The organism is Pseudomonas profundi (genome assembly GCF_008638305.1).
GTDB classification, from domain to species: domain Bacteria; phylum Pseudomonadota; class Gammaproteobacteria; order Pseudomonadales; family Pseudomonadaceae; genus Halopseudomonas; species Halopseudomonas profundi.
Window position 1 is genome coordinate 401,411 of sequence record NZ_VTPZ01000001.1, and the last position, 57,671, is coordinate 459,081.

The 57,671-nt window shown below is 55.1% G+C and carries 45 protein-coding genes and 1 pseudogene (2 of these 46 running past the window's edge); 7 read left to right on the plus strand and 39 right to left on the minus strand.

Features of this window, described 5'->3' with window-relative positions; all coding sequences use genetic code 11:
- The 4 genes from FZE95_RS01840 to FZE95_RS01855 all read right to left on the minus strand — a co-directional run.
- Window positions 1-904 carry the 5' portion of a hypothetical protein gene (locus tag FZE95_RS01840; protein ID WP_223824926.1) on the minus strand. Its footprint begins 446 nt before the window's first position, so 904 of the gene's 1,350 nt are visible here — the first part of the coding sequence; its start codon is at window positions 902-904; its stop codon lies off the left edge, out of view.
- A gap of 180 nt (window positions 905-1,084) precedes the next feature.
- On the minus strand, window positions 1,085-4,198 hold the full coding sequence (locus FZE95_RS01845) for an efflux RND transporter permease subunit (protein ID WP_150299101.1): 3,114 nt from the start codon (window positions 4,196-4,198) through the stop codon (window positions 1,085-1,087).
- A 21-nt stretch (window positions 4,199-4,219) separates the two neighbouring features.
- Complete coding sequence (locus FZE95_RS01850; protein WP_150299102.1) at window positions 4,220-5,299, minus strand: efflux RND transporter periplasmic adaptor subunit; 1,080 nt, start codon at window positions 5,297-5,299, stop codon at window positions 4,220-4,222.
- Window positions 5,300-5,740: 441 nt separating this feature from the next.
- On the minus strand, window positions 5,741-6,520 hold the full coding sequence (locus FZE95_RS01855) for a dienelactone hydrolase family protein (RefSeq protein ID WP_150299103.1): 780 nt from the start codon (window positions 6,518-6,520) through the stop codon (window positions 5,741-5,743).
- Window positions 6,521-6,701: 181 nt separating this feature from the next.
- Between FZE95_RS01855 and FZE95_RS01860 the strand changes: the two genes are divergently transcribed.
- A complete protein-coding gene (locus tag FZE95_RS01860) occupies window positions 6,702-7,406 on the plus strand; it encodes a succinate dehydrogenase iron-sulfur subunit (RefSeq protein WP_150299104.1) in 705 nt (234 codons plus the stop codon).
- Window positions 7,407-7,447: 41 nt separating this feature from the next.
- Window positions 7,448-8,353: a phosphogluconate dehydrogenase (NAD(+)-dependent, decarboxylating) gene (gene gnd, locus FZE95_RS01865; RefSeq protein WP_150299105.1), complete on the plus strand. Its 906-nt coding sequence runs from the start codon at window positions 7,448-7,450 to the stop codon at window positions 8,351-8,353.
- 518 nt (window positions 8,354-8,871) lie between these two features.
- On the opposite strand, the gene htpG is transcribed toward gnd, so the two are convergent.
- The 27 genes and pseudogenes from htpG to FZE95_RS02000 all read right to left on the minus strand — a co-directional run bounded on the left by htpG (window position 8,872) and on the right by FZE95_RS02000 (window position 38,826).
- Window positions 8,872-10,776 carry a molecular chaperone HtpG gene (gene htpG, locus FZE95_RS01870; RefSeq protein WP_150299106.1) on the minus strand — a complete coding sequence of 635 codons (1,905 nt, stop codon included), beginning with the start codon at window positions 10,774-10,776 and terminating at the stop codon, window positions 8,872-8,874.
- Window positions 10,777-10,910: 134 nt separating this feature from the next.
- Window positions 10,911-12,914, minus strand: a complete 2,004-nt coding sequence (locus FZE95_RS01875; protein ID WP_150299107.1) for a polysaccharide biosynthesis protein — start codon at window positions 12,912-12,914, stop codon at window positions 10,911-10,913.
- A gap of 43 nt (window positions 12,915-12,957) precedes the next feature.
- On the minus strand, window positions 12,958-13,974 hold the full coding sequence (gene galE / locus FZE95_RS01880) for a UDP-glucose 4-epimerase GalE (RefSeq protein WP_150299108.1): 1,017 nt from the start codon (window positions 13,972-13,974) through the stop codon (window positions 12,958-12,960).
- Between the two features lie 102 nt (window positions 13,975-14,076).
- Entirely contained in the window at window positions 14,077-15,471 is a 1,395-nt protein-coding gene (locus tag FZE95_RS01885; protein WP_150299109.1) for a phosphohexomutase domain-containing protein, read from the minus strand.
- Between the two features lie 9 nt (window positions 15,472-15,480).
- Entirely contained in the window at window positions 15,481-17,133 is a 1,653-nt protein-coding gene (gene pgi / locus FZE95_RS01890; protein WP_150299110.1) for a glucose-6-phosphate isomerase, read from the minus strand.
- A 9-nt stretch (window positions 17,134-17,142) separates the two neighbouring features.
- Complete coding sequence (locus FZE95_RS01895; protein WP_150299111.1) at window positions 17,143-18,438, minus strand: UDP-glucose dehydrogenase family protein; 1,296 nt, start codon at window positions 18,436-18,438, stop codon at window positions 17,143-17,145.
- Window positions 18,439-18,451: 13 nt separating this feature from the next.
- Window positions 18,452-19,330, minus strand: coding sequence for a UTP--glucose-1-phosphate uridylyltransferase GalU (galU, locus tag FZE95_RS01900; RefSeq protein ID WP_218573626.1), 879 nt, complete (start codon window positions 19,328-19,330; stop codon window positions 18,452-18,454).
- 370 nt (window positions 19,331-19,700) lie between these two features.
- Window positions 19,701-20,033 (minus strand): nucleotidyltransferase domain-containing protein, encoded by a 333-nt coding sequence (locus FZE95_RS01905; RefSeq protein WP_150299113.1) that lies wholly within the window; start codon window positions 20,031-20,033, stop codon window positions 19,701-19,703.
- Window positions 20,030-20,449, minus strand: a complete 420-nt coding sequence (locus FZE95_RS01910; protein ID WP_150299114.1) for a nucleotidyltransferase substrate binding protein — start codon at window positions 20,447-20,449, stop codon at window positions 20,030-20,032. The genes FZE95_RS01905 and FZE95_RS01910 overlap by 4 nt, the downstream gene beginning before the upstream one ends.
- 52 nt (window positions 20,450-20,501) lie before the next feature.
- Entirely contained in the window at window positions 20,502-21,686 is a 1,185-nt protein-coding gene (locus tag FZE95_RS01915; RefSeq protein ID WP_150299115.1) for a DegT/DnrJ/EryC1/StrS family aminotransferase, read from the minus strand.
- A gap of 78 nt (window positions 21,687-21,764) precedes the next feature.
- Complete coding sequence (locus tag FZE95_RS01920) at window positions 21,765-22,421, minus strand: NeuD/PglB/VioB family sugar acetyltransferase (protein WP_150299116.1); 657 nt, start codon at window positions 22,419-22,421, stop codon at window positions 21,765-21,767.
- On the minus strand, window positions 22,414-23,025 hold the full coding sequence (locus FZE95_RS01925; protein ID WP_150299117.1) for a sugar transferase: 612 nt from the start codon (window positions 23,023-23,025) through the stop codon (window positions 22,414-22,416). Before FZE95_RS01925 ends, FZE95_RS01920 begins: the two co-directional genes overlap by 8 nt.
- Window positions 23,022-24,149, minus strand: coding sequence for a glycosyltransferase family 4 protein (locus FZE95_RS01930; protein WP_263398676.1), 1,128 nt, complete (start codon window positions 24,147-24,149; stop codon window positions 23,022-23,024). The genes FZE95_RS01925 and FZE95_RS01930 overlap by 4 nt, the downstream gene beginning before the upstream one ends.
- 6 nt (window positions 24,150-24,155) lie before the next feature.
- Window positions 24,156-24,842, minus strand: a pseudogene (locus FZE95_RS01935) (NAD-dependent epimerase/dehydratase family protein); the annotation flags it as partial.
- The gene (locus tag FZE95_RS01940; protein WP_223824942.1) at window positions 24,812-25,912 is read right to left on the minus strand and encodes a glycosyltransferase family 4 protein; all 1,101 of its coding nucleotides are present in this window, start codon (window positions 25,910-25,912) and stop codon (window positions 24,812-24,814) included. The pseudogene FZE95_RS01935 and the gene FZE95_RS01940, both read right to left, overlap by 31 nt.
- Window positions 25,913-26,166: 254 nt before the next feature.
- Complete coding sequence (locus FZE95_RS01945; protein WP_150299119.1) at window positions 26,167-27,240, minus strand: EpsG family protein; 1,074 nt, start codon at window positions 27,238-27,240, stop codon at window positions 26,167-26,169.
- A gap of 173 nt (window positions 27,241-27,413) precedes the next feature.
- Entirely contained in the window at window positions 27,414-28,346 is a 933-nt protein-coding gene (locus FZE95_RS01950) for a glycosyltransferase family 2 protein (protein WP_150299120.1), read from the minus strand.
- A 21-nt stretch (window positions 28,347-28,367) separates the two neighbouring features.
- The gene (locus FZE95_RS01955; RefSeq protein ID WP_150299121.1) at window positions 28,368-29,483 is read right to left on the minus strand and encodes a polysaccharide pyruvyl transferase family protein; all 1,116 of its coding nucleotides are present in this window, start codon (window positions 29,481-29,483) and stop codon (window positions 28,368-28,370) included.
- Window positions 29,480-29,818, minus strand: a complete 339-nt coding sequence (locus FZE95_RS01960; protein ID WP_150299122.1) for a hypothetical protein — start codon at window positions 29,816-29,818, stop codon at window positions 29,480-29,482. Before FZE95_RS01960 ends, FZE95_RS01955 begins: the two co-directional genes overlap by 4 nt.
- Before the next feature lie 62 nt (window positions 29,819-29,880).
- Window positions 29,881-30,033 (minus strand): Coenzyme F420 hydrogenase/dehydrogenase, beta subunit C-terminal domain, encoded by a 153-nt coding sequence (locus FZE95_RS20020; protein WP_150299123.1) that lies wholly within the window; start codon window positions 30,031-30,033, stop codon window positions 29,881-29,883.
- A 54-nt stretch (window positions 30,034-30,087) separates the two neighbouring features.
- A complete protein-coding gene (locus FZE95_RS01970) occupies window positions 30,088-31,071 on the minus strand; it encodes a nitroreductase family protein (protein ID WP_150299124.1) in 984 nt (327 codons plus the stop codon).
- A 7-nt stretch (window positions 31,072-31,078) separates the two neighbouring features.
- Entirely contained in the window at window positions 31,079-32,593 is a 1,515-nt protein-coding gene (locus FZE95_RS01975) for a lipopolysaccharide biosynthesis protein (protein WP_223824927.1), read from the minus strand.
- A 28-nt stretch (window positions 32,594-32,621) separates the two neighbouring features.
- The gene (locus tag FZE95_RS01980; protein WP_150299125.1) at window positions 32,622-33,653 is read right to left on the minus strand and encodes an NAD-dependent epimerase/dehydratase family protein; all 1,032 of its coding nucleotides are present in this window, start codon (window positions 33,651-33,653) and stop codon (window positions 32,622-32,624) included.
- Window positions 33,654-33,774: 121 nt separating this feature from the next.
- Window positions 33,775-35,052 carry a Vi polysaccharide biosynthesis UDP-N-acetylglucosamine C-6 dehydrogenase TviB gene (gene tviB / locus FZE95_RS01985; RefSeq protein WP_150299126.1) on the minus strand — a complete coding sequence of 426 codons (1,278 nt, stop codon included), beginning with the start codon at window positions 35,050-35,052 and terminating at the stop codon, window positions 33,775-33,777.
- A gap of 250 nt (window positions 35,053-35,302) precedes the next feature.
- Window positions 35,303-36,433 carry an LPS O-antigen chain length determinant protein WzzB gene (locus tag FZE95_RS01990; protein ID WP_223824928.1) on the minus strand — a complete coding sequence of 377 codons (1,131 nt, stop codon included), beginning with the start codon at window positions 36,431-36,433 and terminating at the stop codon, window positions 35,303-35,305.
- Window positions 36,434-36,601: 168 nt separating this feature from the next.
- Window positions 36,602-37,180: a transcription/translation regulatory transformer protein RfaH gene (gene rfaH / locus FZE95_RS01995; RefSeq protein WP_317845767.1), complete on the minus strand. Its 579-nt coding sequence runs from the start codon at window positions 37,178-37,180 to the stop codon at window positions 36,602-36,604.
- A gap of 239 nt (window positions 37,181-37,419) precedes the next feature.
- Window positions 37,420-38,826, minus strand: a complete 1,407-nt coding sequence (locus tag FZE95_RS02000; protein ID WP_150299128.1) for an MBL fold metallo-hydrolase RNA specificity domain-containing protein — start codon at window positions 38,824-38,826, stop codon at window positions 37,420-37,422.
- 205 nt (window positions 38,827-39,031) lie between these two features.
- Between FZE95_RS02000 and FZE95_RS02005 the strand changes: the two genes are divergently transcribed.
- From FZE95_RS02005 to FZE95_RS02020, 4 genes are all read left to right on the plus strand, one after another.
- Entirely contained in the window at window positions 39,032-39,472 is a 441-nt protein-coding gene (locus FZE95_RS02005) for a low molecular weight protein-tyrosine-phosphatase (RefSeq protein ID WP_150299129.1), read from the plus strand.
- A gap of 73 nt (window positions 39,473-39,545) precedes the next feature.
- A complete protein-coding gene (locus FZE95_RS02010; protein ID WP_190324457.1) occupies window positions 39,546-41,297 on the plus strand; it encodes a polysaccharide biosynthesis tyrosine autokinase in 1,752 nt (583 codons plus the stop codon).
- 147 nt (window positions 41,298-41,444) lie between these two features.
- Window positions 41,445-42,536: a polysaccharide biosynthesis/export family protein gene (locus FZE95_RS02015; protein WP_190324458.1), complete on the plus strand. Its 1,092-nt coding sequence runs from the start codon at window positions 41,445-41,447 to the stop codon at window positions 42,534-42,536.
- An 87-nt stretch (window positions 42,537-42,623) separates the two neighbouring features.
- Window positions 42,624-43,010, plus strand: coding sequence for a VanZ family protein (locus tag FZE95_RS02020; RefSeq protein WP_190324459.1), 387 nt, complete (start codon window positions 42,624-42,626; stop codon window positions 43,008-43,010).
- 458 nt (window positions 43,011-43,468) lie between these two features.
- On the opposite strand, the gene FZE95_RS02025 is transcribed toward FZE95_RS02020, so the two are convergent.
- The 4 genes from FZE95_RS02025 to FZE95_RS02040 all read right to left on the minus strand — a co-directional run bounded on the left by FZE95_RS02025 (window position 43,469) and on the right by FZE95_RS02040 (window position 50,371).
- Window positions 43,469-44,107, minus strand: a complete 639-nt coding sequence (locus tag FZE95_RS02025) for an REP-associated tyrosine transposase (RefSeq protein ID WP_150299133.1) — start codon at window positions 44,105-44,107, stop codon at window positions 43,469-43,471.
- A gap of 627 nt (window positions 44,108-44,734) precedes the next feature.
- A complete protein-coding gene (locus FZE95_RS02030) occupies window positions 44,735-46,066 on the minus strand; it encodes a DEAD/DEAH box helicase (RefSeq protein ID WP_150299134.1) in 1,332 nt (443 codons plus the stop codon).
- A 997-nt stretch (window positions 46,067-47,063) separates the two neighbouring features.
- A complete protein-coding gene (locus tag FZE95_RS02035) occupies window positions 47,064-48,428 on the minus strand; it encodes a DUF1329 domain-containing protein (RefSeq protein ID WP_150299345.1) in 1,365 nt (454 codons plus the stop codon).
- Between the two features lie 32 nt (window positions 48,429-48,460).
- Window positions 48,461-50,371, minus strand: a complete 1,911-nt coding sequence (locus FZE95_RS02040) for a DUF1302 domain-containing protein (RefSeq protein WP_150299135.1) — start codon at window positions 50,369-50,371, stop codon at window positions 48,461-48,463.
- Between the two features lie 268 nt (window positions 50,372-50,639).
- Between FZE95_RS02040 and FZE95_RS02045 the strand changes: the two genes are divergently transcribed.
- Entirely contained in the window at window positions 50,640-51,689 is a 1,050-nt protein-coding gene (locus FZE95_RS02045; RefSeq protein ID WP_150299136.1) for a helix-turn-helix transcriptional regulator, read from the plus strand.
- A gap of 497 nt (window positions 51,690-52,186) precedes the next feature.
- Here the strand turns inward: FZE95_RS02045 and FZE95_RS02050 are convergent, their stop codons facing one another.
- The 4 genes from FZE95_RS02050 to FZE95_RS02065 form a co-directional block, all read right to left on the minus strand.
- Window positions 52,187-53,548, minus strand: coding sequence for a DUF1329 domain-containing protein (locus tag FZE95_RS02050; protein WP_150299137.1), 1,362 nt, complete (start codon window positions 53,546-53,548; stop codon window positions 52,187-52,189).
- 54 nt (window positions 53,549-53,602) lie between these two features.
- On the minus strand, window positions 53,603-55,426 hold the full coding sequence (locus FZE95_RS02055; RefSeq protein ID WP_150299138.1) for a DUF1302 domain-containing protein: 1,824 nt from the start codon (window positions 55,424-55,426) through the stop codon (window positions 53,603-53,605).
- Window positions 55,427-55,580: 154 nt separating this feature from the next.
- On the minus strand, window positions 55,581-56,951 hold the full coding sequence (locus tag FZE95_RS02060; protein WP_150299139.1) for a DUF1329 domain-containing protein: 1,371 nt from the start codon (window positions 56,949-56,951) through the stop codon (window positions 55,581-55,583).
- Window positions 56,952-56,976: 25 nt separating this feature from the next.
- Window positions 56,977-57,671: the final stretch of a DUF1302 domain-containing protein gene (locus tag FZE95_RS02065; RefSeq protein WP_150299140.1), read on the minus strand. It continues 1,168 nt past the right edge of the window; 695 of the gene's 1,863 nt are visible here — the last part of the coding sequence; its start codon lies off the right edge, out of view; the stop codon is at window positions 56,977-56,979.

A 57,671-nucleotide genomic window follows, 5' to 3' on the forward strand; every position in this document is an offset into this window, starting at 1 on the left:
AGCGGGTGGGATTGATGTCGATGTGTTCGTCTTTGCGTGTCTGCAGCCCTTCGCGGATGATCTCGTTGCCGGTAACCAGATCGCCGAAGAAAATCACGTAGGTGATCAACGCCAGCGGCATGCTCTGGATGAACATATCCATGCTCGGCCAGCCGATCATGAATGGCGACACCTTGGCCCAGGTCTCGACCACTGGCGGGACCATGAAGCCCCACTGAATATCGTAGGTCACCTCGCCAACCATTGGCCCAATCACCGCCGCGAGGATAAAACCGGGTAGCAATCCGAGCGCACCGAGCAATGCGAAAAAGCGGTAGTTTTCCTTGAGCTTCTGCATCGGCAGAGAGAAAGCAAACACCAGACACACCGCACAAGCCAGTGTTGTTGCGATCGGCTGTTGCAGCAGGAAGCGCTCGGCATCATCGATGAATACGCGCTTCAACGCAGCGATCGCCGCACCGAGGATGATCCCCGCCTTGAGCGTATCCGGTAACCAGAACACGAATTTCTTGCCCAGCCCGGTTATCCCGAGCACAAACAACAGCAGCGCGAAGTTCAGCGACACCGCAGTCATGGCCTGGAAGCGCATGGTCGGATCTTCGTAATTGCCCAGCACGAAGGCCAGCACCAGTGGCAGCGCCGGAGTGATCCAGCCAGGCGCGTAGGGCTCTCCGAACACGATCAGTGCAGAGCCAATCAGTATCGAATGAATCATCGAGACTGCGACCGCCTCTTCGAAGCTGAGGCCGAAGAACATCGTCATCAACGGGATCAGCGATAGGCCCGTCGCCGCAGCAATGAACAGACCCTGCAAGGCCTCCTGCCAATAGAAACGGGTGTGATAGAAGGGCAAGCGGAAGGTAAAGGGACCCCAGCGCCAGCCGGGCAATTCGGGTTGCGACATCATGAACTCCTGGGCTTTATATTATTCTTGTCGGCCGGACAGATTCCACTTCTGTCCCAGACGGATAGCATTATGCCGCTTTGTCCGAAAATGTGTATGGGTAACAGGCGGCCTGGTTCATATTATGCCAAACCGCCCTACAACGAAGCCCTTGGCTCCGGCGCATCACCGATATGAATATCAGCGTACCTCCGAAGCCCTGTCCTCCTGTTCCAGCTTATGGCGCACGTCTCCGGGCGAACCGGTCTTGCGCGCCAGCAGGCTGTAAAGCACCGGAATAACGAACAGCGTCAGTAGCGTCGAGATGCTGACCCCGAATACCACGACGATGCCAATGACCGCGCGCGTCTCGGCGCCCGCGCCCACTGCGAATACCAGCGGCAGCGCACCGGCAACGGTGGTTACCCCGGTCATCAGGATGGGGCGCAAACGCAGTGTGGCAGCCTCCAGCAGCGCATCATCGAAGCCCTTGCCGGCGTCGCGCAGCTGATTGGCGAACTCGACGATCAGGATGCCGTTCTTTGCCGCCAACCCGATCAACATGACCATGCCGATCTGGCTATACAGGTTGAGGCTGTTGCCGGTGAGCCATAGCCCGAGTATTGCGCCGCCAATCGCCAGGGGCACGCCCAACATGATGATCAGCGGATGCACGAAGCTCTCAAACTGGGCGGCCAATACCAGGAAGACCACCACCAGGCCCAGCCCGAAGACGAACATCAAGGATCCGCCCGCCTCACGCAGGTCGCGGGACTGCCCCTTGAAGTCGATAACCAGGGTTTCCGGAAGATTGTCCCGCGCCAGCTGCTCGACATGATCCAGCGCATCACCCAGGGCGACGCCATCATCCAGCGAGGCTTCGATGGTGATAGCGCGGTTGCGGTTGTAGCGATTCAAGGTTGTGGAGCCGGCAAACTCTTCCAGCGTCACCAGGTTAGACAGCGGAATCAGCTCACCCGTGGTTTCCGAACGCACGTAGATATTCTCGAGTGAATCGGCGCTGCGCTTGTCATCGCGCTCGGCTTCGAGGATGACATCGTATTCCTCACCCCGATCGATATAGGTGGTGACCCGGCGCGAGCCAAGCATGGTCTCGAGCGTGCGTCCGATATGGCTGACATTCACCCCCAGCGTGGCGGCGCGATCATAATCGACGCTTACCTCAAGCTGCGGCTGGGTTTCCTTGTAATCGGAGTCGATATTGCTCAGGCCCGGGTTGTCCTCGCGAATTTTCTCCAGCAGGATGTCGCGCCATTGCGCCAGCTCTTCATAGCTACTGGCGCCGCCCAGAACCAGGCGGAACGGCTGGTCCTGCGAACTGCCAAAGCCCTGGCGCATCACCGGGAATGCTCTGACGCCAGGGAGGTCCGCCATGCGTTTCTGCACGTCGGCCATGACCTCGCTACCCGGCCGGCGTTCGCCCCACTCTTCCAGTACCACGATGGCCATGCCGCTGTTGAAACTGGTGGAGGCGCCAAAGGAACGTGGCGCGCGAATCAGCAACCGGCTGACCTCACCCGCTTCGACGAACTCCATCATCCGCGACTCGATCTCGTCCATGTACTCGCGCATGTATTCATAGGTCGCGCCTTCCGGACCATTGACGATAATCATGAAGGCACCGCGGTCTTCACGCGGCGTGTACTCGCTCGGCAATTGGCTGAACAGCCAGGCACTGCCGCCAAACATGCCCGCGAAGACCAGCAGGGCCAACACGCGGTGGCGCAGAACCCGAACCAGTATGCTGGCATAGAAAGCCCGGCTCGATCGCAAACCAAGCTCAACCCAGCGCGTCAGCCAGTTTTCTTTCTCATGGGCTTTAAGCAGTTTGGAAGCCAGCATCGGCGACAGGGTCAATGCCACAAAGCTCGACAGCACCACCGCCGCAGCCATGGTCAACGCGAACTCGGAGAACAATCGCCCGACATCGCCCTGCAGAAAGGCGATGGGCACGAATACCGCAATCAGCACCAGCGTCGTGGACACCACGGCAAAGGCTACCTGTCGCGCACCGTAAAACGCCGCTACCAGCGGTGTTTCGCCCTCTTCGTCGATACGGCGACGCACGTTTTCCAGCACGATGATGGCGTCGTCCACCACCAACCCGATTGCCAGGACCAGGGCCAGCAACGTCAGCAGATTGACCGTGAAGCCGAACAGCATCAGGCCGATGAAGGTCGCGGTAATGGAGACCGGAAGGGTTACTGCAGGGACCAGAATGGCGCGCGGGCTGCCAAGAAACAGGAAGATCGTCAGCACCACCAGGATCAGCGCGACCACCAGCGTAGAGAACACTTCCTCAACCGCACCTTCGATAAACACCGAACTGTCAAAGCTCGACTGGATGTTCATGCCTTCGGGCAAGGTGGGGTTGATCTTGTCGACCAGCTCGCGGGAGGCCCGGGAAATATCCAGGGTATTGGCAGTCGATTGCCGCGCCAGGCCGAGCCCGACCATGGGCACGGTATTACCGCGAAACAGGTTCCGGTCTTCCTCAGTGCCCCGCTCCACGCGCGCGACGTCGCGCAGACGCACCAGATAGCCGTTATGACCCCGCGCCACCACCAAACGGGCGAATTCATCCGCCTCGGTGAAACTGCGGGCGACGCGTACGGTGAATTGCCGGTCTATGGATTCGATGGTGCCGGCGGGTAGCTCGACGTTTTCGGCGCGTAGGGCCTGTTCAACATCGGCGACGGTCAGATCACGCGCAGCCAGTGCTTCACGGTCCAGCCAGACCCGCATGGCATAGGCCTGATCACCGCCGACGCGCACTCTGGCCACGCCTGACAGGGTTGAAAACCGGTCAACCAGATAACGCTCAGCGTAATCGGTGAGCTCGGGCAAGGTGAGCCGGTCGCTGGTCAGGTTCCACCAGATGATCACATCCTGGTTGGCATCCAGCTTCTCGACCTCCGACGGGTCTGCCTCGACGGGAAGCCTGTCGGCAACGCTGGAAACGCGGTCGCGCACGTCGTTCGCCGCCTCATCCACACCCCGGCTGATGCTGAAACGTATGGTGATCTCGGACTGGCCGTCCTCGCTGCTCGATTCGATGAACTCGATGCCTTCAATCCCGGCAACGCTTTCTTCGATCACCTGGGTAATCTGCGAATCCACAACGCTTGCGGCAGCGCCAATATATTGGGTTTCGATGGTAACGATGGGCGGGTCGATATCGGGGTATTCACGCAGCGGCAAAGCGCTGTAGGCCACCAGCCCGAAAATGACCAAGAGCATCGCGACGACTGTAGCGAAAACCGGGCGTACGACAGCGGTATCAGAGAGAATCATGGTCAGTTCGCTCCCGCTGGCTTAAGGCGCATCGTCGGATAACACCGATTCGGTGGATTCACCGGGTTCCTGTTCGGCGATAATGCGAACCGGCTGGCCAGACTGCACGCGGAAGTTGCCATGCGTCACCACCCGCTGCCCTGCTTCAAGCCCTTCTTCTATCTCCACGATGCCCGGCTCACGGGTACCGATGACCACTTCGCGGCGTTCAGTAACGAGCTGGCCGTCCTGTTCGTTGACCAGCATGACGAACTGTCTACTGCCAAGCGGTAACAGCGCTTCTTCGGGGATGACCAGGGCTTCACGCGTTGCACCGCGCAGCCGGACCGACATCAACATGCCGGGGCGCAACACGCCTTCAGGATTCGGCAAGCTGGCACGCACCTGGACCGACCGCGTCGCCGGGTCGACCTCGTTATCGAGGGCGGTGACCTCGCCGCGGAAGGTGGTGTCAGGAAATGCCCGCGTCGTGGCGGTGACTGTGCGGCCTGGGGCAACCTGGGAGAGTTTGACTTCGGGGATGCTGAAATCCAGCTTCATCTGGCTGTCATCGTGCAGCCTGGCGACCAGCGTACCGGGCGTCAGCAAGGTGCCGACGCTGATCTGACGCAGCCCCACCACGCTATCGAACGGCGCGCGAATCTGCCGGTCCGCGAGCCTGGCTTCTACCGACTGCAGTTGCGCGCGGGCAATATCACGATCGCGGGTCCAGTTTTCCAGTTCCTGTTGCGGCAGAACGCGGCGCTCGACCAACCCACGGGTGCGCTCGAGCTGACGCTCGGCATCAGCCAGGGTGGCGCGGGCCTCGTTCAGCTGAGCTTGTTGTTCACTGTTGGTCAGAGAAACCAGCAGCTCGCCTTTATCGACCCGCTGACCATCATCGAAATGGATAGCCGAAACGGTCTCGGTAATGTCAGCGGTGATATCCGCCGTTTCGCTGGCACGCAGGGTACCGAGGGCTTCGATCTGGTTGGCCATCTCCCATTGCCGCACCTCCGCCACTGCAACCGCCAGGGGTTCCTGCTGTGCCAGCAGCGGTAAACTCAGGCTGCAGGCGATCAGTAGAAATAACTGTTTCCAGGCTCCAATTGGTTTCGACATCCCACCATCCCAATACTCGTGAACGAAACGGCTCACGTGCCGGTCATTGTCCACGCCCGTCACTGCCTTGTGCGCGGTCATCATAGCAAGGGAAATAGAGTCCGATCACCTTTCGTCACAATCTCGACGCGTGGCACGCCTTTCCTGGGGGTGTAGTGCGCCTGCGCTACGCCAGGTTTATCGCCACAACGAAGCTTCAGGCTCGCCGCTGACCAACGCCGAGACCAGATTGAACGTACGTTTCTCCTGAGGGTGTAGTGCGCCTGCGCTACGCCAGGTTTATCGGCACAACGAAGCTTGTCGATCAGTCCCGGTCGTTGAACTACCGTGCAGCCGGGTACGAGCTGGTGCTCGAACCTTTGGGGAGGTGCCCCTGGGAGCGTCGAACGCCATGGGCCTGACCGGCCTCGATAACGCTCGCTCGACAAACGGTTCCTGGCTTTAATCCTCCAGCGTTTCGCTGAAAAACTGACGCATTGCTGAAAAGGCGCGCTCAGCGACCACAGGATGGTATTCGTTCTTGCCCGGAACGTTCGCTGCCGGGTTGGTGAAGGAATGCACCGCGCCGCCGTAGATCACCAGTTGCCAATCCACATCGGCTGCACGCATTTCCTGTTTAAACGCTTCAACCTGCTCCTGCGGTACCGAAGGGTCTTCATCACCATGCAATACCAGCACTGGCGTCTTGATCGATTCGGCGTCCTTCGGATCCGGCGTATCCAGGTTGCCGTGAAATGACACCACACCACCTATGTCAGTACCTGAGCGTGCCAACTCCAGCACGACCCCACCGCCAAAACAGAAGCCGATGGCGCCTATCCGACCGGTGTCCAGGCCCACCTTCTCACTATGCGATTTGAAGACGTCCAGACCCGTATTGACCCGTTTGCGCATCAGATCGCGGTCCATGCGCAGTGCGCCGGCCAGTTTACCGGCCTCCTCGGCATTGGCTGGCTGCTTGTCCTTGCCATACATATCGGCCACAAACACCACATAATCGGAACCGCCAGCGCGGAAGGCCTTCTTCGCCGAGTTCTCGGTCACCCCCATCCAGTTTGGCACCATCAACAACCCGGGCCGCGGCTCGCTGGTCGCATCGTCGTAGACCAACAACCCTTCATAGGGCTCGCCGTCGATATCGTAGGAAACCGGCTTGGATACCATCTCGGCCTGAGCCAGGCCGGCGGTCGCCATCAGCAGCGTGGAAAGTGTTTTGCGCATGGTGCAGTCCTTTATCTGGGGTTTGTAACACTCAGAAGCATAGCTTAGGGATCGGCTGATGCAGCCAGTCGTTATTTTCGTGGCTCTGGAGCTACCGCTTTTGATCCATGCATGACCTCTTTCGAGCATCCATACTGACGTGACATTCGCATCGACTGTTCGCGGCCACAAGGATAATGACATGCAGGTTTCCATCTATCGCTACCATCCCGAGCATGACAACGCACCGGCCATGCAGCAGTACGCTGTCGACGATGCGATGCGCGAAGGCATGGTGCTGGATGTGCTCATGCACCTGAAGAATCAGGATGACAGCCTCAGCTTCCGCCGCTCCTGCCGTGAAGGCGTTTGTGGCTCCGACGGCATGAACATCAACGGTCGCAACCGCCTGGCATGTATCACCCGGGTAGCCGACGTGATCGACTCGAACGGCACCTTGACCCTGCGTCCTCTCACCGGCATGCCGGTGATCCGCGATCTGGTCGTCGACCAGACCCAATTCTTCAACCAATACCAGAAGATTCAGCCCTACCTGATCAACGATACGCCTACCACAGGGATAGAACGCCTGCAGAGCCCGGAAGACCGTGCCAAACTGGATGGACTCTATGAGTGCATCCTGTGCGCCTGTTGTTCGTCCGCGTGCCCGTCCTACTGGTGGAATCCGGAGCGGTATATCGGCCCGGCCGGCCTGTTGAACGCCTACCGGTTTCTGATCGACAGCCGCGACACCGCGACAGAAGAACGGCTCAAGGAGTTGGACGACCCGTTCAGCGTGTTTCGCTGCCGCGTCATTGGCAACTGCACAGATGTCTGCCCCAAGGGGCTTAACCCGATGGCTGCGATTGGCCGCATCAAGCTCATGCTGCTCAAAAGCGGAACCTGATCCCAGCCATCCAATTCGCCTGTCACATTCAGGAGATACTGATGAAGCTCGGCATGATTGGTCTGGGACGCATGGGTGCGAATATGGCGCAGCGCCTGATGCAAGGTGGGCATGAAGTGGTCGGCCTGGATGCGCAGCTGGCGCCGCGCCAGGCCTTCGAGCAGCAAGGCGGCCAGAGCGTGGATTCGTTAGCGGCTTTGCTGGAACAGCTGCCGACCCCGCGCACGTTATGGCTGATGCTACCGGCCGGCATCGTTACCCAGGCCATGATTGATGAACTGCTGCCGTTACTCGAGCCGGGCGATACGCTGGTGGATGGCGGCAATTCGTTTTATCAGGACAGCGTCCGCCGCGCCCGGCAATACGCGCAGCATCAGCTCAATTACCTGGACTGCGGCACCAGCGGCGGGATCTGGGGGCTGACCGAAGGATTCTGCCTGATGATTGGCGGCGAGCGGCCAACGATTGAACAGCTGACACCGGTATTTCAGGCACTCGCGCCCTCCTCCGACCGTGGCTGGGCGCATGTCGGACCGGCCGGCGCCGGGCACTTCACCAAGATGATTCATAACGGTATCGAGTACGGCATGATGCAGGCCTATGCCGAAGGCTTCGCCATGCTCGACAAGAAGACCGAGTTCGATCTGGACCTGCACCAGATCGCCGATCTCTGGCGCGATGGCAGCGTCGTACGCTCCTGGCTGCTCGATCTGACCGCCTCAGCACTCGAAGCAAACCCGACGCTGGCCGGCATAGCGCCCTATGTCAGCGACTCCGGCGAAGGCCGCTGGGCAGCAGCCGAAGCGATCGCGCTGGACGTATCGGCGCCAGTCATAACCCTGGCGCTACTCGAACGCCTGCGCTCACGCGAATCCGATTCCTACGGCGACAAACTCCTCGCCGCCATGCGCAAAGGGTTTGGTGGGCATGATTTCACCCGCACATAAACCGCATAGCCCCGGGGCTGTTGAGTGCCTATTCGGCTCATTTGGTGGGAGGGGCGCCCCCGCCGCGATGGTGTCTGGAAGACGCCTTCGGGTTTTGTTTCAGACAATAAATAAAACAACTGGCCTATCGGCCAGATCGCGGCGGGTCGCCCCTCCCACAAAATGGCGCCGTACTCTCATCCACGACTCCACACATGTCATGCTCCGCGACAGCACACCCTACCAGCAAACACGGCACCCCCTGGGGCTGTAGCGCGCCTGCGCTACGGCAAACCATCCGCCACACACCACTCCGTAAGCACCACCCGCACCAGCGAGCGAACATGCTACCCCGGCGTTGAGTCCGAACGCGGCCCGAGACGCGCGACACCCCCAGGGAATTCCGTGCCGAGCGCCCCTGGGGCTGTAGCGCGCCTGCGCTACGGCAAGCCATCCGCCACACCAACCCCACCAACCAACCGCCCACAAAAAAGCCCGAACACTTCCATGTCCGGGCTCGATATCACCGAAGCGATACTTTACTTACTGAGCTCCACCAACAACGCATTCAAACGGCGCACATAGGTGCCGGGATCCTGCAGGCTCTCACCCGCAGCCAACGCCGCCTGATCAAACAGGATATGCGTCAGATCTCCAAACCGTTCTTCGTCCTGCTCGCTGTCGAGTTTCTCCAGCAGCGGATGTGCCGGATTGATCTCCAGGATCGGCTTGCTTTCAGGCGCTTGCTGTCCGGTCGCTTCCAGGATCTTGCGCATCTGCAGGCCCATGCCATCCTCGACCACCACCAGCACCGCCGGCGAATCGGTCAGACGGTGTGACACCTTCACGTCCTCGACATTCTCCTTGAGCACCTCCTTGATGCGCTGCACAAGGTCTGCCTTGGCCTTGGCCGCTTCTTCCTGCGCCTGCTTGTCCTCTTCGCCTTCCAGCTTGCCGAGATCCAGGTCGCCACGGGCGATGTCGACGAACTGCTTGTCCTTGTATTCGGTCAGGTGGCTCATCAGCCACTCGTCAATACGGTCAGTCAGCAGCAGTACTTCGATACCCTTCTTGCGGAAAATTTCCAGGTGCGGGCTGTTCTTGACCTGGCTGTAGCGCTCGCCGGTCAGATAGTAAATCTTGTCCTGGCCTTCCTGCATACGCTCGATGTAAGTATCGAGACCCACCACTTCGCTGTCGTCACTCTGCTGGGTCGAAGCAAAGCGCAACAGGCCGGCGATCTTCTCGCGGTTGGCAAAATCTTCCGCCGGACCCTCCTTGATCACGCTGCCAAAACCTTTCCAGAAGGTCGCGTACTGCTCAGGCTGTTTCTTCGCCAGCTTCTCCAGCATATCCAGCACACGCTTGGTCAGCGCGGACTTCATGCTGTCGATGGCCGGATCTTTCTGCAAGATCTCACGGGAGACGTTCAGCGACAGATCATTGGAGTCCACCACACCCTTGATGAAGCGCAGGTACAGCGGCAGGAACTGCTCGGCGTCGTCCATGATGAATACGCGCTGCACGTACAGCTTGAGGCCGCGGGGCGCTTCACGCTGGTACAGATCAAAGGGTGCACGGCCAGGCACATACAGCAGCGAGGTGTATTCCAGCTTGCCCTCGACCTTGTTGTGGCTCCAGGTCAGCGGGTTCTCGAAGTCGTGGGCAACGTGCTTGTAGAACTCCTGGTATTCCTCATCCTTGATGTCGGTACGAGGACGGGTCCAGAGCGCACTGGCGCGGTTGACGGTTTCCCATTCAACTTCGGTGGGCTTGTCCTTTTCCTCGCCCTGGTGCTGCTTGGGCAGCTCGATGGGCAGGGAGATGTGATCGGAGTATTTCTTGATCACGTTGCGCAGGCGCCAGCCATCAGCAAACTCACCTTCGTCGGATTTGAGATGCAATACGATGCGGCTACCGCGCTCGGGCTTCTCGATGGTCTCGATGGTGAAGTCGCCTTCGCCGGCCGATTCCCAACGCACACCTTCCGAGGCATCCAGACCCGCACGACGGGTAAACACCTCAACCTTGTCCGCGACGATAAAGGCACTGTAGAAGCCCACACCGAACTGGCCGATCAGGCTGGCGTCTTTCTTCTGGTCACCGGTCAGTTGCTGCATGAAGGCGGCGGTGCCGGACTTGGCGATAGTACCCAGGTTCGAGATCACCTCATCGCGGGACATGCCAATACCGTTGTCTTCGATGGTCAGCGTCTTGGCTTCTTCGTCACCGCTGATGCGGATGCGCAGGTCAGGCTGGTTTTCCAGCAGTTCAGGGTTGGCAATCGCTTCAAAACGCAGCTTGTCGGAGGCATCCGATGCGTTGGAAACAAGTTCGCGAAGGAAGATTTCCTTGTTCGAATACATCGAGTGGATCATGAGATGCAGCAGCTGCTTCACCTCGGTCTGAAATCCGAGCGTTTCCTTATGGGCTTCCACGGTCATGTTGCTTGATCTCCATCAGGTTCATCTATGGCTGGGCCTGCCCCGGACTGTAGCCCGGAGCGGCGAGATGAACACTTGATGGGGATGGCGTCTGATTATTTCAAGACGCCTGAAGGGATACAGCGAGGAAAATCCTAGTCAACGGCACGCCGGTGATGCTCGTACAGCAGATCGACGATGCCATTGCTCGGCGTGTAGCCCTGCACCGTGTGGAGCAGCAGCTCGCGAATGGTGTCGTAATCATCGTCGCGCACTGCCTGGCGAATCGTATTAAGAATCGGCAATAGCTCATTCCACGGCAGCAACGCCTCATTGGCCTTGCGGATCTTCGGATGCGCCGTTTCCTGCGGGTTGTCGCCGATCAGCAGCTCTTCGTAGAGTTTCTCGCCTGGACGCAGACCAGTGAAAGCAATTTCGATATCGCCATTCGGATTTTGCTCATCCTTCACAGACAACCCCGACAGCTGAATCATCTTCTTGGCCAAATCGACAATATTCACCGGCTCGCCCATATCCAGCACAAACACGTCGCCGCCCTCACCCATGGCACCCGCCTGGATCACCAATTGCGCCGCCTCAGGAATGGTCATGAAGTAACGCGTGATTTTCTCATGGGTCACGGTGATCGGACCGCCCAGGCGGATCTGGTTACGGAACAGTGGTATCACCGAACCGGACGATCCCAACACGTTACCGAAACGCACCATGCTGAAGCGCGTGCGGTTCAAGTGCTTTACCGACGGGTCTGCGTTCCACAGGTTGGGCGCCTGCTCAGCACTCAAACCCTGCAAAACCAGTTCGGCCATGCGCTTGGTCGAGCCCATGACGTTAGTCGGCCGCACCGCCTTGTCTGTCGAAATCAATACACAATTCTCGACCTGACACCGTATAGCAGCCTGGGCGACGTTCAATGTACCGAACACATTGTTCATGATTCCTTCGGCAACATTGTGCTCAACCAGCGGCACATGTTTGTAGGCCGCAGCGTGGTAGATCGTCTTGATATTCCACGCGCTGATCACGTGGCGAAGCCGTGTGCTGTTGCGGATGGAGCCCAGTATCGGCACCAGGGTAACTTCGAAATCACAGGTCTTCAGGAAGTTATCGAGCTCGCCATGTATTGCATATAACGCGAACTCGCTGTGCTCAAAGAGCACCAAAGTGGTTGGCCTGGAGGTGATGATCTGGCGGCACAGCTCACTGCCAATCGAACCACCTGCCCCGGTCACCATCACCGCCTTGCCCTTGATACACCGCTCAAACAAGGAAGCCTCCGGCGGCACAGCATCCCGACCGAGCAAGTCCGCGATATCCACTTCCTGCAAGTCATCTACCTTGACCTTGCCACTGGCGATGTCGCATAGGCCCGGGATGGTTTTTACGTGTAACGGGTACTGTTGCAGATTAGCCAGCACCTGCTTACGGTGAGCACGGGTTGCGGAGGGGATTGCCAGGAACAGTTCTTCGACTCCCGTCGAGTCGATCATTCTGCCAATGTCCGTGGCGCTGAAGACAGGCAAGCCGGAGACAGTGCGCCGCGCGAGAGCGGGGTTGTCATCGACGAAGGCGACAGGTTTATACAACCGACCCACTTTGATCGACGCCAACAGTTGATTGCCCGCCTCGCCCGCACCGTATATCGCGATGGGTTTACCGGTTGGCTCCTTTTGCATTAGTTCATGCGCAATTTCTTTGCCAGCCGTGAACCAGTTCCCGGTGAAATACTCACGGGCCACCAGTCGCAACCCACCCAGCAAGCCCAGACTTAGGCACCAGTACATGAACAGTACGGAGCGAGAGCGAAACACGTCGACACCACCGACACGCAGCGCGACGACGACCACTACCAGCCCCACAGAAGCCATAGTGACAGCGCGAAAAATACACTTGAGGGCATCATTACCAAAGTACCGCATTACGGCACGGTACATGCCCATCCTGATATAGAACGGGATGGATACCAGCGGAGCCAGCGCGAATAACCAAACCTGGCTGCCTTGTGGCCAGAGCCAGCCTTCGGGCCCTAGCCTGATAAGAAAAGCGACCCACAAAGCGGCCCACATCAGCAGCACATCGGCCACAATCTGAAGACTACGTTTCTGGCCGTAGCTCAGGCCAATCAGTTTTTCCTTGATCATAGCGACCTTGTTTCGTTCTCGGAGTATTCCATTACACGGAAAATTACTTGTATCCCTGCGGATTACGTTCCTGCCACCGCCAGGCATCAGCACACATGGCTTCAAGCCCTAACCTGGCTGACCAGTCCAACTCGGAGGCAGCACGCTGTGGATCAGCGTAACAGCTCGCCACATCGCCTGGTCGGCGATCGGAAATCACATAGTCCAGTGTTTTGCCGCAGGCTTTCTCGAACGCCTTGAGCATATCCAGCACCGAATAACCGATACCGGTACCCAGATTGAATGCCCTGATGCCCGCTTGGCTGTTCAACCATTCCAGTGCACGCACATGCCCGTCAGCCAGATCCATTACATGAATGTAGTCGCGAACGCCGGTTCCGTCATGGGTTGGATAGTCGCCACCGAACACATTCAGCCGTTCACGACGGCCCACGGCTACCTGGGCTATGTAGGGCATGAGGTTATTGGGGATATCGGCAGGGTCCTCACCGATAAGGCCGGACGGATGGGCACCGACCGGATTGAAATATCGCAGCAGTGCAATATTCCAATCCGGATCAGACATATGCAAATCGCCCAGCAGCTCTTCAATCATGAGCTTGGAACGGCCATAGGGGTTGGTGGCGCTGGTAGGAAAGGCTTCGTTGATAGGAAGACTGGCTGGGTCCCCGTACACCGTCGCGGAGGAGCTGAACACCAGGTTCTTGACCCCGGCGCGTTGCATCGCGTCGCAGAGCACCACAGTGCCACTTACGTTGTTATGGTAATAGCGCAGGGGTTGGGCGACGGACTCACCCACGGCTTTGAGGCCCGCAAAATGAATCACCGCGTGGATATCGTTAGAGGAGAAAATGCTATCGAGCAGAGGGGCGTCGTTGATATCACCCCGGATCGCAGCCACCGTTTTGCCGGCGATTTGCTCTACCCGGCGCGTGGCCTCGGGGCTGCTGTTACTGTAGTTATCCAGCACCAGCACCTGAAACCCGGCATTAAGCAACTTGATGCAGGTATGCGAACCGATATAACCGGCGCCACCGGTCACGAGAATGGTTTTGCTCATCCGCAGCGCTGCCCTCACTCAAAAAAGTGAGAGCAGTATATCAGACAGACTGAGAATTCAATGAGGCGTGCGACCAATAGCGCCACACGCCCCGCAGCTACGTCACAGTGCGCGAATACTATCGAGCAGCTTCTGCGTCTCACGCTCCATCAACGCGGCATCGCCACGGCTTTCCACATTCAGGCGAATCACCGGCTCGGTGTTGGAGGCGCGCAGATTGAAGCGCCACTGCTCGAAGCGGATGCTGACACCGTCGGTGTAATCGACATCCAGCGCATCCTTGGCGTACTGCCCTTCGATGGCTTTGAGCACCGCGGGCGCGTCATTGACCGTCAGGTTGATCTCGCCTGAAGACGGATACGCCGCGATACGCTCATCGACCAGCGTCGACATCGGCTTGCCCTTGCGGCATAGCAGCTCGGCTACCAGCAACCAGGGAATCATGCCGCTGTCGCAATAGGCGAAGTTGCGGAAGTAGTGGTGAGCGCTCATTTCGCCGCCGTAGGCTGCATCTTCCTTGCGCATGCGCTCCTTGATGAACGCGTGGCCTGCCTTGGTTTGCACCGCACGGCCGCCATTCTGCTCAACCTGTTCGATGGTATTCCACACCAGACGCGGATCGTGAATGATGGCTGCGCCTGGCTCCTTCTTGAGGAAGGCTTCGGCCAGCAAACCGACGATGTAATATCCCTCGATAAACCGACCCTGCTCGTCGAACAGGAAGCAGCGATCGAAGTCACCATCCCAGGCAATACCCATATCCGCACCGTGCTTAAGTACCGCTTCACTGGTGATCGCGCGGTTCTCAGTCAGGATCGGGTTGGGAATGCCATTCGGGAAGGTGCCGTCGGGTTCGTGGCAGATCTTCACGAAGGTGACCGGAATATTCTTTTCCTTAAAGGCTGCTTCGATGGCATCGATAGCCGGGCCCGCTGCGCCGTTGCCTGCATTGACCACCAGCTTGAGCGGTGTGAATGCTTCTGGCTCGATATAGCCCATCAGGTGCTCAACGAAGTCCGCACGGGTATCGACGAGCTCATAGCTGCCACGCTGGTCATCCGGTACCGACCGATCACGACCATCAACCAGCTCAAAGTGGCTGGCTTCGGCCATTTCGCGGATGTCTTTGAGACCGGTATCAGCCGAAATCGGTCGACTGCCCTCGCGCACCAGCTTCAGGCCGTTGTAATCGATCGGATTATGCGATGCCGTCACTTCAATGCCGCCGTCCACGCCCAGGTGGAAGGTCGCAAAGTAGACTTCTTCGGTGCCGGCCAACCCCAGATCCAGTACATTGACGCCTTCATCACGCAGGCCATTGGCCAAAGCGGCTTTGAGCTGCGGAGAGGTTTCGCGCACGTCACCGCCCAGCACGATGCGCTTGGGTTTCAGCCACTTGGCAAAAGCCCGGGCAATGCGGTAAGCGATGTCTTCGTTCAGTTCGGTTCCGAGCTGGCCGCGAATGTCGTATGCCTTGAAGCACGTAAGCTGTGTCATGTCAGTTTCCTATGATTTCCATTCTGCCTTGATCCGCCGCAACAGTCCGGCGGTGGACACATCGGTGTCATCCAGGCTTGAGTCTTCGCCACGAATCTTCGCCAGGGTGCTCATGGCGATCTTCTTGCCCATTTCCACGCCCCACTGGTCGAAGGGGTTGATCCCCCAGATCACCGACTGCACAAATACCTTGTGCTCATACAAGGCAATCAATGCGCCCAGACTGTAGGGGTTGAGCTCGTCGAGCAGGACCGTGGAACTGGACTGGTTGCCGCGATAGCGCATGTGCAGTGGCAGCTCTTCAGCATTTTTCAATGCAGCGTCGCCCAGTGCCAACAGGCGTGACTGAGCCAGGCAGTTAGCCAGCGACAACTGATGCTGCGCAGCCAGCTCCTCCGCCGCTTCATGATGCTCGGCTTCGTGGTAACGGCGTACCGGTACGATGAAATCGCAGGTGACCGCCTCGGTGCCCTGATGCAACAGCTGGTAGAAAGCGTGCTGAGCATTCGGGCCGACATCGCCCCAGATAATCGGACAGGTGGAGCGAGCCACCGGCTTGCCTTCACGGCTGACACTCTTCCCGTTGGATTCCATCTCCAGCTGCTCGAGATACAGTGGCAGCTGTTTTAGACGTCCGTCATAGGGCAGGATAGACAGCGCGTTGATATCCAGAATATTGGTATTCCACACGCCGATCATGCCCATCAACACTGGAAGATTGTCCTGCCAGGGCGCGGACTTGAAGTGTTCATCCATATCATGGGCGCCAGCGAGCAACTGCCGGAAGCCGTACATGCCGATCTTCAGCGCAATCGGCAGACCAATCGCCGACCACAACGAGTAACGCCCGCCCACCCAGCCCCAGAAATCCAGCTGGTTCTCTTCGGCAATGCCCCACTCGGTCATCTTGTTTGGCGATGCCGACACACCGATGAAGTGGCAATGCAAAATGCTGGAACTGGCGCGCTTGCCAAAGGACCGCTGCAACCACTGCAGAGCCGTTGCCGCATTGGTCAGCGTGTCGATGGTGGTGAAGGATTTTGATGAGATTACAAACAGCGTCGACTGTGGTTTCTTGTCTCGCAAGAGCTGCGACAGCTGGCTGCCGTCGATAGTCGACGCGAAATGCACGTTCAACCGGTGCTTGGTCGGACAAGTGAAGTCATTCAGCGCCTCGGTGACCATCAAGGGGCCAAGATCCGAGCCGCCAACGCCGATGTTGATCACGTCAGTAATCACTTCGCCGGTGGCGCCGCGCCACTGCCCGGCATGGATCTGATCAACTATCCGCTCCATCTGCTGCAACTGGCCATGCACCTGGGCGGTTACATTGTCTTCACCGACCTGGCATTTGGCATCTGCCGGCAAACGCAGCGCCCAATGCATGGCCGCACGCCCTTCACTGCAGTTGACCTGTTCCCCGCTGAACAGCTTGTCGATCCAGCCCTGCAGATCGTGCGCGTCGGCCAGATCAATCAGATGGCGCAGGGTCTGGGTGGTCATGCGTTGTTTGGAAAAGTCGTACATCAGCGGGCCGAACTGCCGATGCATCTTGTTGAATCGCTCGCTATCCTCGGCAAAGAAATCGGCAAGATGCTGTTTCTCCACCGATTTACCGTGAGTGATCAGCTCGTCCCATTGCTTGTCTCTGGCTTCAGTCATCAGCGTCACTCAGCGTCGTCCAATCCCAAAATATTCAAACCCGTTCTGCTTCATGAAGTCCGGGTCCCAGATATTGCGACCGTCGAGCAGCAACGGCTGCTTCATCGTGGCCTTCATATGAGACAGGTCAGGACTCATGTATGCATCCCATTCGGTTACCAGCATCAGCGCGTCGACATCCACAAGCGCCGCGTAAGGATCCTTGTGCAGAACCAGATCGCGGCGGTTGCCAGCCCACTCTGCGAGCGCGGGTAAGGCGCGCGGGTCGTGCACATGCACCTGCACGCCTTGCGCCCAGAGCGCCTCGATCAACTTGAGCGCAGGGGCATTATCGATACGTGCTGATTCAGGCTTGAACGCCACGCCCCAGATCGCCACCTTGCGGCCCTGCAGATCGGTGCTGTAATAGCGCCACAATTTGCGGAACAGCGATTCCTTCTGACGCTCGTTGATGCGCATCACCTGGTCCAGAAGTTGTGCCTGGATGCCGCTGTGCTTCAGCGTCGACGCCAGATTCATCACGTCCTGCGAGAAGCTCAGGCCACCGAAACCGCAACCCGGGTACAGGTAGCTATCCCCGATGCGCTGATCCTTGCCCACACCCTGACGCACGCGCTCGATATCCACATCCAGCATGTCAGCCAGATTGGCCATGTCGTTCATGAAGCTCAGGCGGGTCGCGAGCATGCCGGTGATGGCCAGCTTGGTGAACTCCGCCTCACGCGGACGCATCATCATGATGTTGTCGCGGCGGCGGTTATAGGGACGCAACGCCTCGGCAACCATGCGGCGACCCCAGGCCGAATCACAGCCCAGCAGCCAATGGTTCGCTGCAGTGAAGCTCTTCACCGCAGCGCCCTCGATCAGCAGATCCGGCAAGCTGGCCGCGACGCGCTGCGTGGACTCACTACCTGGTAGCTCGCCAAGGGCGCGTTCCAGTGCTTCGGTGGTCCCTACGGGGAAAGTTGACTGATTCACTACCACCCAGCTGCGGCCGCTTTCAGTCGGAAGCTTGCTGATGATGTCAAAGGCGAGATCGACATCTGTGGGCGATAGCGCCAGCCAGATGATCGCGGCACGCTCGTCTGGCGGCACATCACCGGCCGCCAGCTTGAAACGACCAGCGATGGTTTGTTCGGTCACCAGTTCAGGCAGGCCCGGCTCACGATAGGGGCAGCCGCCATTGGCCAGGGTCGTTGCTGCGGGTCCCTCCGGCACGTGCAAACACACGTTGTGACCTGTGGATGCCAGGCCGGCAGCACTAACGAGCGCGCACAGCGTGTCTCCATACACATCGATATACATTGCGCTTAAATCCTCACTGGTACTGCTTTAACAGATCCCGGAAGTCGCTACCGAGTTTGGGGTGTTTGAGGCCATAAGCCAGAGTGGCTTCGAGGTAGCCGAGTTTGCTGCCGCAGTCGAAGGAGCGACCACGGATGCGGAAAGCATCTACGCCCTGCTCTTCCATCAGCGTAGCGATGGCATCGGTCAACTGAATCTCGCCGCCGGCGCCTGGAGGCGTGTTGTCCAGCAGATCGAAAATACGTGCGGGCAGGATGTAACGGCCGACAATAGACAGGTTGGATGGTGCTTCATCACGCGGCGGCTTCTCCACCACACGATGCATCGGCGCGCCGTCACCGGCTTCGAGCTCGACGCCGCTGATATCCACCACGCCATAAGAGCTGACCTGGTCATAGGGGACCGGCTCAACCATGATCTGCGCATTGCCGGTTTCATGGAAGTGCTCAGCCATCACGCCCAGGTCAGTGCGCGTACCTGCCTGCTGAACCAGCACATCGGGCAGCATGACGGCAAAGGGCGCATCGCCAATGATGGCGCGGGCACAATTGATTGCGTGGCCCAGACCCAGAGCCGAGCCCTGACGCACCACCGACACCTTCAATCCGGCGGGGGCAGTTTCCTTCAACACCTCAAGCAATTCATGCTTGCCGCGGCGCTCGAGCTCGGCTTCGAGCTCATAATTCTTGTCAAAATGGTCTTCAATCGCGCGCTTGCTGGAATGGGTCACCAGCACGATTTCGTTGATACCTGCGGCGAGCGCTTCCTCCACCACGTACTGAATCACCGGCTTGTCTACGACGGTGACCATTTCTTTGGGAATAGCTTTGCTTGCGGGTAGAAAACGAGTACCAAGACCTGCGACGGGGAGAACGGCTTTAGTAACCTTCACGGAAACTCCATGTATTGAAAATCGATGTCAGTAGTCCATGCATGCCATAAGCCTGCGGGGCGCAAGCCAGCCATGAAAGGAACGCCAACCTGCCTGTTGTGTGGAACGTTTTCTGGGCCCGAAGTTCCCTCGAAAACCAAATCATAACGAAGCAGATGCCAGCCAACACGACCACCGCCAGTCCCGCTGCTAAGGAACAACGCAAAAGCTATATCGTAGGAGGGGCGACTCGCCGCGATGGCGTCCACAGGACGCCCCAAAGCTTCATACCTCACACATCACAAGGTAGGAGTGCCGCCTCGGGACGCCGAACCGCCGGCACGACGGCGGCCGCAGGCCGCCCCAGGACTGGGACCCTCTGCCCACTAGCCTAACCAGCCAACCCCCCATCCCCGCGCTCATAAAACACCACCCCAACCCGCTCAATATGCTCAACCAACGAAGGCGTATCGATTTCCCCCATCAAAGAAAGATCCACCGACCAGGGAAGAAGCAAATCATCAATCTCATTCTCAATCGCAAGAAGATCGGAAAACGTCAGACCCTCCCCCTTTATCGCGAGATCAATATCCGAACCAGAGCGATAATTACCTTTAGCACGGGACCCATAAAGCAACACCGCATCAATCTTCGGCCAACGCCTGAACACCTCACAGAGGTGATCAATCGCCAATGCTGGCAGCCCGTACAACGCCACGCTCATACCTCCTCGGCCCTGGTCTGCATGTCGCCTTCAAACTGGGCGAATAAGCCATGGTAACTATCGAGGATCTTGTCGGTTATTTCGTTAGCAACCGATTCGTTGTAAGTATGAGCAGACTGGTTGCGGCTCTTGATCATTTCCATCCACCCTTCGCCGTCCGCAATCAACCCTTGCTTGAAAGCCTGGCGGATGGCGTCGCGGGACCCTGTAATGGCTGGATTGCCTTGATAGAGAAAGTAATCTTTCATCACATTCCAGGCCAATTCAAACACAAACTCAAACGCCTGAATCAGCCCCTGCTTTTCAAGGTCACTAAGATCTCGCGTACCCGCCAACTCCACAGCGCTTGTCAACCTGGCGCGCGCCCGCTTGAAGTTCGCCAAACGCTGCACCCATCGAATGTCCGGATCGCCCATCACTTTCTCCTGGATTTAGAAACTGTGTTAGCACCCACGACCGTCTAAGCGATCAACCCCGCCCTGCCTCCGCCAGTATCTCCGCAACCACAACACAAGTCTTATCCATCTCCGCCTCAGTCAATGTCGGATGGACCAAAAACATCAAACTTGTCTCACCCAACTTCCGCGCAACAGGCAAACGCTCAGCAGGCCGCCAGCCAGTGTTATCAAAGGCCTTCTCCAGATACACCTCAGAGCAGGACCCCTGCAAACACGGCACACCTCGGCTCGCTATTTCATTAACGATACGATCCCGATCCCATCCCGGCCCCAAGTTCTCAGGACGCACCTGTACATAACATTTGTAGTGAGCATGCACATTGCCGTTGGCCTTATCAAACTCAGGCACACGTACCACATCGAACTTCCGACAGGTCTCCCAAATACGCTCGGCATTGCGGGTACGGGCTGCAGTCCATTCAGTCATCCGCTTCAGCTGAATGCGCCCGATAACGGCTTGCATCTCAGTCATGCGCCAATTGGTGCCAAAGCTCTCATGCAGCCAGCGAAATCCAGGCGGGTGTTCGCGCTCATACACGGCATCCCAGGACTTGCCATGATCCTTGTACGCCCACATGCGCTTCCAGAGCTCACGGTCATTGGTTGTGACCATGCCACCCTCACCACCGGTGGTCATGATCTTGTCCTGACAGAAAGACCAGGCACTGATATGACCAATCGAACCAACCGAACGCCCTTTATAGCGTGCGCCATGCGCCTGCGCGCAATCCTCAATCACATAGAGCCCGCGCTCCTGCGCCAACGCCATGATCGGATCCATATCGCATGGCCAACCAGCAAGATGCACACAGATGATCGCCTTGGTGCGCTCAGTCAGTACTGCGCGTACCGTTTCTGCTGTGATGTTCTGCGAGTCGGCATCCACGTCTGCGAACACCGGTACCGCGCCGGCCGTCACGATGCTTGAAGCAGAGGCGAGAAAGGTACGAGAGGTCACAACGACCTCATCGCCAGGGCCTACCTCAAGTGCTTTTAACGCAAGATCCAATGCTACCGTACCGTTGGTCAAAGCGATCGCAAAACCGGAATCAGCCCAGGAAGCAAATTCCTTTTCGAATTCGCGGGCTTCCTGACCAGTCCAGTAATTGACTTTATTGGAAAGCAAAACATCACGCACAGCGTTAGCCTCTTCCTCAGTGAAGGAAGGCCAGGGAGAAACAGGAGTGTTAAGCATGAAGGACCTTTGAATGCAAAAAAGCCGGACATTCCGGCTTTAAAAGTGTTCACAAATGAAAGCTAGTTGCCCAAAAAATCAAGACTTTACCAACAACCTTGCAGGGTTACCTATCACAGTGACACCGGGCGGGATATCCTTAGTCACAACAGCCCCCATGCCGACTACTGCACCTTTACCAATTACGAGCGGTTTGGCGGGAGTTCCTTGCTTTATTATCGCGCCCGTACCGATATAAGCATGGTCTTCTATGTGAACATTTCCATTACACCTGACCCCAGGCGCAAACGTCACGTAATCGCCTATAACACAGTCGTGCGCGACATAACTATAGATGTTGGCATGAAAGTGCTTGCCAATCCGGATGTTCGAGGTCAGCTGCGTAAAGTGACAAAGAATAGCCCCTTCACCGACCTCGACCTCGTCCAAAACCACGGTGTTATCGGCAGTAACCTGAAGCACGCTCAAACCATCGTTTTCACATTTGATGGCGAGCTTTTCCCGCACGCCGCTGTCAGCAATAGCTAACACTACAAATTTATTGATAGCGTCGTACGAAAGGAATCCGGAGTAATCCCATACTGGGAAGCCATTAATCTCAGTACTGTTAACGCCGTCATCGATAAAAACAAAGCGAACGTCCGCGGATATCGAGTGATAATGCGTTTTGACGAGGGGCATGACCTCCCGGCCAAAACCACTCGCACCATATATGCCGATAATCGTTTCAGTCATGTTTTTCTCCAGAATCATTTCCAAAAAATCGGCTCATGGTCGCCTCACCCTCAGCGCTAATACCTTCGCGCACCAGCACTTTCTTAACCGTCAAAACCAGAATCTTGACATCTAGCCAGAGCGATTGATTGTCGACGTACCATACGTCCAGCTTGAACTTCTCATCCCAGCCGAGCGCATTGCGACCATTGATTTGCGCCCACCCCGTCACTCCAGGACGCGCCTCATGGCGACGATACTGCTCAGCCGAATACAACGGCAGGTACTCCATCAGCAGAGGACGCGGCCCAACCAGACTCATCTCGCCCTTGAGTACATTCCACAGTTCGGGCAACTCATCCAGGCTGGATGAGCGTAAAAACTGACCAAAGGGCGTCAGCCGCTCGGAATCCGGCAGAGGGTTGCCTGCTGAGTCGATGGCATCCTTCATGGTTCGGAATTTCACCATTTTAAAGGGCTTACCACCTTTTCCGGGGCGTACTTGCTTAAACAAAACCGGCGAACCGAGATTTTTACGAACTTTCCAGGCAACAATGGCGATAACCGGTGATAAAACTAGCAAGCCAAAGCAAGAAGCGAACAGGTCAAAAAGGCGTTTGATCATTGGATACCCATTTCCCGCAACATGTGATCATTCACTTTACGAACATCGTATTTTGCTTCTGCTAACAACCGAGACTCGTACCCCATTCCAACAACCAGCTCTGGCTTCTCAATAAAATTGATCATTGCAGCAGCAAGCCCTGTCACCGACTTAACCGGCACTAAAAAACCATTTTTTTCATGTACAACGGTTTCCCGACAACCCGGTGCATCCGTTGTAATAACCGCTCTGCCCATCGCCATGGCTTCCAAAACGGTACGCGGCGTTCCTTCACGGTAAGAAGGCAAAACATAAACGCTACTATCAGCAATAGCAGGTTTTACATCGGTCAAACGACCATAAAACTTAACCACACCGGAATCGACCCAGCTCTGCAACTCAGCGCTATCAATCGCATCCGGGTTTTCATCTATCCAGCCAACCAATCCAAAACCCACCCAAGGGTACTGCTTACGCACTGCCGTTGCAGCCTGCACGTATTCCCGCACACCTTTATCGCCCAGCAATCTTGCAATAAGCAGGAACTGAGTCGTTTCAGGAAAAGGGGCAACAGTAAAACTATCAACATCAATGCCAGAACCATTCACAACAACCGTCTTACGATTAGACCAGTCAAGAATACCCAGGTCGTAAAACAAGGCTTCATCATCCGGATTTTGAAAGAAAACCTTGTTTACCCTCGCAAGCGCAAACCGGTACAAATTTCGTACAATACGCTTCAGCCAAGAACGCTGACCAGCCTCCCCCTGAAACGCATACCCCAACCCTGTAATCAACGCAAAACGATACGGTACTCCAGCTAACCAAGCGGCTACATTCCCATAAATAACCGGTTTTATTGTATAAGCCAAAGAGAAATCGGGCTTTAAGCGCCGCATCAACCGCCAAAGGTTAAAAAGTGAACCCAAATCAGAAAATGGATTAATCCCTGTCCGGTTGAGTGGAACTTCATGTACCTGAACGCCCAAAGCTTCCAAGCGTTGTCTTACTTCGCTGTTCGCTGGTAAATCCGGTGCTGCTACATGAACATCCAGCCCAGCAGCCAACAGTGCACGCAGCAGTGGGCCGCGAAAGTTCAGCAAAGAATCGGGATAGCCGGCCACCATTAAAAAACGCTTTTTCACAACTGCTTAACCCACATTCTCAATGTACCAGGGCATCGCCTTGGCTATGCCCTCCATGATGCGATACTCCGGCGCATAGCCCAGCTTACCTGCAGCCTTCCTAATATCCGCCTGCGAATGACGCACATCACCGGCACGGAAGTCACGGTACACAGGGGCTTTTTCATGGGGCTTGCCGTTTTCAGCCAAGGCAGCCTGAAGCGCACGGTATAAATCATTCAGTGTGGTGCGGTCGCCCACGGCAACGTTGTATACTTCATTTTTGGCGCTGTCATCCGCCGAGGCGGCCAGCAGGTTGGTCTGCACGGCGTTTTCAATAAAGCAAAAGTCGCGGCTGGTTTCGCCGTCGCCGTTGATGAACACATCATCGTCCAACAACATGGATGCCGCCCACTCGGGGATCACCGCCGCATAAGCGCCGTTGGGGTCCTGGCGTTTGCCGAATACGTTGAAATAACGCAGGCCGATGGTGTTGAAGCCGTAGGTTTTGGCAAACACATCGGCATATAGCTCGTTGACGTACTTGGTTACTGCGTAGGGTGACAGGGGCTCGCCGATGTTCTCTTCCACCTTGGACAGCGCTGGGTGATCGCCATAGGTAGAACTACTGGCAGCGTAGGTGAAGCTTTTTACCCCAGCAGCGCGCGCGGCGACCAGCATATTCAGGAATCCATCAGTATTGGTGGAGTTGGTCGCAGATATAGCGATCTATATAACTCTGCGTAACGCTCAACCATTTTATCCAAAGTAAATTTTTTCGCTTGAGTACTTGATGCACGAGATAATTTCAAGCGGTCGACTTTGAGCTTGCCTGTAACACTTGCTATTTTTTCAGCCCATCGCTCTGGGACCCTATGATCAGAAACCAACAAGGCAGCGAAATTTGATTCAGGGGAAAGGACCTCTATTAGGCCATCCACATCAGACGCTATAACTGGAAGCCCCGTTGACATACCTTCCACAGCAACCAGCCCGAATCCTTCCCATACTGAAGGAATAAGCTGTATGTCTGCATTGTGGAAATACTCTTCTAGCTCATCACGCCAACCCAAAACCCTTACTATATCGGCCAAACCTAGTCTGTTAATGAGATCAGTCAAGCGTGGCCGTTCAGGGCCCTCGCCAATTATAATATACTCTCTAACTGTTCCACGGGGCAGAAGAGCAACTGCCTTGATCGCCACATCAAAACCTTTACGGAAATTTAATGAACCAACCGAAACTAGCTTTATGGGTCCCGCAACATTTGGCCGATGACACAGAGCAAAGGTTCTTCCACCGTTATTAATAGTTTGAACAGACCGCATTCCGCCAGCCGACAACCATTTGCTAAGCGAAGCTTTTACCCCATTACTAATACATACAACCCTATCGTATCTAGAATACACGAACCTCTCCAGATATTTGAAACAAGGAATATCCCTACGCTTGTTTGTCGTACTATGCTCTGTGTATACAAGCATTACAGGAAGACCAACACACGCAAGCGCCGCGTAGTAAAATGGCCAGGTCAGGTGCGCATGAACGACTACATATGCATCATCTGTACAAAATTGTTTGATCTTAGCCCTTAACAATAATACAGATCTAGCATTTCTGGCAGAAACCCCTAACGAAAACTCTCGCTCTGTGAGAGCGAAACCAGAAGGAGCATCAAAATAAATAGCGTATGAATCAACACCGTATTTAGGCAACCGCTTGGTTAGCTCTGCAACCAATAGCTCAGCACCTCCACCTTGAGGAGAACTTATTACATTAAGCACAACCGGGCAATCATATGATTTTTGCGATCCTTGAGATCTCGCCTGCTTTTCCAATTCGTCGAATCCTTACCAAATATTTTCATTTAAGACAACGAGTAAAATCACTGACACCATAAACAAAAAAACCTGCAGCACAACAACCCTAAAAATTCAAAATAATCGGCAACATACAACAGGAGATTAAGAGCGAACCCAGCCCACGCTGCAGGGCAGCAAGGAACGCCATTCTAAAGCGCCCCCCACTAGCCAAAGTACTATAATTTCCAGATTGTGCTATACGGAAGCATTCCATTGGAACCTAGACTCAAGCCTCGTAGGTAGAAGAGGCTAAACACAACGAAGAGAAACCCGACAAGCAAATAAAAGCTTCTTCTGTTTACCACACACGAGGCCACATAGGGCAAACTAATAAACGCAAACATGCTGAAATACAATGGGATTCGATCCATAAAACCCATTTGAGAAACAACGTTACTGAACAAAAACCCATAAAATGTCAGGTAAAGTAGCGTCAGCCCTGTCTCATCTATCTTTGCGCTTTCACGCACATTAATAAAAAATATACAGAGCAGACAAAATAATTGATTAGCTAAAAACCTAACCCGAAGTCCTTGGTCGGTTACGCCTCCTTCAATATACGGGAGATAATCCGAAGGCACAAAAAATTTAAAGTAGGGCATCAGCAGGCCCGCGCCCCACGGGGATACGAAAAACATAGAGACAAGCCAAGCAAGCACTGCCAACTTAGCTCCGATACGCGCCTTGTCAAGAAATAACAGGGCTAGGAAAACGATGGCCGTGAAGTGAAACGTTGTCGCCAAAATTACGAAAACCAGAAACAGAGCCGTGCGACCTTTCAGATAAAAATGAAGGGAAAGCATCAACACGCCCATAGCAACCGCCTGCCTCACCCCATTGAACATAAAACCATATATATTCATACCTAAAAGTATGGAAATAGACATTAGATAGCTTCGCCCATACTTGTAAAGCAAAAAGAAAGCCGGCACCAAAGATATCGCAGCAGAAACAAAAATAACTATACTTGCTCGACCATCAAAGTAATAAACCAATCGATTTAATACTGTATAACCAAGCTCATACCTCAGAGTTGAATAAGGGTTTGACACAGAAGCTATGAGGTCGAATATCTTGTAGTAGGCGAGCGTATCTATCCCAACCGACTCATGCCTAACGGCAAGCGGAACGAATAAGATCAGGAAAGCAATTAGCAAAATAACAACATTCACGGCCCGGCGGTGCCGGCCTGCCAAGTCCGAAAAAAAACAAATCACACTAACCAAAAGGAAAGAAGCCACCAGATGCATAATCAGTTAACTCTCAATTTTTTAAGAACAGTAAATTTTATATAGAATTCCACAACATACATTTACTGAACATCCCTTTGACGTGACAACATTGTAGACTTTATCGTAAAGAAAAATATTTCACCCCAGCCATATTAACTTTGTCAATATAACAACCTGCAACACCGCTGACATCACATAATTATTTTTTTAAATTGATAATACCATTTAACACACGCTGTTAATCTATACTTAACGAGCCATACTACAAAACGTCTTTTGACTGGAATCTCCTTATTTGACAGCAAGGCTTCATCTGACTTATCAAATACATTCACTCCATTTCTTGCGCACTGTGATATTTGAAAAAGTCTTGATTGGAGCGCCATCTTTCTGAGGGTATCGGAATCAAGAGCATGAAAGTATAGCTCTCTCAATAGATCGTCTATTTTTCTTGCGGACTCTATCGACTCCAAGCCGAGGCATGCGGTGGTAGATTCACCGTGCTGCCTATAGATATACACGACTTCGCTTACACAAGATATCTTATAAGAACTTTTCTGAAGAATTCTTGCCAGCATCAATTTATCTTCCATGTAATTCATATTGCAGTTAAAACTAAGACCTTCATACAGGCTTCGCCTCAACAACTTATTACAAAGGCTACCATGGAACTCGCCCAACAGTAGCCCTTTTAAAAACATCTGGTGAGTTATACTAACAGGAGCCGCCACAACTGAATCCGTTCTTTTGTGCCGCACAAGATAGCTGCCAAGCACTATGTCCGCGGAAGTCTCTATCTGCTTATCTACAAGTGTTGATAGAGCGCCTTGAGGGACAACGTCGTCAGAATCCGCGTGTATAATCAGATCACCTGTGGAGGCTAACAACCCCGCCTGCCTAGCCGAAGCGACGCCTTTATTTTCTTGCGATACCAACACCCATCCTTCATTCTTCTCTGTGAACGTCTCAGCAATTCTAACAAACTCTTCACTAGAGCCATCGTTGACTAACACCACCTCCGTTCTTTCGTAGTCTTGAGACTCTAGACTTTCCAAACACTCTATAAAAAAGTCATTCGGGTTAAAAAACGGTACAATTATAGTCACCAATGGTTTATGCATCATATTGGGTACCGCCTTAAGTTTTTATATATTATCAGCTATATAACGAAGAGAGTGCTCGCGAAGCTCGGCCCACCGCAGTTCAACGTCGCCCCAGTTGATATCTTCGATTATGACATTATTTAAGTTTGTATCGATATCGACCAGCCGGCTAGTAAGGTTAAATAATTTAAGCAGCGAGTTGAATCTTGCGGCTCCTCGATCATGATTTGCCACAACAACGAATGGCTTTCTAAAAATCAGTGAAAATACGCATCCGTGGAATGAATCTGTAACTACGAAATCCGCATCGCGGAATGAACCAATCCATCTCTCGACAGAGGGATATTTATCAGGCTGGTAGCGCGAACGAGTATCCACGAGATGCTGGGGCCCGCATTCAAAAGTCTCTAAACCCAAACTGCTCGATACCGAACTAACAATTTCATTTTTTTCTGCAGTCGGATCAAGAATATATAAAAAGACTCCCTTGCCCCTCCCCGGCGTGTCTTGGACCTCTAGTAGACTTTCATAATTTTCTCTCGAAAGCAGCAATGTCGGGTCCAAGACAACTACAGCTTTGACACCGAGATTGTCCTTGCAGAGCGATACAGCGCTTTCTTCGCGCACCGAGATTGCCGCAAACTTAGCGACCAACGATCTGCACTTTTGGGTTTGCCTTTCCGAGTATTCCCAATGATCCACCCCAAAAGAAGCGGCATACGAAATCACAGGGAGCTCAGTCTCCAAAAAATCAACAAAATAGTTATATATATTTGGCGAATAACAAGGTCGCCATACTTGGTCGCTTCCAACTACAACCTTGTCATAATATATTGACTCAAAGTGCGCCGCTAGCTGAGCCTCTGTATTAATACATTCAGACCGAGCAACGTGCCGTTCAATAAACAATTTTATATTTGACGAAACATATTCTTGTTCTCGGTGCGAGAGTCTACGTCTGGCCACCCTTCCCGTTATCACATGGATAATTGGTTTGAGTAAATCCCGCAGGCGGGCTATACGTTTTTTTCTATCATACTGCCTATCAATCGTTACAACATCGTGGCCAAAATCAGACAAAACCTTCTGCAGCGCATACGCTTGCATTATTCCGCCGTAATTGCTTCTCAACGGCTGTGTTAGTATTGCAATCTTCATTCTAATACCCTTCTAATGCGCTTCGCTGCGCCCCTTCTATATTGCGCAATTTTGGTAGCGACTTTCAGCATTCCGAGTTCCGGCTTCATTTTCGCATCGAAGGCGCTCGCGGTATTTGTTTCATTCCAAGCAGCCAGGCTTATCTTCCGAACACGCCTGCGTAGCTTTTGAACCACTAGCACATCTAACGACACCGACCTATTTCGATAGCGCTTTTGCGATACAGAGATTCCGCTTCTTTTTGCTTCTTTTAATCTGACCGACAGCCCTTCATGCCGATGATTGTAGCTACCTTGCTGGGATGCTCGCATCGTTTCGGAAGAAATCTTCTCCATTGTGATTTCCTCTGACTCCATACCTTCCCGGATCAGCCTCTCAGCTAACGGACTCCTTGTAATCACAACACTGGGGCCTGCCCGTCTTGGCTGTACGGCTGCAGCGAGGCGTCTCCTAGAGAGATATCAGCAAGCTCGATTGTTACGTCTTCGCAAAAATTACAGGCATTTTCCTTAAAGGGACCCTCACCGTAGATATCGCCAATTTCTTTCATTGTTATCTGTAACCTTTTCCTGCGCCCTCAAGCCGCTAATGGATCTGCCAGATCCTAAAAGAATTTCAAAATATCATCGACGGGATTACGAGCTGAGCATGCCACACTGTATTCATCCTTTATATTTCCCACTGCAATCATCATAATCAAACGATCGCTCGCAGCTACGCTCGCAACCATTTTCACTTTTTTCTCCAGAAAACTGGGATAACAAGTATTTAATGGGCATGCCCCTAGGCCTGCTGCATGGATAGCAAGCATTAAATTCATTGAAAACAACCCCCCATCAATAAAGACTTGGTTGCTTTCATATTTGGTGAATGCTTTACCATCAGCCGCAACTATAATCAACTTATCAATAACGTCGGTAAAACCAGAGTTACCATTCTGATATGATAATATTTCGTTAATTTTTAATTTATCAGTGTGACAGTAAACCTTCCAGCCTTGGCGATTGCAAACGGAAGGGGCAGACTGCGCGACCTCAACTGAGGCGTAAATGAGCGCTTCACTTACTGGTTCTGGAGCAAAGTCACGAACGCTTACCCTGCTCTTGGCAAAATTAGAGAACTCCGCTAAGTTAATAGGGCTAGCAGTTTCTTTGCATACTTGTTTTAACCCCCCTATTCCGGTAGGGGCCGCGCATCCTATGAAGGAGTTCAACAGTAATTTCAGATCGCTCGGGAGATCGAAATTATTCTTCTTATTGAATTCTTGATACGCCAACAGTGTCTTTCGTATAGACGACGTTAGCTCGTCATCCCCATATTCGACCTCATACGCTTTCGCCTTTTCAATCACATCTCGAACTTTTGGTTGCCCAAAACCCAGCCTAGGTTCAGGCAAGGCCAAACCTTTTTCAATTATATGGTAGTGCTTGGTTAAATAGTAACGCAGATGATCTTTATCGCTTATCCTTGACTCTTTAAATGAGTACTTAAAGTGATGGAAAAAGTCATAAACTTTTGTAAGCGCCTCGCCAGTCGGTGTTCGGTAATATACGAAACTTCGTGCTTTTCTTTTCAGTATTTCGAGCATATATGACTCACTTTGAGGCAGAATTATTCAGGCGGAACTTCACAGATTTAAGCTTAACCAGCACAGAAACTCGCTCGGAAGCACCCAATCCAAATAAACCTACCGCCAACATAATGTATGCCGTAACCAATAACGCACTGATCAAAAATCCAACGTCCGGGAATGCGTAATATGTTGAAAATTCAAATAACAAAAAAACAGATATCGCGACAACCGCACCGCGGCCAAGCACTTCTTTTATATAAAACGGAAGGGGTAAATTTACTAGATTTTTCAATATTGTTAATCTGGCGATCAAAGCAAGCACCGACGAAAATATACTCCCGTACATAACCACTTGCGGCTCGCCACCTCCTTTCAACAGAAAGTAGGCTATAGGCAAACTCAACAACAATATTCCGCCAACAACAGTTTGATAGAGCTTTATTTTCCCAGTAGCTTGGGCCGAGGTTATTAGCGGAGCGGAAACGCTGTCAACCAGAATATTAATTATCATTAACTTCAAAAAAAATGATGCGAATTCAGGTACAGTGCCCAGCCACAGTTTTAGTATAAATTCAGTATTCGCAAGGACCGGCGCTGTTAATAATATAAGTAGGAATAGATTGTACTTCGCCCCGTAACAGACAAGCCGATGCATATACACCATATCTTTCGCAGCATAGGACTTTATTATCTGCGGATTAACAGCCATTTGTAGACTTTGCACAAAGCTGTTAAGTGCACCCGACGCCTGCATAGCGATTGTTCTGGCCGCATTAACGGTGGGCCCAAAAAATATATTCAGTAAGACGTTTACGCCTTGACCGCTCATGACGGCTGCCAGATTGCCCCACAGATTCCATCCGGTATAGGACAGCATGACCTTGAAAAGTTGCCCGTTCCAGTGCAGTCGAAATCGTGATTCAGAGAACTGTGTTTTGCTGTAACCTCTATAGATCATGAACACGAGCGCAACCACAACAAAGCTCAGAAGCCCATAAAGGATCAGCGTATCCGTCCCGAACCAGCCCAGCATGAACACAACCAGCAGCTTCAGCGTCACATCTATAATGCTTACCCAGGCAAACACGCCCATACGTTCATGGGCAATAATCAGGGCGTTATAGGGGACGCTGATTATAGTGACCATGAAAGAAAGTAGCGCAAGATGAAACACCCATCGCGCCGCTTCCATTCGCTCTGGTGGTATCGTTAAGTGATTATTCAGAAACCATATGCCGAGCGACTCACCAAGCAGCAACACGATCAACGCAATCAAAATATGTATATTCATGCTCATGCTGAATATGCCACGCATATCCTTGTCACCCGCCTTTCCAAGCTCGAAGGCGAGGAATCGCTGGCTAGCCGACGACATGGCTCCGTGCAGAAACCCGAGCATGGTGACGAAGCCCGCTACTACATGGTATATACCAAAATCTTCTACGCCGAGAGTCTGTAAAACGACTCTCGAGGTGTATAGCGTGACCGCCATTGTAAGCAACATGCGGAAGTACAGCATGCCGGCGTTCGTAGCCATACGTTTGTATTTGCTTCTTTGGTCCATGCTAGCCGGCATTGGTATTTGCTATGTACCAAGGCATGGCGATCTCGATACCTTCAGTTATTTGGAATCCAGGCTGGTAGCCCAGCAGGTTGCCGGCCTTGCTTATGTCTGCCTGTGAATGGCGCACATCACCCGCCCTAAAATCCCGGTATAGAAGCTGCGCAGCATATACGGCACCGTTTTGCGCCAAGGCTTGCTTTATAGCGTGGAACAATTCATTCAACGTGGTCCGATCACCTAGGGCAACGTTGTACACCTGGTTCACCGCATCGGGCTGCTCTGTGGTAGCGGCAAGCAGGTTTGCCTGCACGGTGTTTTCGATAAAGCAGAAATCGCGGCTGGTCTCTCCATCGCCATTTATGTAAACGTCCTCGCCTTTGATCATGGCAGCGGTCCATTTAGGAATTACCGCTGCGTATGCACCATCAGGGTCTTGCCTCTGACCGAATACATTGAAATAGCGCAGGCCGATGGTGTTGAAGCCGTAGGTTCTGGCGAAGACGTCGGCGTATAGCTCGTTGACGTATTTGGTTACTGCGTAGGGAGATAGCGGCTTACCAATGGTGTCTTCTACCTTGGGCAGGCCTGGGTGATCGCCGTAGGTGGAGCTGCTGGCTGCGTAGGTGAAGCTTTGAACTTTTGCATCCCGCGCAGCGACCAGCATGTTTAAAAAGCCGTCGATGTTCACGCTGTTGGTGGTGATGGGGTCGTTTATCGAACGCGGTACTGAGCCTAGGGCAGCCTGGTGGAGAACGTAATCGGCATTAGCGCAGGCGGCGTGGCAGTCTTCGAGATTGCGGATGTCGCCTTCGATGAAGGTGAAGCGTTGCCATTGGGTTTCGGATACCAGGCCTTGGACTTCGTCGAGGTTGCGTTGGTAGCCGGTGGCGAAGTTGTCCAGGCCTATGACTCGTTGGTCGAGCTTTAGGAGTGTTTCCAGTAGGTTGGAGCCGATGAAGCCGGCTACGCCGGTGATGAGCCAGGTTTTTGGGTTGGCCGGGAGTTCTTGTTGGAGCTGTTCGTAGCGGGTCATGGGTGCTTCTTTTTGATCTGGTGTGGTTTGTCGATGTAAAGGGCGACATTACTGATAAGTGCAGCGCTGGGGCGCTTTTTGTCGAGGTGGAACTCGATTCCCAGGGGGTCGCGGAGCGTTGTTATAGGCGTAGGTCTGATTCTGCTGCTGTTAGCAGGTATTTGAGATCGTAGAGTACGTGTTCGGGTTTGCCGAATTTGCGGATGTTTTCGGCACCTAGGGCTACGAACTGCTTATGGCCCACTGCGAGGATGATGCCGTCGTAGCCGTTTATTTCGGGTTCAGCTACGGGGGTAATGTTGTATTCGTGCTGGGCTTCTGTTGAGGAGATCCAGGGGTCGAATACATCAACGGCAATGTTGTATTCCTCTAGCTCTTTGACGATGTCCACCACTTTGGTGTTGCGCAGGTCCGGGCAGTTTTCCTTGAAGGTCAGGCCCATGACCAGGACTTTGGCGCCATCTACGTGGATGCGCTTTTTCATCATGCATTTGATCAGCTGGGAGACTACGTAGGCGCCCATGCTGTCATTCAAGCGGCGGCCGGCCAGGATGATTTGCGGGTGATAACCGATGGATTCAGCCTTGTGGGTCAGGTAGTAAGGGTCAACGCCGATGCAGTGGCCACCGACCAAACCGGGACGGAATGGCAGAAAGTTCCATTTGGTGCCGGCTGCCTGGAGTACCGCTTCGGTGTCGATATCCATCTTGTTGAAGATCACAGCCAATTCGTTGATGAGAGCGATATTTAGGTCGCGCTGGGTGTTTTCAATGACCTTGGCAGCTTCGGCTACTTTGATGCTGGTGGCTTTGTGGGTGCCGGCAATTATGATTTCGTTATACAGCGAGTCGATCAGGTCCGCTACTTGCGGAGTAGAGCCGGAGGTGACCTTCTTGATGGTGGTGACGCGGTGCTCTTTATCGCCGGGGTTGATGCGTTCAGGACTGTAGCCAGCGAAAAAATCTTCGTTGAACTTGAGGCCGGAGACTTTTTCTAAAACAGGGATACACTCTTCTTCAGTAGCGCCGGGGTATACGGTCGATTCGTAAATGACGATATCGCCCTTTTGAAGAGTTTTACCGATGGTCTCGGATGCCTTGTACAGCGGCGTCAGGTCGGGACGTTTGTGAGCGTCAATCGGGGTGGGCACGGTGACGATGTAAACGTTGGCTTGCGCGAGGTCAGCCGGGTTGGCTGAGTAGCTGAGCTGTGAGGCTTCTTTCAGCTCCTGATCGTCGACTTCCAAGGTGCTGTCGTGGCCTGCCTGAAGAGCAGATATGCGTGGCTGGTTGATGTCGAAGCCGATAACGGAGCGCTTTTTGCCAAACTCGACTGCGAGGGGCAGGCCTACATAGCCGAGGCCGATGATGGCTAGTTTGATGTCAGAGAGTTCTAGCATGTTGGGGTCCGGTGATTTGGTTTGCTGGTGGCGAAGATTAGTTGGAAGCTATTCTCTACGGGGCGTGGCCTTTGGCGCTGGGCTTGTACGGCGTAAGGTAATCGCTGTGGGTCGCGCGAGCTGAGGATTCGCAGGCTTCCCGCCTCAGTCGCTTCCTGATAAGGAGGCCCGAGTTGCTGGCTGGGTTGATCGACTGAACCCTCCATAATTGCCTGCACGCTTCAAGGGGCTCGGTTTTATCGGGTAGGCCTCATGGGCCGGTAGTTGCGGGGGCACTCCGATTCCTCAATGCAATTCGTAGCAAAGCGATTACTACTCCAAGCATGCCGCCGAGCAAAGCACCTAGAACTACTATTAGCGGCTTCCTTGGCTTAATGGGAGTTTCCGGCACGTCTGCCGCGCCATCAAGCGTAAACACCGAGACCGCATCCTTATCGATACTGATACCGCGCAGCATCATCAACTGGCTTTCTAAAGCCCTTAGTTCAGGGACGAAGGGATCGTCAATTTCGCGGTTTTCTAGCATATTCAGCTCTGCCTGTAATGCACGTGTACCGCGCATATACATCAAGTCACCTTCTACGAATGCGGCTAGTTCACTGTCTGCTGAGGTACGGCCTGCGGTGATCTGTGGGCTCTCGATTTCCAGCGCGGTTGCGATGCCAAGCGCTTCTCTCAACCGGGCTATACGATCCTGGCGCTGCTGCTGCGCGAAGGTGCGCAGACCGTCGATTCTGATCTCGGCTACCCGACTGCGCGTGGTGATTTCACTAAGTACGTTCTCGACCATTTCTTGGGTGGCGCGCTCTGCAGCAACGTTTACGTACTGATTGGCCCAGGCTGCAGCAAGCTCTGGATCTTTCAGCTCTACGGCGACCTCGTAATAATCGGGGCGCCCGCGCTGGTCAGGTTGCCTGACGGTTAAGGTTTGGTTAAAGCGGTTCAGCAAGCTATCTCTGGCGGCGGCATCTTCTTCTGCTAGGTCAACACCCCGATACGGCAGGTAATGCTGCTCAAAGAAGGCATTACGTAGGGAAGCGGAAAGCAGATTACGCTTGAATACGCTGTACACCTGCTCTGCCGTGTAATCGCTGAGAGGCGCAGCATTGTTCGACTCGCCGCCTAAAGACCTTTGCGCAGCGGACACAGACAAACGACCTACATTAAACGCAGCGATATCACTCTGACGCGGCGGGATGACGGTAGCTTCGGTCTTATACACTGGCGTGATAGTCAAAGCGTAAGCGACAGCTAACGCAGCGCCGAGTACGGTCACAGCAACGATCAGCCATTTTTCCTTCCAAAGGCTACCGCAAAGCTCAAACAGGTCAATTTCGCCCATATCTTCGCGTGGCACGCGCTTTCTTCTGTCTTCGTACACAAATAGCCTCGTTATCAAAATCCAAACACGCTACCGCCCCAAGATTTGCTGTCGATTTCTTGAGAACAGGTCAATGAGTTGTACAAGCCGCCCGCCTATCAACCATCCAAGCACGGCGCGGCCAAGGGGTAGAGAATGATAGACGCTCTCTACCCCGGGTGTCAGTTATTAGTCTGGCGATCTGATGATTCGCAGCGGGACGTTTAATTGCTGCTGACGCTGCAGGATTTGCAGCAGGATTATTGCTCGCTCGTCACCATCCGTTTTGTTGAAAATCGCATCCAGATCCTTGAACGGACCTTCCGTAAGATGGACGGTGCTACCTGGTGCAAACAAGGGTTGTTCGTGATGCTGCTCGAGGCGGCGTTTTATGTCGTCAATCAGCCCGGGCTCTACCGCAACGGGCGTATTGGCGAAGGTCACCAGTCGCAGCACGCCGCGGGTAGAGCGGATGGTATGCCAGCTGTCCGTGAGGCGGCACAAATGAACAAAGATATAACCGGGGAACAGTGGTTCTTCCACTTGGGTCGCTTTGCCCTGGCGGATAGCCTGGACGGTGCGTACTGGGCGGTAACAGGGGATGTGCTGGTTACGCAGGTTTTCCTCGGCGCGTGCATCCTGCCGGGGCTTGCATTGCACGACGTACCATTGAGGCGAAGGTGAGATTTCGACTGGCATCCTGTCCCGATTCCCGGTAACTGCGCATGGTTGAATATCGGAGCTGCCCCTAGCGTCCAGGCTTGGCATACCGCGACGAGCAATTTCGCGCGCATATTACTTTGGGGGGTGAGTTTGTTACAAGCTTTGTGGGGGTGGGGGCGATGAGTGGCTAGTGCAGGCTGGGTGCGTGGCTATCGCGAAGTAAGAGTGGGTCGGGATCTTTGAAAGCGAATCCCCCTAGCCCCCTTTGTCAAAGGGGGAATCGTATTGGGCGGCTGGATTGTTGGCATGACCAAATACCGTCGTAGCGCGTAGCTTTCTTGATACTAGCCTGTGGGGATGGTTACTTTCAGGGTGTGGCCTTTGGTTTGGGCTTGCTCGGTTAGCTTGGTGGCTAAGGCTTGTTTGGCTTGGGGGTCGCCGTGCACCAGTTTGACCTCTTCGGGCCAGTGGCGCATGCCGGTGATGAATTGGGTGAGGCCGCGTTGATCGGCGTGGGCGGAGTAGCCGCCAATGGTGTGAACGCCGGCTTTGATATCAAAGCGTTCTCCGTCCAGGTCTACGTACCCTCCCCTTGGCCCGTATTGTTGAATGGCCTGGCCGGGCGTGCCCTGCGCCTGATAGCCAACGAACACGACGTTGTGCCGGGGGTCGCCCAACATGGCTTTGAGGTAGTTAACTATACGGCCGGCATTACACATGCCACTGCCGGTAATGACGATTGCGGGTTGGAAGGTGTTCGCGAGTCGGTTGACCATGGCCAGGTGTTGCGCGTGGTTCTCTGTGGTTAGCAACTGATCGAAGGTTAACGGCTTGCGTCCTTGACTGACGCGCTTGAGTGCTTCGTCGTTCCAGTAGGGTTTGAGTTCGCGATACAGCGAAGTGAATTTGGTCGCCAGGGGTGCATCGAGTATGACCGGCAGCGTCAGCCGGGCCATGCTGGTCAGAATGTCTTCGAGCTCGTAGAGCAGCTCCTGGGTTCTGCCGATGCTGAACGCCGGGATTAACACCGTGCCACCGTCTGACAGGGCTTGTTCAAGCACGGTTTGCAGGCGAGCCTGGCGGGTGAGCCTGTCTTCATGGTTGCGATTGCCGTAGGTGCTTTCAAGCACGACGACGTCGGCGCGAAAGGGTGGCTTGGGTGCAGGCAGCATCGGGGCGTTGGGTGCGCCCAGGTCGCCAGAGAAGACGATGCGGCGTTTGTGCCCGGTGGCCGGGTAATGGATGTCGCACTCGACATAGGCCGAGCCCAGTATGTGCCCTGCCCTTTGGAAGCGTATCCGGCAGATGAGTTCTGGCTCATTTATTAGCGTTACCCATGTTTTATATGAATGGCCTTGTAGCCGCTGCTCGACAAGGCTGACAAACCGGTCGGCCAGCATGGCATCGCGCTTGACGCCAACCATGAAGGCATCCTCCAGCACGGTTGGCATCAATAACGCGGAGGGCTCAGTACAATGCACAGCGCCCTTGAAGCCTGCAGCAATCAGCCAGGGTAAGCGCCCTATGTGGTCGACGTGTACGTGGGTGGCGATCAATGCTTTGACAGTCTCGAGCTTGAACTCAACGTGCAGGCTGTTGCTATTGGCGCCATTGCCTGAGGTTTCCGCGCCCTGAAACAGACCGCAGTCGATAAGCAGGCTGGCCGTTGGAGATAACCATAACTGGTGGCAGGAGCCGGTAACGCCGGTTACCGCGCCGTGGTGCTGTATGTAAGGAAAGGATTTGGTCATTGCTGTGCAATCCGTTGCATCGACATGAAGCCCCACCATAACCGCGCAGCCCACCTCAAAGCGCGACGCATTTCGCATTCCTGCAAGCCAATCTGAACCTTGAGCGCCGGCGCCGTCGTAGCCATGAGCCTTGACCGGTTAGGGCGATAAACCTAAAGTTGCTGCTTACCCCAATGCCATTATTAAACGGATGTCTCGCCCTTACATGTTCAAATCCATACTGATCGTCTGCGTTGGCAATATCTGCCGCAGCCCTACCGCTGAAGCGATTTTGAAGAGCAAGTTGGAGGGGATGGATGTTGAGGTCACATCCGCGGGGTTGGGCGCCATGGTCGGCAAACCCGTTGATGCTACTGCCGCCGCGATAATGGCCGAAGCGGGGTTGTCGTTACCCCGTCATAAGGCGCGTCAGATTACGCCGCGTATGGTCCGCTCCGCTGATTTGATCCTCACCATGGAGAACCGGCAGATACAGGCAGTGCACAAGCTGGCCCCCGAAGCACGCGGCAAGACATTCCTGTTTGGCCGCTGGCTCGGTGGATGCGAGGTCCCTGATCCCTACCGTCAGGCCAAGCCAGCCTTTGTACATGTGTACCGGATTCTTGATAAAGCATCGGATGCCTGGCTTCCTTATTTGAAGAAGTAACATGGCTTCATCAGGGCGCTCTTCCAAACCAGGTTTGCGGTCGGCTTACATCCGCCCATTTTTCAGAACGCTCGTGTTTCGCAAGCGGCTGATCATCGCCTCTACCCTTGCGTTTGCCCTGCTGGGGACCGCCTACGCATTTCTCGCCCCGCCCGTTTATCTGGCTACCGCTGTCATTCAGATTGAACGAAGCGATCAAACCACCTCAGCCCTTTCCGAGATGGAGCTGCTGCAGTCGCGGAATGTAATCGGCCATGCAATACAAGAGCTGGGGCTGGAGATCGAAGCCGCGCCCAGGTTGGTTCCACTCATTGGCCACAAGATATTCGAGCGGTTCGAGCCCACACCAGATCAGCCTCTTGCGAATTCGTTGTTCGGCCTGAACACCTTTGCCTGGGGCGGCGAAAGCATCAGCGTGGCTGAGCTGGAGGTTCCGCGTAACTACGAGAACGTCCCGCTACGGCTCGTCTACGACGGACATTCTGGCTATGTCCTGTTGGATGAAGACGGTGGACTGCTGGTCAGTGGCATGGTGGGTCGGCCAGTAAACCGTTCGGAGTTCGATCTGCTTATTGATGAGATCGTCTCAAGGCCTGGTACCGAATTCGTCATACGAAAACGAAACTTGCTTACCCTGATAGCGGAATTGCAGGACGCGTTGGAGATCAAGGAGAAGAGTCCGGGCTCTGACATCATTCAACTCAGGCTGGAAAGCCAGGCGCCGGAACAAGCCCGGGACATCTTGCGGGAGGTTAGCCGAGCTTATATTGAACTTAAGCGCTCGTATAACGAGCCCGCAACGCCGCTTCAGCCCGGGCAACCCTTTACACGCGACGCTAACATCCCGACGGCTGGCGGCGTATTGAATGCAGGCGGCGTGCGTATTATTGATCCCGCCGAAGTAGATACCAGCCGCCCGGTGTGGCCCCAGCCAATTCCCGTCATTGCGCTTGCTACGCTTATTGGATTTTTCTTTGGGATAGCCGTTGCAGTATTGCTTCGGCTTCACCGGCGCGACATCCAGCGACCTGAAGCACTGGAACGCCTGGGTTTAGAGGTATTCGCCTCTGTGCCGTTCAGTGCGCGCCAGCAATCCCTCAACCGTGCTGGCTCTGCGCACCGCAATAGGCAATCTGCTCCACTTCTTGCCGCTGCGCACCCAGAAGAGATGGCCATCGAATCCTGTCGCAGCCTGCGCACCAGCCTGCATTTCGCCATGGTCGATGCGCATAGCAATATCGTGATGATTTGCGGTCCCGGGCCCGGCGCTGGGAGCTCTTTTGTGAGCAGTAACCTCGCGGCGGTGATTGCCGGGACGGGCAAACGCCTGGTACTGGTAGATGGCGACATGCGCAAGGGCCGGTTGAATCGCATTTTCGGGCGCCGGTCCATGCCGGGGCTGTCAGACGTTTTGAATGGGCTGCAGTTTCTGGATGACGTGACATACGAAACATCGGTCAAGAATCTCTCATTCATTCCTCGAGGTTCGGTCCCGCCGAATCCGTCCGAACTACTGACGCAACCTGGTTTCAAGACGACGATCAAGGAGCTGAGCCAGAAGTTTGATGTGGTGCTGATAGACGCGCCGCCCATCCTTGCTGTGACCGACGCTGCCTTGATCGGTATGCAGGCCGGTACGAGCCTGATCGTTGCGCGGTCGGGAATGAACACGGTTAAAGAAATAGAACTAGCGGTACAGCGGTTCGCCAAGAGCGGGGTCGACATACAAGGGGCGGTGTTGAACGGAGTGCAGCGCAAAACGACCAAATACGGACGCGACGACGAATTGCGCTACCGCTACGAGTACAAGTCTGATGATAGCTGACCGCTCGGCGAACTTCGCTCGCCAGGTTTTGCAGGCCGAGCTGGGTACGTATAATTCGGCAAAATATCACTGGGCGAATTCAACGCCTGCCAATTCATCTGCATGCCAGCCTTCAGCGCTCATGCTCGCACTATAAGAAACAATTCAATGAACCGACCGCTCCTCGTCTTCCTGGGCGTATCTATCTTCGTCTTACAAGCCTGTACCTCATTAACCTCGCTACAGGCGCAAAATGCTCAGGCCGGCACCGATATGTCTGCAGGTAGCAGGTTTACACCTGTGCCTATCACTTCGGAGATCATTGCTGCGAGCGCCCGCGCTGATGCGCTGGCAAACATCCCGAGCGAGCTGATTGATTACGAGCCGGAGGCTTACCGCATCGGCCCAGGCGACGCGCTCTTTATTACCGTATGGGATCATCCTGAACTGACGATCCCTGGCGGATCCCAGACCGACCCCGCGGCCAACGCACGCTTCGTAAGTGAAGAGGGCACCATTTTTTATCCATTCATTGGCAAGATTCGCGCTGCTGGGCTTAAGCCAGACCAACTCCGACAGGCCTTGACGAGCAAGTTATCCCGCCTTATCGATCAGCCACAAATAGATGTGAATGTGCTGGAATACAACAGCCAAAAGATCACGCTCACAGGGGCTTTCAGCAATCCCGGCTATTTACCGCTGACGGCCAGCCCGCTTTCACTGCTCGAGGCTGTGAGCGCTGCCGGAATCAACGAAGATAAGGCCGATTCGTCAAAACTTCTTTTGATCCGCGACGGGGTGACTTATACGCTGAATTACGCAGGCCTTATCAACAAGCTGACCCCTGTGGACGAGATTTACCTTCGCGCGGGCGACAGATTGCACCTGCAGTCAGCGGATCAAGCAAAAGTGTACATAGCGGGTGAGGTGGATGCTCCACATGCCCTTCCCTATACAGGCACCGCCATGATGCTGAGCGCAGTGCTTGAATCGCTGGATGCTTCTTTTACGAGCTCATTCAGGTCGCGCGATCTATATGTGATTCGGGATGACAAGAGTAGATCTAGCGAGAAGCGCGTATTTCAGCTGGATGCTCAACAACCGAACGCCTACATGCTCGCTGACCGGTTCCCGCTCATGCCAGAAGATGTTGTCTATGTTGGCGCTGCAAAGATTGATAATTGGGCAAATGTATTGAGTCAGTTGTTCCCCGGCGCTCATTCCACAGAGGGCGCTGAGCAGGTATCGCATCTTGATTAAGCTTGTTTGCAATCGCGGCAACCTGATTTTGCCGGCTGCTCCGTTTGGCGATTCGCTCGGCATGCCCCTTCTATGTGGATGATGCCCATGCGTTACTGGGTGCGCTATCGCCTAGCCTTCCAGGTCATGTTTTACGCCACCGTAGCCCTGGGTCTGTATCTTGGCATGCGCCCAACACCCCCGCCTGTTGCGTTTAGCGGCATGGCTGTTCTGTATCACGCAGGTGGGCTTTTTACCTGCACGATACTCAGCTATCTGGGGCATCCACGTTGGCACTGGTGGGTGCGTCTGGTGCTGATGTCCGCTGTCGGGTTGGCCGTAGAGATGGTGCAGTCGTTATACCCGACACGCAGCGCGGATATATATGATCTGTACGCCAACAGCATTGGCGTTGCGGTGGGATTGGCGGCGATCTGGTTTTGGAGAGCATGGAGCCGGAGGCATTTTCATTCCGGTGTGGTTACGCGGGCTTGAGCTGAAGCACGCTCCACCACACATGGCCTTGGCTAAGCCATCCTGGGGGTGTAGCGCGCCTGCGCTAAGCCAAGCTCTCCAGCCACACCGAAGCCTCCAGCGAGTCCGAATGCGGCCTGAGGCCTCACTAAACCTCGGCGCATGCGAAAACGGCACGAGGCAGGCACCAAACTCGTCGGCGCGTCCGATCGCGGCCCGAGCCGCACGCCAACCCCAGGATAACCCCACCCGCTGCGCCACCCTGGGGGTGTAGCGCGCCTGCGCTACGCCAAACTCTCCAGCAACACCGAAGCCTCCAGCGAGTCCGAATGGGGCCTGAGGCACTGACTAAACCCTCGGCGCATGCGAAAACGGCACGAGGCATGCACCAAACTCGTCGGCGCGCAGGCGCACGCCAACCCCAGGAGAAACCTTAACCCAAAACCGCTGCGCCATCCTGGGGGTGTAGCGCGCCTGCGCTACGCCAAAGCCCGATCAACCCACGGATCTCCAGCATATGCACTAGACCATCTCCACTCATCAGCAGATTGGCAAAGCCCAGCCTTAACAGGATTTTGGTGAATATAATTCACAGCCGTCCGGAAATGATGTTCATCTCGAACAAAACGGTCCCAGTAGTCCCGCATCCATAAGCTCCGTGCGGGCACTCCCAAATCCAGCTTTTCATTGTTCAGCAACATCCACCGCGTCGTGACTGACTTCCACGTTTGAACGATTTTGGGCAATGAATACCAGGTATCGATCAGCACATGCACATGGTTCGGCATGATGCACCAGGCAATCAGTCGGTACCGGCGTCCATGGTTGTGTTTGAATGCTTCCTCCACTGCAGCAGCCATTTTTTCGTTACGCAACGCACAACAACCGAGCCCGCTATCCAACCAACGCTCAATGTTACTGCGCTTGAAAGTGCCGCGATCGGAATCGGGAAGTGTCTTTGATTGTCGCTCGAGTTCGCGAAGCACATGCTGGGGAATCGAGTCAGCTAAACGGAAGGTAATAAACTGGATGCATTGCGGGACATCGCGGTGTGGGGCAGAGCCGGAGTAATACCAACCTTTCCATGAGGTATCGGTGGGCTCGCGGTTCGAGCGCATGATCGTCGTCCATGTTTAGAGGAAAGACGAGGTTAGCAAGCGAGATTTGAGAGTGACGCGGGCTGATGCTCATTTTTAGGAATTGGTTGTGGTGCGCTAGGCCCTGTCGGCGGTCCGAACAGCACCCGAGCCGCCGACCAGGCTCGTTGGCGAGTCCGAGCGTGGTCCACCCTGTCGGCGAGCAGGCGCTCGCCAACCCCAGGGGAAACCCGCGGAACGCAGCGCCATCCTGGGAGTGTAGCGCGCCTGCGCTACGCCGATGCCGATGCCGATGCCGATGCCGGGCGATGGTACCGTTCTCCGAAACCGATGCCGTTGGCAAGTCGGAGCGCGGCCCACCCCGTCGGCGCGCAGGCGCACGCCAACCCCAGGGGAACGCAGCCCGAGTCCGCCGCGCCAACCTGGGGGTGTAGTGCGCCTGCGCTACGCCGATGCCGTGCAATGATACCTCCCTCCGAAACCGATGCCGTTGGCAAGTCGGAGCGCGGCCCGCCCTGTCGGCGAGCAGGCGCACGCCAACCCCAGGGGAACCCCACTCGCTGCGCCAACCTGGGGGTGTAGTGCACCTGCGCTACGCCATTATCCCAAACATCACCGATATATCAGGAGAGGGAAGATTCCAGCCCTTCAATCCCGACGTTTAGGCGGTGCCAGACCATCTGCACTGGTCACAACCTGCCCAACTGGCGTCGGAGATGACTTACTCCGGCCGGCATGCTTCTTGGACTTGGGCTTTTTCGGTTTGTCTTTCTTCTTGTCATCTTTCTTTTTCTTGCTGCCCACCGGTTTGCCGGAGGCTTTGACCTTCCTGGGGCCTTTGAAGCTACCTTCGATTTCCTTGACTACTCGCCGTTCGAAGTTGCGCCGCAGATAGCGCTCGATGCTCGACATCAGATTCCATTCGTGCGGCGCCACCAATGAAATCGCGATGCCCTCCGCCCCTGCCCGGCCGGTACGTCCGACACGGTGCAGATAGTCGTCACCGCTGCGCGGCATGTCGAAGTTGATCACCAGATCCAGCTCGCTGATATCCAGTCCGCGCGCGGCAACATCGGTTGCGACCAGCACACCGCTTTTGCCTTCTTTGAAGCGCTCGATGGCCATCTTGCGGTCTTTTTGATCTTTCTCACCATGCAGTACGTAAACGCGCAGGGTGTCATCCGCACGCAATACGCCGTTCAGCCGGTCTGCAGTGACGCGGGTGTTGGTAAACACGATGGCTTTGCCAGGGTTCTCATTGGCTAATAGCCATTTCAGCTGCTTTTCCTTGTGCGTTACGTCGTCCGCAGCCATTACCTGCTGTTTGATCGCAGGAGTATCGTCGCGCACGCTGTCCAGCTCCAGAATCACCGGCTCGCGCATGGCGCTTTTGGCCAAGCGCTGCAATCCGCCACTGCCCTTGGTGGCGGAGAACATCAGGGTCTGCCGCGCTTCCGGGCAGGCCTCGGCGATCTTGATAACGTCTTCGCTGAAGCCCATGTCGAGCATGCGATCAGCTTCATCGATTACCAGGGTCTGCACCTGGGATAAATCCAGGTTAACGCCAGCGCCCAGCTGCTCAAGGGCCCGGCCAGGTGTAGCAACGATGATGTCGGGATTCTTGCGGAGTTTGGCTGCTTGCACCTTGAAGTCTTCGCCACCAATTACCAGTTCGGCTTTGATGTATGTGAAACTCGCCAGCTTCTGAATGTCCTGCAGGATCTGTCTGGCCAATTCGCGGGTCGGTGACAAGATCAATGCGCGCGGGGCTTGGGGCTGGCCTTCTTCATTCAGGATGCGCTGCAGAATAGGCAGCACGAACGCAGCTGTCTTGCCGCTTCCGGTTTGCGCGATGACATACAGATCGTCGCCGTTGATTGCAGCCGGAATCGCCGCCTTCTGAACATCGGTGGGCGTTTCAAATGACAGCGCTTCGAGGCCCTTGAGAAGGCGTTCGTGCAGATTGAATTCGGTAAACAAGGTAGCTTCGCTCTACTAGAATCGTCGGAATGGTAATGCGCGACAGTGTAACAGTAGAAGCGTTGACGGTGATGAGATAGCGCATCGGTCATGGACTGGCGGTGCGTGCCCCGTCGGCGAGTCCGAACGCGGTCCACCCTGTCGGCGCGCAGGCGCACGCCAACCCCAGGAAGCCCCAGTCCAAAGCAGTCGCGCCCTCCCTGGGGGTGTAGCGCGCCTGCGCTACGCCAAAGCTGTGCAAGGACTCAAAACTGCGAAACCAACCCCGTCGGCGCGTCCGAACGCGGCCCGAGCCGCACGCCAACCCCAGGAAGCCCCAGTCCAAAGCATTCGCGCCATCCTGGGGGTGTAGCGCGCCTGCGCTACGCCAAGGCTGTGCAAGGACTCCAAACTGCGAAGCCAACCCCGTCGGCGCGCAGGCGCACGCCAACCCCAGGAAGCCCCAGTCCAAAGCAGTCGCGCCCTCCCTGGGGGTGTAGTGCGCCTGCGCTACGCCAAAGCTGTGCAAGGACTCAAAACTGCGAAACCAACCCCGTCGGCGCGTCCGAACGCGGCCCGAGCCGCACGCCAACCCCAGGAAGCCCCAGTCCAAAGCATTCGCGCCATCCTGGGGGTGTAGCGCGCCTGCGCTACGCCAAGGCTGTGCAAGGACTCCAAACTGCGAAGCCAACCCCGTCGGCGCGCAGGCGCACGCCAACCCCAGGAAGCCCCAGTCCAAAGCAGTCGCGCCCTCCCTGGGGGTGTAGTGCGCCTGCGCTACGCCAAAGCTGTGCAAGGACTCAAAACTGCGAAACCAACCCCGTCGGCGCGCAGGCGCACGCCAACCCCAGGAAACTCTCGGCGCGTCCGAACGCGGACCGAGGCGCACGCCAACCCCAGGAAAACCGTAGGCGAGTCCGAGCGCGGCCTGCAGGCGTACGCACTCCCACACAACGCGCATAAAAAAGGGACATCCGAGGATGTCCCTGAAACCCAAACGATTAGATCAAGTTACTGCTTAACGCACACCAGAGGCCCTCAAGGCTGCAGGGGTGAACTGGTTGTAGGACGGATCGAAATCATACTGCGGCGCTGACGTTTCCTCTGTGTACATACCCAGGGCGATATAACGGCCAGCCAACAGGTCATACAGAGTCTCGAGGGCGTAGCCCGGCAGCTTCTCCTTATAGGCGAAGGCGATATGGCCTTCCCCTACGCGCCACAAGGTGCCGCGACCATCGTAGTGATCAGCCAGGTTGATCATCCATGAGTCTTCGTCGACAAAGAAGTTACGCTGAGCATAGATATGACGCTGCCCTTGCTTGACGTCGCCCTGTACTTCCCACACTCGATGCAGCTCGTAACGGGTGAACTCGGGGTTGATATGACCAGCCTTTAGCACGTCGTCATACTTGACGCCTTTCTCGGTCAGCTTGTATGCGTTATAGGGGACGTATATTTCCTTCTTGCCGATCAACTTCCAGTCATAACGGTCGGGTGCGCCGTTATACATGGAGAAGTTGTCGGAAGTACGCATACCGTCCGAAGCAGTACCCGGGCCGTCATAGGAAACCTGAGGAGCCCGGCGAACCCGACGTTGCCCTGCGTTATATACCCAGGCCATACGCGGCTCTTTCAGCTGATCGAGCGTGTCGTGTACCAGTAGCACGTTACCCGCCAGACGCGCCGGGGCATTCACACGTTGCTTGAAATAAAGCAGGGTATTCGGCACTTCCGCTTCATTCACATCATCCATGTATTGCGGATAGCCAACCTCTTCTTCCATCTTGATCAGGTTGTAGGAGCCGTTGGTCTGCGGCATGGCCTGCATATACCAGCGTTTGACGTTGCTACGCGCTCGAGTCATATGATTCCAGACCACCTCCGCGCCCGATTTTGGAATCGGGAAAGCAAAACTGCCGTGGGAGAAATCAGAGATGCCATCGCCGCCGTTGACCAGCTTGGCCTGCCCTGCCGTCCGCTTGACCTGCTCATAGGTCTCTTCGGGATAGCCCACAGTCCGCTTGGTCTCGTAGATCGGCATTTGAAAGGTGTCAGGGTAACGCTCAAACATCGCGACCTGTCCGGGTGTCAGCTTTTCGCGGTACTCCTGATAGTTTTGCGCGGTAATGACAAATTCTGGCTGATCATTCGCAAGTGGGTTCTCGTAGAAGTTATCTTCCAGAGGTTGGCCTGCATCGGTGGGCAAACCGCCCGTCCATTCAGGGATGGTTCCGTCCGCATTACCTGACTTTTCTGCGCCGATCGGCGTCAGTTCATTACCCAGCTTATCGATCTCATCCTGGGTTAATGATTGCGCCATCACGCCAGATGCAACAAGACTTAAAGCCAGACCACCGACACCGCATAGAGTTTTTCGCATACGCTTCATTTTTATTTTCTCCTGTTGCGCTCTTAGAAACTGACGCCAACGCTCAACGCAGCGAAGTCACGGTCAACCATGGTGTTGTACTTGCCATCGAAGAAGTTGGTGTAACTCAGGCTGGCATTGTACTTGTTGGCGTAATCAGCATTCAGGCCGACGCTGATAGACTTGGCGTCCTCCTGGAAACTCGGACCATAGCCTTCTACATCATGTGACCATGCCAGGCTCGGGCTGAGGTTAACGCCGGCAAACACGTTGCTGTATTCCAGACTGGAGCGAATACGATAACCCCACGAAGTACTGGTGTAGAAACCGTCTGTTTCACACCAGCTAGCACCCCGTGGAGAGCTTCCATCATCGGAGGAGCAAGTACCGTCTGCGAAGGGGCTTTGCCCGAACAGCGAGTCACGCCCGTATTTTGTTTTGCCGGGAGATTCGCTGATTCCACCGATGTGCGCGACACCTACTTCGCCGACCAGGGCCAGGCGGCTAGCGCCGAAAATACGGTCGATAAAATGCACTGCGGTGATCTGAGCCTGGATATATTCTTTGCGGTCATAGCCTTGAATGTAGTCACCCGCATCAACATTGCCGGCCAAGCCGCGGTGAGTGTTGTCACTATTCGGAACAGCGATCCCGCCGCCGAGCGGTACAACAGCGGTGAGCAGCGCAGCGCGACTCATATCGCCGGTGCTGATTTGCATCGGCATGTTTGGCCGGTAGGAGATTTCGCCCCCAACGGAAGTCCCGCCCAGTGAGGTTTGGAAGCTGATGCCATACAGCCGGATGTCTTCCGGAAACTCAAAGAAATACCCGGCTGGTCCCAGATCACCCTTGTAGCCTTCGACCGGAGAAATCACACCAGGAGCTCCGAGGGCTTCCGGTGGTATCGCTCCGGCACCTACCAGCGCATTAGGTCCCAACGCCCGACCGGCAATATTGGAATAAAGAGGCGCTCGGCTGTGGTAGTTCATTGCGTAAAAGCCGAGCTCAGTGTCGTTCATTGCTGGGAGGTACCAACGGAACGCCAGACCGTATTGGCCGCTGTCGCTGGCCTCTTTGTCCTTGCGGCGCACTATGTAATCAGTCACCCCAAGCCCGGACAGCGCGCCGTCTTGCAGAGTCGGATCTCCTTGTGGCCGGTCCGGACCCGCTACAACCAGGCGATCAGTACAGCCTCTGCCGGCGGTGTCCGTACCAAAGAAGGTGCCGCAGTTATCAACCACCGTTGGAGCCCACTTGAGCTGATAAAAGGCCTCCATGCTCAGGTTGTCTGTTAGCCCCTGCGAGAGATAGAGCATCTCGACAGGCAGCAACCCTTCCTTGATCTCCGCACCCGGACGGCGGAAAGCCGAGACGTCGATAGGGTTGATGGAATTGATTGAATTCTGGATGAAGGTACTTTCACCCCAGCTCACTACCTGGCGGCCGAGACGAACGTTACCGGGGTTATTGCCGATGGAGTAGTTGTGATAGACGAAGGCGTCCAGCAATTGCACACCGGAACCCTGTTGCAGTGGGTGTCTACCTGAATCGCTTATATCGTAAAAGCGCTGGCTGCCGTCCTTGGTTTCGAAATCGTACCAATAGTTGCCGCGGAAGAATGCACCGCTATCACCGTAACGCAACTCCAGGTCATGCGAGCCTTTGAAAATCTTGGAAAAAACGTCGCCACTTTCATAGTTGAGACGACCATCATCGGTGGTCCGCGCTACGGCCTCACCACCTTGCGGCACCCCGTCAACAGAGGTATCGAAGTGAATGAAACGCTTGTCGGCGTCAGCGGTAGACACACTCGCCCCTATCGACAACTGCGAATCAAACTGTGCATCGATAGGCCCAATATTGAAGTTAACCGCATGTGCCGTCCCTGAAAGGCTGGCCAAGCTTATCGCCAGCGGTAGCGCCGAAAGCGTCCAGGCATGCATTTTTTTTGTCATTGTGCTGCTCCATTAGGTTTAACCATGAATGCACGGATGGGGATGGGTCCCTGCATCGATGGTTAGTCTGTCATGGCATTTTCGCTTGTTTTGTCCGAATGGGACCGATTCTTTGACGAGGGCGGACATTCACCGCTGGAATGACCCGCATCACAAATCAGGAATACTTTGTTCTTATTTTTTGCCTAATGGCCATCCATACATTACTTTTTATTACATCCTTCCAAGATGATTCTGCTGTTTAGAACAACAATAACAGGCAACCAAAATGAACCAGTCTCTTCCTCCGCTACCCTGCCAAAGGCTCCAGGAACGGGCGTTCTGGGCCCAGGGAATATGCCAGACCCTCGAGCAGCTGGGTAAAAGCTCCAGAGACCTGCCGGGTGACCTGCGCGCGCACTGCGCGCCCACCGATCTGAGCCTGGCACAAATCAGCCAGACCGATATGAACCGCCTATGGCACATTGCTGCCAGATTGACCCAGGATGACGCCTTCGGGCTGCTGATGGGCAACCAATATCATTCACACACCATCGAGCTGCTCGCCCTTGCAGCGGGCAGTAGCGAGACCGTAGGCGATGCAATCCAGCGCATGGTTCGCTACATGCCGGTCTTCAGTACTCAGGTGCAGCTGTTTTCCCTGGAAGACGAGCACTTCCTGACCTTGTATTTCGAGCCGCGCGGTACGCCCCATGCTTTTCATCTCGAATCGGTCGCGGCGCAATGCCACAAGATCTTGAAAGTGTTGGAGAACGGAAGGCACCCGCTGGTATTGGAGACTCGACTGACCACCGAACATGAAAAGCACCGCGGGCGTTGTGAGGAGTTGCTTGGCGGCCGTGTACGTTTCGGGGCAAAGCGGGTGTCTGTACGCCTGGATCGGCGTTTGTTGAGCAATCCGCTGCCCAGTGCAGATGCCTTTCTGAGGCGCCGTCTCGATTTTGCGCTGGAAGACATGCTGAACGATCTGCCCAACGTGGATTTTGCCGAGCAGGTCAAACAGCGAATTCGTGTGCTGGTGTCCGAGCGTGAAGTTTCCGAGGAGCTGGTCGCCACGCCTTTCAACATGAGCCCTCGCCACCTGAGACGCAAGCTCAGCGAAACCCGAACGACCTACGAGAAATTACTTGATGAGGTCAGGATGGAACTGGCCATGCGACTCATTCAGGAGGGACGATTGAACCTGGGTCGCATCGCATTTGAACTTGGCTTTCTCGACCCGAGCAGCTTTACCCGCGCATTTCGCCGCTGGACAGGCATGAGCCCCACCGCTTTTCGCAGTGAATTGCAGGGCAATGCGACGGGCTTGATCGGCTAGTTTGGCGTAGCGCAGGCGCGCTACGCCCCCAGGGTGGCGCGGCGGCTTCGGACTGGGTTTCCCTGGGGTTGGCGTGCGCCTGCGCGCCGACGGGGTGGTCCGCGCCCCGGTTTGTTCGAGCTCACCAATGCGAGTTTTGAATGGCTGGCCGCTTTGGCGTAGCGCAGGCGCGCTACACCCCCAGGGTGGCGCGGCGGCTTCGGACAGGGTTTCCCTGGGGTTGGCGTGCGCCTGCGCGCCGACGGCTCGGGCCGCGTTCGGACTCGCCGACGAGGTTAGCTTTCGGAGTTGGGTGTCCTTACACAGCTTTGGCGTAGCGCAGGCGCGCTACACCCCCAGGCAATTCGCCGCCTAGCGCGGGCGCGCTACTCTCAGGATTGCATTCGCCGCGCAGCGCATTTCATCCAGTCTACAGCGCAAGCACGTAAAAAAGGGGCACCCGCGGGTGCCCCAATGCCCAAACGATCGCATGAATCGCGACCACTTTCCCCAAAGCTTTATCGCACGCCGGACGCCCTGAGGGCTGCTGGAGTGAATTCGTTCATAGAAGGCGTGGTCCCAAACTTGGGCGCTGAGTCTTCTTCGTTGTACATCCCCAATGCTATGTAGCGTCCCGAGAGCAGGTCATAGAGGGTTTCGATGGCGTAGCCTGGCAACTGCTCGTGATAAGCGTGCGCGATGTGACCTTCACCCACCCGCCACAACGCACCACGCCCGTCATAGTGATCAGCCAGGGTGATCAGCCAGGAATCTTCGTCGACGAAGAAGTTACGTTGTGCGTAGATATGGCGCTGTCCATCCTTGACGGTGCCTTCCACCTCCCAGACCCGGTGTAGCTCATAACGGGTATGTTCAGGATTGACGTGGCCTTTCTTGAGGATATCGTCGTACTTGAGCTCTGGGCTGGATAGCTGATAAGCGTTGTACGGCACGTAGATTTCCTTCTTGCCGACAAGCTTCCAGTTATAGCGGTCAGGCGCACCACTGAACATCGAGAAATTGTCTGTGGTACGCATACCATCGGAGGCAGTACCCGGGCCATCATAGGCCACCTGCGGTGCGCGGCGAACACGACGTTGGCCGGCGTTATACACCCATGCCATGCGCGGTTCTTTGACCTGATCAAGGGTGTCGTGAACCAACAACACGTTTCCAGCCAGACGCGGCGGCGCTTCAACCCGCTGTTTGAAGTACAACAGCGTGTTGGCAGCTTTCTCCAGATTCACGTCGGGCATGAACTGCGGATATGCTGCTTCCTCACGGAACTTGATCAGCGTAAAAGAGCCGTTTACCTGCGGCATGGCCTGCGCATAACTGCGCTCCACGTTCTTGCGATAACGGGTAAGGTGATTCCAGACCACCTCGGCGCCGGTTTTCGGGATCGGGAAGGCGAAACTGCCATGGCTGAAGTTATCGATACCGTCGCCGCTATTGACCAGTTGGGCTTGCCCGGCGGTCTGCTTGACCTGCTCATAAACATCCGCAGGGAACGAAACGGTACGATGGCTCTGGTAAACAGGCATCTTGAAGGTGTCCGGGTACCGCTCGAACATGGCGATCTGGCCAGGGGTCAGGTGGTCCTTGTGCTCGTTGTAATTCTGCGCAGTGATCACGAACTCCGGCTCGCTCTTGAGCGGATTGGCCCGAAAACCGCGTTCCAGCTCGGCACCCGCCTCCGGGCTGAGGCCGCCGGTCCACTCGGGGATAGTGCCGGCGGCGTTACCGGCCTTTTCGGCACCGACCGGGGTAAGGCTGTTGCCCAGCTCGGCAATTTCGTCCTGACTCAGCGCCATGACGCCCGTTGCAATCAAGCTGAGAGCCAGCCCGCCTACCCCAATTATTGTTTTGCGAAAATGCATGTTTCGTTCTCCAAACGATGAAGGCCACTCGGATAAATGGCTGTATCTATTCAACTAGAAGCTGACGCCAACGCTTAATGCGGCGAAATCCCGATCTTTGAGAGTATTGTATTTTCCGTCGAAGAAATTGGTGTAGCTGATGCTGGCTGTGTACCGGTTGGCATAATCAGCATTCAAACCCAGGCTCACCGACTTCGCGTCCTCGGTAAAGTTGGGACCATAGCCGGAAACGTCGTGCGACCAGGCGATGTTCGGCGACAGGTTTACGCCAGCAAAAACATTGCTGTAATCGAGCCCGGCACGAATGCGGTAGCCCCACGAAGTGCTGGTCACGTAACCCTCGTCGTCACACCAGCGCCCGGCATTATCAAGCTGATGCGCCAGACACAACCCGCCCGTCAGAGGGCTGATCGGGCTTTGGCCAAACAACGGATCGCGGCCGTAACGGGTGCTGCCGTCCTCACCACTTTCGAGCCCTCCGACATAGTTCACACCGACTTCGCCGAGCAACGCCAGGCGACTCGCACCCAGCACCCGATCAATAAAGTGAATAGCCGATACCTGGGCTTGCCACAGCTCCTTGCGTCGATAGCCGTTGATTTCGTCTTCAGGAGCCAGGCCGACATTCTCGCTGTTGAACACCGGGCTGATTGCACCGTAATCGAAGCCACCGAGAATCGCCCCAGGTAACGCAGTAAGGCTCAGATCGGACGTGTTGATCTGCAGGTTGTAGTTCGGGCGGTAGCTGAGTTCACCTGCTACGGTTGCGCCGCCGACACTGGTCTGGAAGCTGACGCCATACAAACGAATGTCTTCCGGATATTCCAGGAAATAACCGCCAGCGCCCCGCGCGCCGTCTATCCCCGGAACACCCGGCGCGACTGTGTCATAGCCGCGCACAACCGAAAATGAAGGCGTGCGGCTGTGATAGTTCATGGCGTACAGGCCGAACTCGGTGTCGTTCAATGCCGGGACAAACCAGCGCATCGCAACCCCGTACTGGCCGCTATCGCTGGCTTCCCGGTCCTTCATGTAGCGCGTGTTATACATGGCCAACCCGGCGGGGCCGCCTGTGCGTAAAAGCGGGTCGCCGTGGGGCAGATCCACTCCAGCCACCACCAGGCGATCATTACAGCCTTTGGCCAGGGTATCACTGGTCGAGAAGAAAGTGCCGCAGTTATCGACCACGCTGGGCGCCCACTTAAGCTGATAGAACGCTTCAGCGGTGAGATTGGCAGTCAGGCCCTGAGAAATGTACAGCATCTCGACCGGGATCAGACCTTCCTTGATTTCAGCACCCGGACGCCGGAAAGCAGACACATCGATCGGGTTGATGGAATTAATGGAATTACCGATAAACAGACTTTCGCCCCAACTGACCACTTGCCGTCCGAGGCGCACGTTGCCGGGATTAGTGCCTATCGCATAGTTGTGATAAATGAACGCATCCAGCAACTCGACGCCAGAGCCTTTCTGCAGCGGGTTTCTGCCGGAATCGCTGATGTCGTAGAAGTTCTGGTGGCCGTCTTTGGTTTCAAAGTCGTACCAGTATTTACCGCGGAAGAACGCACCGGAATTACCTGCGCGCAGTTCCAGATCATGCGAGCCTTTGAAAATCTTGGAGAAGGCGTCTCCTTTTTCATAATTCAGGCGCCCGTCGTCAGTGGTCCGCGCCGAAGCACGCCCGCCATTATCCGGATGGATGAAATCCTGTTCCGGATCTTCAGTCGCCCAGCTTGCGCCAATTGAAAGCTCTGAATCGAACTGCCCTTCAATACCACCCAGCGTGAAGGTCGCCGCGAAGTTCATAGGGGAAAAAGCGAGACCGACTGCCAACGGGAGCGCGGCAAGTGGCCGGGGTGCAAATGATATTGCCATTGTTTTTATCCTTGTCTTGAGCAACAACCGAGCCCGTTCTTTGACGGGACGCACTCAGACTAGCAGTAAAATGAATGGGCATTCATTGCATGGTTCACAAATAAAAAAGGGGAGCACATGGCTCCCCCTCAAATCACCCAGATGAAGCTACAGCTTAGCGAACACCCGAGGAGCGCAGGGCAGCCGGGGTGAACTCACGGTACGACGGGGTGTAGTTGAACTGCGGAGCGGAGCTCTCCTCGTTATACATCCCCAGCGCGATGTAACGACCTGCAAGCAGGTCATACAAGGTTTCGATACCGAAACCCGGCAGCTGCTCGTTGTACGAATGGCTCACGTGCCCTTCACCCACACGCCACAAGGTACCGCGGCTGTCGTAATGGTCAGCCAGTGCCAGCAGCCAGGAGTCTTCATCAAAGAAGAAGTTACGCTTGGCATAAATGTGGCGCTGACCCTGCTTGACGGTGCCCTCGACTTCCCACACGCGGTGCAGCTCGAAACGAGTGTGCTCCGGGTTGATGTGGCCAGCCTGCAGGATGTCGTCGTACTCTAGGTCCGGATCCGAGATCTTGTAGCTGTTGTAAGGAACGTAGACTTCCTTTTTACCAATCAGCTTCCAGTCATACCGGTCAGGCGCGCCACTGAACATCGAGAAGTTGTCAGTAGTACGCATGCCATCAGACGCGGTACCCGGACCGTCATAGGCAACCTGCGGTGCACGGCGAACACGACGCTGACCAGCGTTGTAAACCCACGCCATGCGCGGCTCTTTCAGCTGATCCAGGGTGTCGTGAACCAGCAGTACGTTACCGGCCAGACGCGACGGAGCATTCACGCGCTGCTTGAAGTAAACCAGCACGTTGGCTGCATCTTCAAGATCAACATCAGGCATGTATTGCGGGTAGGCAACGTCTTCCTGGAACTTGATCAGCGTGTAGGAACCGTTGGTTTGCGGCATCGCCTGTGCGTATTCACGCTGCAGGTTCTTGCGGTAACGGGTCAGGTAGTTCCAGACCACGTCGGCGCCGACCTTCGGGATCGGGAAGGCGAAGCTGCCGTGGGTGAAGTTTTCAATACCGTCACCATTGTTGACCAGCCGCGCCTTACCCGCGTTTTCCTTGACCTGGTCGTACACTTCCTGAGGATAACCGACGCTACGATGAGTCTGATATACCGGCATCTGGTACGTATCAGGATAACGCTCGAACATGGCGATCTGACCAGGGGTCAGTTTCTCGCGGTGCTCCTGATAGTTCTGTGCAGTGATGACAAACTCGGGCTGCTCGTTTTCGTAGGGATTTTCCCAGAAGTTACGCTCCAGCTTCTTGCCAGCATCGGTTGGCAAACCACCAGTCCACTCAGGGATCGTACCGGAGGCGTTGCCGGCCTTCTCGGCACCGACCGGAGTCAGCTCGTTACCCAGCTGGTTGATTTCCGCCTGGGTGACACTTTGCGCCATGACGCTCGTAGCCAACAGGCTGAGAGCCAGACCGCCAGCACCTATAAGAGTTGTTGCTATACGCATATTATTATCTCTCCTGATCCGTTACTTAGAAGCTTACGCCGAAGCTGACAGCTGCGAAGTCGCGGTCGACCAAGGTGTTGTATTTACCATCAAAGAAGTTGGTGTAGCTCAGGCTGGCGTTGTACTTGTTCGCGTAATCTGCGTTCAAGCCGACGCTGACTGACTTCGCGTTCTCGGTGAAGTTCGGGCTATAACCCTCCACGTCATGGGAGAAAGCTACGTTCGGGCTCAGGTTGATGCCAGCGAAGACGTTGCTGTAATCCAGGGATGCGCGAACGCGATAACCCCAGGAGAAGTCAGTGAAGAAGCCGTCGTTTTCGCACCAGGTATCAGCATTGGGAGAACGCTCAGCTGGGTTGGCCGTAGCAGCTTGAGAAGTACAGGATCCATCCAGCGATGGACTTTGGCCAAACAAGGAATCACGGCCGTACTTTGTAGTACCGTTAGCGCTATCAATACCGCCGATATAGTTGGCACCCACTTCACCAATCAAGGCGAGGCGGCTTGCACCCATGACGCGATCAATAAAGTGAACAGCGCTAACGGTAGCTTGCCAGAACTCCTTACGCTCATAGCCTGGGAGATAGTCACCAGCCACTGTGTCAGCACCGAGCCCACGGTGAGTATTGTCTTGGCCCGGAAAAACACCAGGTATACCGGCGGCCAACAGGGCCGTGCGACTTGTGTCACTAGTATTAATCTGCAACGGCATGTTCGGCC

Bases quoted from the DNA above. Each gene is read 5' to 3' on its own strand.
- gnd (WP_150299105.1), top strand. From the start codon at position 7,448: ATGAAGCTCGGCATGATTGGTCTGGGACGCATGGGTGCGAATATGGCG.
- galE (WP_150299108.1), bottom strand. From the start codon at position 13,974: ATGAGCAAAACCATTCTCGTGACCGGTGGCGCCGGTTATATCGGTTCG.
- FZE95_RS01970 (WP_150299124.1), bottom strand. From the start codon at position 31,071: ATGCTCGAAATACTGAAAAGAAAAGCACGAAGTTTCGTATATTACCGA.
- FZE95_RS01915 (WP_150299115.1), bottom strand. From the start codon at position 21,686: ATGCTTAACACTCCTGTTTCTCCCTGGCCTTCCTTCACTGAGGAAGAG.
- FZE95_RS01855 (WP_150299103.1), bottom strand. From the start codon at position 6,520: ATGCGCAAAACACTTTCCACGCTGCTGATGGCGACCGCCGGCCTGGCT.
- FZE95_RS02005 (WP_150299129.1), top strand. From the start codon at position 39,032: ATGTTCAAATCCATACTGATCGTCTGCGTTGGCAATATCTGCCGCAGC.
- FZE95_RS01975 (WP_223824927.1), bottom strand. From the start codon at position 32,593: ATGGCTACGAACGCCGGCATGCTGTACTTCCGCATGTTGCTTACAATG.
- FZE95_RS02040 (WP_150299135.1), bottom strand. From the start codon at position 50,371: ATGACAAAAAAAATGCATGCCTGGACGCTTTCGGCGCTACCGCTGGCG.
- FZE95_RS01905 (WP_150299113.1), bottom strand. From the start codon at position 20,033: ATGAGCGTGGCGTTGTACGGGCTGCCAGCATTGGCGATTGATCACCTC.
- FZE95_RS01860 (WP_150299104.1), top strand. From the start codon at position 6,702: ATGCAGGTTTCCATCTATCGCTACCATCCCGAGCATGACAACGCACCG.
- FZE95_RS02025 (WP_150299133.1), bottom strand. From the start codon at position 44,107: ATGCGCTCGAACCGCGAGCCCACCGATACCTCATGGAAAGGTTGGTAT.
- FZE95_RS01925 (WP_150299117.1), bottom strand. From the start codon at position 23,025: ATGATCAAACGCCTTTTTGACCTGTTCGCTTCTTGCTTTGGCTTGCTA.
- FZE95_RS01910 (WP_150299114.1), bottom strand. From the start codon at position 20,449: ATGGGCGATCCGGACATTCGATGGGTGCAGCGTTTGGCGAACTTCAAG.
- tviB (WP_150299126.1), bottom strand. From the start codon at position 35,052: ATGCTAGAACTCTCTGACATCAAACTAGCCATCATCGGCCTCGGCTAT.
- FZE95_RS02020 (WP_190324459.1), top strand. From the start codon at position 42,624: ATGCGTTACTGGGTGCGCTATCGCCTAGCCTTCCAGGTCATGTTTTAC.
- FZE95_RS02060 (WP_150299139.1), bottom strand. From the start codon at position 56,951: ATGCGTATAGCAACAACTCTTATAGGTGCTGGCGGTCTGGCTCTCAGC.
- FZE95_RS01845 (WP_150299101.1), bottom strand. From the start codon at position 4,198: ATGATTCTCTCTGATACCGCTGTCGTACGCCCGGTTTTCGCTACAGTC.
- FZE95_RS01920 (WP_150299116.1), bottom strand. From the start codon at position 22,421: ATGACTGAAACGATTATCGGCATATATGGTGCGAGTGGTTTTGGCCGG.
- FZE95_RS01885 (WP_150299109.1), bottom strand. From the start codon at position 15,471: ATGACACAGCTTACGTGCTTCAAGGCATACGACATTCGCGGCCAGCTC.
- FZE95_RS20020 (WP_150299123.1), bottom strand. From the start codon at position 30,033: ATGAAAGAAATTGGCGATATCTACGGTGAGGGTCCCTTTAAGGAAAAT.
- htpG (WP_150299106.1), bottom strand. From the start codon at position 10,776: ATGACCGTGGAAGCCCATAAGGAAACGCTCGGATTTCAGACCGAGGTG.
- FZE95_RS02045 (WP_150299136.1), top strand. From the start codon at position 50,640: ATGAACCAGTCTCTTCCTCCGCTACCCTGCCAAAGGCTCCAGGAACGG.
- FZE95_RS01850 (WP_150299102.1), bottom strand. From the start codon at position 5,299: ATGTCGAAACCAATTGGAGCCTGGAAACAGTTATTTCTACTGATCGCC.
- FZE95_RS02050 (WP_150299137.1), bottom strand. From the start codon at position 53,548: ATGCATTTTCGCAAAACAATAATTGGGGTAGGCGGGCTGGCTCTCAGC.
- FZE95_RS01945 (WP_150299119.1), bottom strand. From the start codon at position 27,240: ATGCATCTGGTGGCTTCTTTCCTTTTGGTTAGTGTGATTTGTTTTTTT.
- pgi (WP_150299110.1), bottom strand. From the start codon at position 17,133: ATGACTGAAGCCAGAGACAAGCAATGGGACGAGCTGATCACTCACGGT.
- FZE95_RS02055 (WP_150299138.1), bottom strand. From the start codon at position 55,426: ATGGCAATATCATTTGCACCCCGGCCACTTGCCGCGCTCCCGTTGGCA.
- FZE95_RS01960 (WP_150299122.1), bottom strand. From the start codon at position 29,818: ATGGAGAAGATTTCTTCCGAAACGATGCGAGCATCCCAGCAAGGTAGC.
- FZE95_RS01980 (WP_150299125.1), bottom strand. From the start codon at position 33,653: ATGACCCGCTACGAACAGCTCCAACAAGAACTCCCGGCCAACCCAAAA.
- FZE95_RS02035 (WP_150299345.1), bottom strand. From the start codon at position 48,428: ATGCGAAAAACTCTATGCGGTGTCGGTGGTCTGGCTTTAAGTCTTGTT.
- FZE95_RS02000 (WP_150299128.1), bottom strand. From the start codon at position 38,826: ATGACCAAATCCTTTCCTTACATACAGCACCACGGCGCGGTAACCGGC.
- FZE95_RS01950 (WP_150299120.1), bottom strand. From the start codon at position 28,346: ATGATGCATAAACCATTGGTGACTATAATTGTACCGTTTTTTAACCCG.
- FZE95_RS01955 (WP_150299121.1), bottom strand. From the start codon at position 29,483: ATGAAGATTGCAATACTAACACAGCCGTTGAGAAGCAATTACGGCGGA.
- FZE95_RS02015 (WP_190324458.1), top strand. From the start codon at position 41,445: ATGAACCGACCGCTCCTCGTCTTCCTGGGCGTATCTATCTTCGTCTTA.
- FZE95_RS01875 (WP_150299107.1), bottom strand. From the start codon at position 12,914: ATGATCAAGGAAAAACTGATTGGCCTGAGCTACGGCCAGAAACGTAGT.
- FZE95_RS01895 (WP_150299111.1), bottom strand. From the start codon at position 18,438: ATGTATATCGATGTGTATGGAGACACGCTGTGCGCGCTCGTTAGTGCT.
- rfaH (WP_317845767.1), bottom strand. From the start codon at position 37,180: ATGCCAAGCCTGGACGCTAGGGGCAGCTCCGATATTCAACCATGCGCA.